Annotated in this window: 49 protein-coding genes and 1 tRNA gene (1 of these 50 only partly in view); 30 read left to right on the plus strand and 20 right to left on the minus strand. The window is 73.2% G+C overall.

Annotated features, from left to right (window positions below):
• The 7 genes from AB0398_RS22590 to AB0398_RS22620 all read right to left on the minus strand — a co-directional run.
• Nucleotides 1–87 carry the 5' end (the start) of a phosphopantetheine-binding protein gene (locus tag AB0398_RS22590; protein ID WP_366377409.1) on the minus strand. Its footprint begins 171 nt before the window's first position, so 87 of the gene's 258 nt are visible here — the first part of the coding sequence; its start codon is at nt 85–87; its stop codon lies beyond the left edge, outside the window.
• Nucleotides 88–143: 56 nt separating this feature from the next.
• Nucleotides 144–1,265 carry a phosphopantetheine-binding protein gene (locus tag AB0398_RS22595; RefSeq protein ID WP_366377410.1) on the minus strand — a complete coding sequence of 374 codons (1,122 nt, stop codon included), beginning with the start codon at nt 1,263–1,265 and terminating at the stop codon, nt 144–146.
• A complete protein-coding gene (locus AB0398_RS22600) occupies nt 1,262–2,644 on the minus strand; it encodes a TrpB-like pyridoxal phosphate-dependent enzyme (protein ID WP_366377411.1) in 1,383 nt (460 codons plus the stop codon). The genes AB0398_RS22595 and AB0398_RS22600 overlap by 4 nt, the downstream gene beginning before the upstream one ends.
• A complete protein-coding gene (locus AB0398_RS22605; protein WP_366377412.1) occupies nt 2,641–2,925 on the minus strand; it encodes an acyl carrier protein in 285 nt (94 codons plus the stop codon). Before AB0398_RS22605 ends, AB0398_RS22600 begins: the two co-directional genes overlap by 4 nt.
• 149 nt (nt 2,926–3,074) lie before the next feature.
• Nucleotides 3,075–4,379 (minus strand): glutamate-5-semialdehyde dehydrogenase, encoded by a 1,305-nt coding sequence (locus tag AB0398_RS22610; protein WP_366377413.1) that lies wholly within the window; start codon nt 4,377–4,379, stop codon nt 3,075–3,077.
• Nucleotides 4,376–5,116 carry an SDR family NAD(P)-dependent oxidoreductase gene (locus AB0398_RS22615; RefSeq protein WP_366377414.1) on the minus strand — a complete coding sequence of 247 codons (741 nt, stop codon included), beginning with the start codon at nt 5,114–5,116 and terminating at the stop codon, nt 4,376–4,378. The genes AB0398_RS22610 and AB0398_RS22615 overlap by 4 nt, the downstream gene beginning before the upstream one ends.
• A 389-nt stretch (nt 5,117–5,505) precedes the next feature.
• The gene (locus AB0398_RS22620; protein WP_366377415.1) at nt 5,506–6,051 is read right to left on the minus strand and encodes a CGNR zinc finger domain-containing protein; all 546 of its coding nucleotides are present in this window, start codon (nt 6,049–6,051) and stop codon (nt 5,506–5,508) included.
• Nucleotides 6,052–6,203: 152 nt separating this feature from the next.
• Between AB0398_RS22620 and AB0398_RS22625 the strand changes: the two genes are divergently transcribed.
• From AB0398_RS22625 to AB0398_RS22640, 4 genes are all read left to right on the plus strand, one after another.
• Nucleotides 6,204–7,508 carry an MFS transporter gene (locus AB0398_RS22625; RefSeq protein ID WP_366377416.1) on the plus strand — a complete coding sequence of 435 codons (1,305 nt, stop codon included), beginning with the start codon at nt 6,204–6,206 and terminating at the stop codon, nt 7,506–7,508.
• A 151-nt stretch (nt 7,509–7,659) separates the two neighbouring features.
• Nucleotides 7,660–9,048, plus strand: a complete 1,389-nt coding sequence (locus tag AB0398_RS22630; RefSeq protein ID WP_366377417.1) for a lysine 2,3-aminomutase — start codon at nt 7,660–7,662, stop codon at nt 9,046–9,048.
• Nucleotides 9,041–10,333, plus strand: coding sequence for a pyridoxal phosphate-dependent aminotransferase (locus AB0398_RS22635; RefSeq protein ID WP_366377418.1), 1,293 nt, complete (start codon nt 9,041–9,043; stop codon nt 10,331–10,333). The genes AB0398_RS22630 and AB0398_RS22635 overlap by 8 nt, the downstream gene beginning before the upstream one ends.
• Before the next feature lie 263 nt (nt 10,334–10,596).
• Nucleotides 10,597–11,721 carry a DUF1015 family protein gene (locus tag AB0398_RS22640; RefSeq protein ID WP_366377419.1) on the plus strand — a complete coding sequence of 375 codons (1,125 nt, stop codon included), beginning with the start codon at nt 10,597–10,599 and terminating at the stop codon, nt 11,719–11,721.
• A gap of 114 nt (nt 11,722–11,835) precedes the next feature.
• Here AB0398_RS22640 and AB0398_RS22645 read toward each other — a convergent pair whose 3' ends face one another.
• The 3 genes from AB0398_RS22645 to AB0398_RS22655 all read right to left on the minus strand — a co-directional run bounded on the left by AB0398_RS22645 (nt 11,836) and on the right by AB0398_RS22655 (nt 13,994).
• Nucleotides 11,836–12,759 (minus strand): RNA polymerase sigma-70 factor, encoded by a 924-nt coding sequence (locus tag AB0398_RS22645; RefSeq protein ID WP_366377420.1) that lies wholly within the window; start codon nt 12,757–12,759, stop codon nt 11,836–11,838.
• A 41-nt stretch (nt 12,760–12,800) separates the two neighbouring features.
• The gene (locus tag AB0398_RS22650; RefSeq protein ID WP_366377421.1) at nt 12,801–13,274 is read right to left on the minus strand and encodes a carboxymuconolactone decarboxylase family protein; all 474 of its coding nucleotides are present in this window, start codon (nt 13,272–13,274) and stop codon (nt 12,801–12,803) included.
• Nucleotides 13,275–13,460: 186 nt separating this feature from the next.
• Nucleotides 13,461–13,994, minus strand: coding sequence for a GNAT family N-acetyltransferase (locus tag AB0398_RS22655; RefSeq protein ID WP_366377422.1), 534 nt, complete (start codon nt 13,992–13,994; stop codon nt 13,461–13,463).
• Nucleotides 13,995–14,065: 71 nt separating this feature from the next.
• On the opposite strand from AB0398_RS22655, the gene AB0398_RS22660 reads away from it, so the two are divergent.
• The 13 genes from AB0398_RS22660 (at nt 14,066) to AB0398_RS22720 (ending at nt 27,184) form a co-directional block, all read left to right on the plus strand.
• Complete coding sequence (locus AB0398_RS22660) at nt 14,066–14,374, plus strand: hypothetical protein (protein WP_366377423.1); 309 nt, start codon at nt 14,066–14,068, stop codon at nt 14,372–14,374.
• 34 nt (nt 14,375–14,408) lie between these two features.
• A complete protein-coding gene (locus tag AB0398_RS22665; RefSeq protein ID WP_366377424.1) occupies nt 14,409–15,122 on the plus strand; it encodes a hypothetical protein in 714 nt (237 codons plus the stop codon).
• Complete coding sequence (locus AB0398_RS22670; protein WP_366377425.1) at nt 15,122–15,847, plus strand: hypothetical protein; 726 nt, start codon at nt 15,122–15,124, stop codon at nt 15,845–15,847. Before AB0398_RS22665 ends, AB0398_RS22670 begins: the two co-directional genes overlap by 1 nt.
• 5 nt (nt 15,848–15,852) lie before the next feature.
• Entirely contained in the window at nt 15,853–17,859 is a 2,007-nt protein-coding gene (locus tag AB0398_RS22675; RefSeq protein ID WP_366377426.1) for a carbamoyltransferase C-terminal domain-containing protein, read from the plus strand.
• Nucleotides 17,856–19,220 (plus strand): MFS transporter, encoded by a 1,365-nt coding sequence (locus AB0398_RS22680; RefSeq protein ID WP_366377427.1) that lies wholly within the window; start codon nt 17,856–17,858, stop codon nt 19,218–19,220. The genes AB0398_RS22675 and AB0398_RS22680 overlap by 4 nt, the downstream gene beginning before the upstream one ends.
• Nucleotides 19,221–19,288: 68 nt before the next feature.
• On the plus strand, nt 19,289–19,498 hold the full coding sequence (locus tag AB0398_RS22685; RefSeq protein WP_366377428.1) for a helix-turn-helix domain-containing protein: 210 nt from the start codon (nt 19,289–19,291) through the stop codon (nt 19,496–19,498).
• Nucleotides 19,498–20,070 carry a Clp protease N-terminal domain-containing protein gene (locus tag AB0398_RS22690; RefSeq protein WP_366377429.1) on the plus strand — a complete coding sequence of 191 codons (573 nt, stop codon included), beginning with the start codon at nt 19,498–19,500 and terminating at the stop codon, nt 20,068–20,070. Before AB0398_RS22685 ends, AB0398_RS22690 begins: the two co-directional genes overlap by 1 nt.
• 119 nt (nt 20,071–20,189) lie before the next feature.
• The gene (locus tag AB0398_RS22695; protein WP_366377430.1) at nt 20,190–20,894 is read left to right on the plus strand and encodes a nitroreductase; all 705 of its coding nucleotides are present in this window, start codon (nt 20,190–20,192) and stop codon (nt 20,892–20,894) included.
• A gap of 108 nt (nt 20,895–21,002) precedes the next feature.
• Entirely contained in the window at nt 21,003–22,763 is a 1,761-nt protein-coding gene (locus tag AB0398_RS22700; protein WP_366377431.1) for an alpha-glucosidase, read from the plus strand.
• 9 nt (nt 22,764–22,772) lie between these two features.
• Complete coding sequence (locus AB0398_RS22705) at nt 22,773–23,771, plus strand: TIGR03885 family FMN-dependent LLM class oxidoreductase (protein WP_366377432.1); 999 nt, start codon at nt 22,773–22,775, stop codon at nt 23,769–23,771.
• The gene (locus AB0398_RS22710; protein ID WP_366377433.1) at nt 23,768–25,516 is read left to right on the plus strand and encodes an alpha-amylase family protein; all 1,749 of its coding nucleotides are present in this window, start codon (nt 23,768–23,770) and stop codon (nt 25,514–25,516) included. Before AB0398_RS22705 ends, AB0398_RS22710 begins: the two co-directional genes overlap by 4 nt.
• Nucleotides 25,517–25,772: 256 nt before the next feature.
• Nucleotides 25,773–26,966 carry a cytochrome P450 gene (locus tag AB0398_RS22715; RefSeq protein ID WP_366377434.1) on the plus strand — a complete coding sequence of 398 codons (1,194 nt, stop codon included), beginning with the start codon at nt 25,773–25,775 and terminating at the stop codon, nt 26,964–26,966.
• The gene (locus tag AB0398_RS22720) at nt 26,963–27,184 is read left to right on the plus strand and encodes a ferredoxin (RefSeq protein ID WP_366377436.1); all 222 of its coding nucleotides are present in this window, start codon (nt 26,963–26,965) and stop codon (nt 27,182–27,184) included. Before AB0398_RS22715 ends, AB0398_RS22720 begins: the two co-directional genes overlap by 4 nt.
• 44 nt (nt 27,185–27,228) lie before the next feature.
• On the opposite strand, the gene AB0398_RS22725 is transcribed toward AB0398_RS22720, so the two are convergent.
• The 3 genes from AB0398_RS22725 to AB0398_RS22735 all read right to left on the minus strand — a co-directional run bounded on the left by AB0398_RS22725 (nt 27,229) and on the right by AB0398_RS22735 (nt 30,973).
• Complete coding sequence (locus tag AB0398_RS22725; RefSeq protein ID WP_366377437.1) at nt 27,229–27,789, minus strand: DUF305 domain-containing protein; 561 nt, start codon at nt 27,787–27,789, stop codon at nt 27,229–27,231.
• The gene (locus AB0398_RS22730) at nt 27,765–29,180 is read right to left on the minus strand and encodes a DUF1996 domain-containing protein (protein WP_366377438.1); all 1,416 of its coding nucleotides are present in this window, start codon (nt 29,178–29,180) and stop codon (nt 27,765–27,767) included. The genes AB0398_RS22725 and AB0398_RS22730 overlap by 25 nt, the downstream gene beginning before the upstream one ends.
• Nucleotides 29,181–29,260: 80 nt before the next feature.
• Entirely contained in the window at nt 29,261–30,973 is a 1,713-nt protein-coding gene (locus AB0398_RS22735; protein WP_366377439.1) for a discoidin domain-containing protein, read from the minus strand.
• Nucleotides 30,974–31,307: 334 nt separating this feature from the next.
• On the opposite strand from AB0398_RS22735, the gene AB0398_RS22740 reads away from it, so the two are divergent.
• From AB0398_RS22740 to AB0398_RS22750, 3 genes are all read left to right on the plus strand, one after another.
• On the plus strand, nt 31,308–32,300 hold the full coding sequence (locus AB0398_RS22740) for a LacI family DNA-binding transcriptional regulator (protein ID WP_366377440.1): 993 nt from the start codon (nt 31,308–31,310) through the stop codon (nt 32,298–32,300).
• A 174-nt stretch (nt 32,301–32,474) separates the two neighbouring features.
• Complete coding sequence (locus AB0398_RS22745) at nt 32,475–33,314, plus strand: PP2C family protein-serine/threonine phosphatase (RefSeq protein ID WP_366377441.1); 840 nt, start codon at nt 32,475–32,477, stop codon at nt 33,312–33,314.
• Between the two features lie 294 nt (nt 33,315–33,608).
• Complete coding sequence (locus AB0398_RS22750; protein WP_366377442.1) at nt 33,609–34,646, plus strand: MASE1 domain-containing protein; 1,038 nt, start codon at nt 33,609–33,611, stop codon at nt 34,644–34,646.
• A 28-nt stretch (nt 34,647–34,674) separates the two neighbouring features.
• On the opposite strand, the gene AB0398_RS22755 is transcribed toward AB0398_RS22750, so the two are convergent.
• Nucleotides 34,675–35,199 (minus strand): AAA family ATPase, encoded by a 525-nt coding sequence (locus AB0398_RS22755; protein ID WP_366377443.1) that lies wholly within the window; start codon nt 35,197–35,199, stop codon nt 34,675–34,677.
• Between the two features lie 172 nt (nt 35,200–35,371).
• Here AB0398_RS22755 and AB0398_RS22760 point away from each other — a divergent pair, with 172 nt between their 5' ends.
• Both AB0398_RS22760 and AB0398_RS22765 read left to right on the plus strand, forming a co-directional pair.
• Nucleotides 35,372–35,980: a hypothetical protein gene (locus AB0398_RS22760; protein ID WP_366377444.1), complete on the plus strand. Its 609-nt coding sequence runs from the start codon at nt 35,372–35,374 to the stop codon at nt 35,978–35,980.
• Between the two features lie 199 nt (nt 35,981–36,179).
• Nucleotides 36,180–36,785, plus strand: coding sequence for a GPP34 family phosphoprotein (locus AB0398_RS22765; RefSeq protein ID WP_366377445.1), 606 nt, complete (start codon nt 36,180–36,182; stop codon nt 36,783–36,785).
• A 96-nt stretch (nt 36,786–36,881) separates the two neighbouring features.
• Here AB0398_RS22765 and AB0398_RS22770 read toward each other — a convergent pair whose 3' ends face one another.
• Both AB0398_RS22770 and AB0398_RS22775 read right to left on the minus strand, forming a co-directional pair.
• Nucleotides 36,882–37,253 carry a hypothetical protein gene (locus AB0398_RS22770; RefSeq protein ID WP_366377446.1) on the minus strand — a complete coding sequence of 124 codons (372 nt, stop codon included), beginning with the start codon at nt 37,251–37,253 and terminating at the stop codon, nt 36,882–36,884.
• 94 nt (nt 37,254–37,347) lie between these two features.
• On the minus strand, nt 37,348–37,929 hold the full coding sequence (locus tag AB0398_RS22775) for a TetR/AcrR family transcriptional regulator (RefSeq protein ID WP_366377447.1): 582 nt from the start codon (nt 37,927–37,929) through the stop codon (nt 37,348–37,350).
• 94 nt (nt 37,930–38,023) lie between these two features.
• On the opposite strand from AB0398_RS22775, the gene AB0398_RS22780 reads away from it, so the two are divergent.
• On the plus strand, nt 38,024–38,476 hold the full coding sequence (locus AB0398_RS22780) for a VOC family protein (RefSeq protein WP_366377448.1): 453 nt from the start codon (nt 38,024–38,026) through the stop codon (nt 38,474–38,476).
• Between the two features lie 38 nt (nt 38,477–38,514).
• On the opposite strand, the gene AB0398_RS22785 is transcribed toward AB0398_RS22780, so the two are convergent.
• Entirely contained in the window at nt 38,515–40,989 is a 2,475-nt protein-coding gene (locus AB0398_RS22785) for a polysaccharide lyase 8 family protein (protein WP_366377449.1), read from the minus strand.
• Between the two features lie 302 nt (nt 40,990–41,291).
• On the opposite strand from AB0398_RS22785, the gene AB0398_RS22790 reads away from it, so the two are divergent.
• From AB0398_RS22790 to AB0398_RS22805, 4 genes are all read left to right on the plus strand, one after another.
• A complete protein-coding gene (locus AB0398_RS22790) occupies nt 41,292–41,870 on the plus strand; it encodes an NUDIX domain-containing protein (RefSeq protein WP_366377450.1) in 579 nt (192 codons plus the stop codon).
• Between the two features lie 539 nt (nt 41,871–42,409).
• Nucleotides 42,410–43,843, plus strand: a complete 1,434-nt coding sequence (locus tag AB0398_RS22795) for a Gfo/Idh/MocA family oxidoreductase (RefSeq protein ID WP_366377451.1) — start codon at nt 42,410–42,412, stop codon at nt 43,841–43,843.
• Between the two features lie 184 nt (nt 43,844–44,027).
• Nucleotides 44,028–44,900: an NEW3 domain-containing protein gene (locus tag AB0398_RS22800; protein WP_366377452.1), complete on the plus strand. Its 873-nt coding sequence runs from the start codon at nt 44,028–44,030 to the stop codon at nt 44,898–44,900.
• Nucleotides 44,901–45,013: 113 nt separating this feature from the next.
• Nucleotides 45,014–46,141 (plus strand): AI-2E family transporter, encoded by a 1,128-nt coding sequence (locus tag AB0398_RS22805; protein ID WP_366377453.1) that lies wholly within the window; start codon nt 45,014–45,016, stop codon nt 46,139–46,141.
• Nucleotides 46,142–46,183: 42 nt separating this feature from the next.
• Here the strand turns inward: AB0398_RS22805 and AB0398_RS22810 are convergent.
• Nucleotides 46,184–46,258 (minus strand) — tRNA-Trp (locus AB0398_RS22810).
• 159 nt (nt 46,259–46,417) lie between these two features.
• Here AB0398_RS22810 and AB0398_RS22815 point away from each other — a divergent pair.
• Together AB0398_RS22815 and AB0398_RS22820 are read left to right on the plus strand one after the other, a co-directional pair.
• On the plus strand, nt 46,418–47,443 hold the full coding sequence (locus AB0398_RS22815) for a DUF5954 family protein (protein ID WP_366377454.1): 1,026 nt from the start codon (nt 46,418–46,420) through the stop codon (nt 47,441–47,443).
• Between the two features lie 439 nt (nt 47,444–47,882).
• On the plus strand, nt 47,883–51,200 hold the full coding sequence (locus AB0398_RS22820; protein ID WP_366377455.1) for a S8 family serine peptidase: 3,318 nt from the start codon (nt 47,883–47,885) through the stop codon (nt 51,198–51,200).
• Between the two features lie 21 nt (nt 51,201–51,221).
• Here the strand turns inward: AB0398_RS22820 and AB0398_RS22825 are convergent, their stop codons facing one another.
• Together AB0398_RS22825 and AB0398_RS22830 are read right to left on the minus strand one after the other, a co-directional pair.
• Nucleotides 51,222–51,668, minus strand: coding sequence for a hypothetical protein (locus tag AB0398_RS22825; RefSeq protein ID WP_366377456.1), 447 nt, complete (start codon nt 51,666–51,668; stop codon nt 51,222–51,224).
• Between the two features lie 38 nt (nt 51,669–51,706).
• A complete protein-coding gene (locus AB0398_RS22830; RefSeq protein ID WP_366377457.1) occupies nt 51,707–52,432 on the minus strand; it encodes a hypothetical protein in 726 nt (241 codons plus the stop codon).
• Between the two features lie 496 nt (nt 52,433–52,928).
• Here AB0398_RS22830 and AB0398_RS22835 point away from each other — a divergent pair, with 496 nt between their 5' ends.
• Nucleotides 52,929–56,024: a glycoside hydrolase family 3 N-terminal domain-containing protein gene (locus AB0398_RS22835; RefSeq protein WP_366377458.1), complete on the plus strand. Its 3,096-nt coding sequence runs from the start codon at nt 52,929–52,931 to the stop codon at nt 56,022–56,024.
• Nucleotides 56,025–56,172 lie beyond the last annotated feature (148 nt).

Consider the following 56,172-nt stretch of genomic DNA (forward strand, 5'->3'; position numbering starts at 1 on the left):
TTTGCGCAGGTCGGAGCTTTCGACGAGCTCCTGGTCGCCGAGGTACTTGAGGAAGGGGGCGAGCAGTTCGGTGAAGCGGGGGTCCATCGTGGTGCTCCTGTCGTGGTGGGAAGGGGTACGGGGAGGGCCGGGCGCTCCGGTCGTCAGCGGGCGCGGGCGCTCGCGACGAGCCGTCGCAGGTCCTCGACCCGGTGGAGGTTCTCCGGCAGCAGGTCCTCGGCGGCGAACTCGATGCCGAGCCGCTCCTCCAGGGCCTCGACGATCTCGACGACCTGGAAGGAGTTGAAGCCGGGTACGGCGGTGAGGGCGGGCGCGGCGAGCAGCGCGGCGGTGTCGACGCCGAGCACCTCGGCGACGGTCCGCGTCACCGTGTCGTGCGACGGGTCCGGGGGCGCGGCGAAGAGCGCGCGGTCGGCGTGCAGGGCGTCGGCCAGGTCGGTCATCAGCCGGGCCGGTTCGGGTCGGCCGCGCTGCACCCGGCGCATGGCGAGGAACGCCTGCTCGGCGAGCCGGTCGAGGCGCCGCAGGTGCTCGGCGGTCCCGGGTCCGGGGGTCCGGCCGGTGTGCTCCAGGAAGGCCGCGTGCAGCCGCCGGGAGCGGGCGAGCAGCCAGGTCTCGGTGGTCAGCCGGTCGAGGGCGGCGAACCGGTCGGGGTGGCCGGCGTACGCGGCGGTGTAGCCGTCGACGTCGCCGTACTCGCTGCCCGGCGTCGTCTCCGGTGCTCCGGCCTCGGCCGGTCCGAACACCACCACCAGGGAGGACGGGGGCAGTTCGGCCCAGTCCAGGGTCCACTCCCCCGGTGCGGCGAGGCCCCACGGGGTGTAGCTGTGGTAGGCGTCGACGACCAGGGCGCGGTCGCCCTCGGCCGCCACCAGGTAGCTGTGCTGCATGTGCCGCTGCCGGTGGTAGGGCAGCCAGGGCATGTCGTGGCTGTCGGCCATGACGTACAGCGGGCCGTGCGCGGCGGCCAGTGCGGCGAGTTCCCCGGCCGGGACGTCGTAGCGGCGCGTGTGCTCGACGAGGCCGACGTCCGCGACGGCGGCCAGTTGGTGCGCCGCCTCCGGCTCCAGGGTAGGCAGTCCGTGCGGGCCGGGCCGGGGAGCGAACCGGAGGGTGGCGCCGAGGGCCAGGTGGGTGTCCGGCCCGTGGAACCGGTCGGCGAGCACGGCCAGGTTGGACTGCACGCAGTCGAGCAGTTCGGCGCGGACGGAGGGGGCCGTCGGCGTCCGTTCGGGCGCCGGTGCCGTGTCGGTGGTGGACGTCATCGCGGGCCTCCGGCGAGCAGCGGGCCCCCGGCGAGGCGGGGGGCGACGCCGTCCGGGGCGGCCGGGGCGAGGCCGGAGACGGCGCGCAGCAGGGCCTGCTCGCTGGGCGCCTCGTCGCCGAGCTCGTCGTTGAGGAGCTGCTCGTACGCGGCGAGGTCGAGGTAGCCGTGGCCGCTGACGCAGACGAGGATGCCGTTCCGGGCGCGCATGCCGTCCGCGCCGGAGGTGGCGAGCTTGGCGGCCGCGGCGAGCGCGTGGCCCGACTCGGGGGCGGGCAGCACGCATTCGTTGCGGGTCAGCAGACGGCCGGCGTCGAGCGCCTCCTGCTGGGTGACGGCGGTGGCGGCGATGTCGCCGGTGTGCCGCATCGCGGAGATGATCTTCGCGGCGCCGTGGAAGCGCAGGCCGGCGGAGTGGGCGTCCGGGATCGGGTAGTCGCTGCCGATGGTGTACATCGCCTCCATCGGGCCGGTGCCGGTGGCGTCGGTCTTGTCGTACGCGTAGACGCCGCGGGTGAGTTTGGGCGCCGTCGAGGACTCGGCCGCGACCAGCGTGGGCGCCTCCGTGCCGGTGGCCCGCGCCTCGGCGTGGAAGGGCAGGGCGATGCCGCCGAAGTTGGAGCCGGCGCCGACGGCGCCGACGACCATGTCCACCGTTCCGTCCAGCTCCGCGAGCTGGTCCTGTGCCTCGATCCCGATGACCGACTGGTGCAGGATGCTGTAGGTCTCGCCGCTGCCGATGCAGAAGGCGACGCCCTCGTGGGTGGAGGCGTACTCGACGGCCTCGCCGATCGCGAGCGCGAGGCTGTTGCCGATGCCCTCGCCGCGCCGGTCGGCGATCCCGGTCAGACCGCTGGGGCTGGAGTGGATCTCGGCGCCGAGCATGCGCATCAGCACCCCGCGGTACGGTTTGCGGCGCAGGCTGGAGTCGACCATGAAGACCCGGCAGCGCAGTCCGAACAGCGCGCAGGCGGCGGCCATCGCGGTGCCCCACTGGCCCGCTCCGGTGCCGGTGACCAGTTCCTTCACGCCGGCCTGTTTGTAGTAGTGGGCCTGGGCGAGGGCGGTGTTCAGCTTGTGGCTGCCGGAGATGTTGCCGCCCTCGTACTTCATGTAGATCGGCACCCGGGAGCCGATGGCCCGCTCGAAGCCGGTGGCCCGCCACAGCGGGGTGGGCCGGAACTGGCGGTAGGCGGCGAGGACCTCGTCCGGTATCTGCCAGTACTCGCGTTCCAGGACGCTCTGGCGGACCAGTTCCATGGGCAGGTTGACGCCGACCCCGGTGCCGGACGCCGCCGTCTCGGGGGTCAGGTCCGGGGGCATCGGCGCGGAGAGGTGGGGCAGGGCGCTGCGCCAGCGGGTCGGGAGCGCGACGGTCATCGGGCGTTCTCCGTGCCGGACAGGACGACGTCGATGAGGTCGCCGACGGTCTGGAAGCTGCGGCCGACGAACAGGTCGTCGGGGAGCGTGGTGCCGAGCTCGTCCTCGATGCGGACCAGCATGCCGACGAAGCCGAGCGAGTTGACGCGCAGCAGCTCGCCGACGAGGGGTTCGGCGTCGGAGATCGTGGTGGGGTCGATGGACAGCCGGGACTCGGCGACGACTACGCGCTTGACGGTGTCGCCGACGGCGGTCCGGTCGATGTGCGGGACGGTGGTCATTGCTGCCTCTCACGAAGACGTAGAAGACTCGGGGAGTTCGGAGGACGTGGGGGTGCGGGGCGGCGGCGTCCGGGGTGGGGGTGACGGGCCGTGCCGCGGCGTAGTGCGGGGCGGGCGGACGCCCTGGAGGAGGGGGCGGGCGCGGGCGGTCAGTCGCGCAGTTCGCCGTTGGCCTCGACGACCCAGGTGGTGGTCACCAGCGCGCCGAGGGTCACCGGGCCGCGGACGTGCAGCCGTCCGGTGGCGATGGAGATCTCCGAGCCCAGGCCGAGCTTGGGGCCGTCGTGGAGGCGCAGCGATCCGTTGACGACGATCATCGCGGCGTCCACGAGCCGGGTGAACCTCCGCGCCGTCCCGGGGTCCTCGGCGAGGACGCCCTCCGTGTGGCGGGAGCCGTAGGCCCGGATGTGCTCGGCCGCCTCGTCGAGGCCGGAGACCGGCCGGAGACCGATGACCGGGTCGAGGAACTCCCGTCCCAGGTCGTGCGGTTCCAGCGGTTCGGTGCGCCAGGGCATGTCGTCCCGGGCGGCGGGTCCGGCCATGGAGGAGTCCAGGCGGATGGTCAGCCGGGCGTCCTGCCGCTCGCACTCGGCGAGGACGGCGGCCAGGTAGTCGGGCGCGATCTCCCGGTCGACGAGCACCATCTCGACCGAGGTGCAGCCGGCCGGTTCCGGGATCTTGCTGTTCAGGGTGACGCGGGCGGCCAGCGCCAGGTCGGCCGACCGGTGCACGTACAGGTGGTTGACCCCGCCGCCGCTGGCGATGAGGGGGATCGAGCTCGCCGTGCGGCAGTACTCGATCAGGGAGGGGCTGCCGCGCGGTATCAGGACGTCCACCTGGTCGGGGCGGGCGAGGACGGCCTTCATCAGCGAGCGGTCGGGGTCCTCCAGGACGGTGACGAGACCGGCGGGGAGGCCCGCGGAGACGAGGGCGGCCTCGACCGTCGCGGCCAGCGCGGCGTCGGTGGCCGCGCTCTCCTTGCCGCCGCGCAGCAGGACGGCGTTGCCCACGGCGACGGGCAGCAGGGCACCGTCGACGGTCACGGTGGGGCGGGCCTCGTAGATCATGAGGGCCACGCCGAGCGGCTTGGGGACGCCGCGCAGGACGCCCCAGTCGCCGGCCGGGACGCCCCGGGTGTCGGCGAGGACCGCGTCCAGCTCCCGTACGACGGCGTCGGTCAGTTCGACCATCCGGTCGAAGTGCTCGTCGGTGAGGCGGAGGCGGTCGACGAGCGTGGGCGGCAGGCCCCGTGCCTCGGCGCGTTGGACGTCGGTCCGGTTGGCGGCCTGGATGTCGGGCCGGCGCTCCTGGAGCAGGGCGGCCAGTTCCCGGCAGTAGCGGGTGTAGGCGGCGTCTCCGAGGGGCGGGGCGGCGTCGAAGGCGGTCCTGGCGCGGCGCAGGAGGGCGTCGGCCGTCTCGCTCGCGGTCGGCTTCGCGGTCGCTGTCGCGGTCACCACATGAACTGCCCTCCGTCGACGATGACCTTCTGGCCGTTGAGGTAGGTGGCGGCGGGGCCGACCATGAACTCCAGGGCGTCGGCGATGTCCTCGGTGGTGCCGATGCGGCGGACCGGGATCTCGTCCAGGGTCTGCGCCATCCGCTCCGGGTCGTCGAGGCGCCAGCGGGTGCGCAGCTCCTCGGTGTCGATCATGCCGGGGATGAGGCAGTTGACCCGGATGGCCGGGGCCAGTTCCAGGGCGAGGCACTTGGTGAGCTGGAGCAGGCCCGCCTTGCTGGCGCAGTAGTTGGCGCCGTCGACGCGGGGCCGGATGCCGGTGGTCGCTCCGACGTTGACGATGGAGCCGCCGCCTGCGGCGATCATCGCGGGGGCCAGGGCCCGGACGAGCCAGAAGGGTCCGGACAGGTTGGTGTCGAGGACCTTGCGCCAGTCCTCGTCGGTGAGTTCGAGGAACGGGCGGTCGCGGTTGAGGCCGGCGTTGTTCACGAGGACGGCGGGGGCGCCGTGCTCGCGGAGGACCGTGGCGGCGGCGTCTGCCACCTGTCGGGCGTCGGAGAGGTCGGCCCGGATCGCGGTGAGGGATCCGGCGTTGTCCTGCTCCGCCTTCGCGGCCGCTTCGCGGTCGGAGCCGTAGAAGGCGACGACGTGGTGTCCCATGCGGATCAGGCGGCGGCTGAGCGCCAGTCCGATTCCCCTGGTCCCGCCGGTGACAATGGCAAGTTTGTCCGTCATTGCGGATTCCTCGTCATGGCTGGGGTGGAATTCATTCGGAATGCCGAATGGAATGCGGCCATGCTAGGGAGGAGGTGCCGGGTGGGGTCAATGATTCGCGGCCCGGAGTCCATAAGGATGCCGGATGAGGCCATCGCCCCGGGCCGGGAAAGGCGCCGCCCGTCGCGGGCATCGGATTGCCGAATGGCCCCATAATAATATCCGTGCGGCGATTTTCCGCACCCCCGGCCCGGGGCGTTCCCTGGGCGTTACAGTGCGCGCGCCGCGTACGGGGCGTCACGGTGCGCACGCCGCGCACGGGGCGTCACGGCTCACGCCGTACACGGGACGTCACGGTGCGCGCCGCGCACGGGTGCCTCCGGCGAGGCGCGCGCCGGCGGGGCCAGGGCTCAGCCCGCGAGGTCGCGGTGCCGGGTCGCGTACCGCCGCGACTTGGTGCGGTTGCCGCACACCCGCATCGAGCACCAGCGGCGGCTGTGGTTCTTGGAGGCGTCCCAGAACACCCAGCCGCAGGTGTGCTCGGCGCACCGCTTGAGCCGGTGGACGTGGCCGCTCAGCACGATCTCCGCCCAGGCGGCCGCGATCCGGGCGAGGGCGGTCCGGGCGGGCGGGCCGCCGGGGGCCGGGACGAGCGGCGCGCCCGGGGCGGCGAAGGTGACCAGGAGCGGTACGTCGGCCAGGACCGCGTCGGCGAGGGCGAGGTGCGCGGGCGCCACGGGGTCGTCGGCGTCGAGGGCCTCGCGGATGCCGGCCCGCAGGGCGAGGAAGGCCCCGTGCTCGGCCTCGGTCAGCCGCGGCGGGGACGGCGCCAGGCCCCGTCCGGCGAGCCAGCTCGCCAGCTCGGCGGGGGTGGCGACGTCGTCGTCGCCGCTCTCCAGGTCGACGGTGTTGGTGAAGGCCTCGATCAGTTCGGCGGCCGGGGACGGGTCGAGCACGGGTGCGCCGCCTTTCCGATGCGGGTGCGCGGCTCTCCCATGTGAGCGCGCTATGGGGCCATGGAACGGCCCGATGGCCGGTGGCCGAGATCAGCTGCACGCCCACGATACCGCTGCCATACTGACCACCAAAGAGCTTTAGGAGGTTAGTCATGGAGAACGCGACGGACCGGCGGACCCCGACGACCGAGGCCGGGCCCCCGGCCCCGACGGAGAAGCGGACGGGCCCGGGCGACCCCAGCACCCGCAACACCGCGGTCCTGGTGAGCTTCACCGCGATCACGAACCTGGCCGACGGGGTCACCAAGGTCGTCCTGCCGCTGATGGCGACGGGGCTGACGGACTCGCCGGCCCAGGTGGCGGGCGTGGGCCTCACCCTCACGCTCCCCTGGCTGCTCGTCGCCCTCCACGTGGGCGTCCTGGTGGACCGCTTCGACCGGCGCGTGCTGCTCTGGATCGCCGACATCGCGCGCATGCTCGTCGTGGCGTCCCTGCTGTTCCTCGCCGTGCGCGACGCGGTGACCCTGCCCTCCCTGTACGTCGGCGGCTTCGTGCTGGGCGTCGCCGAGGTGGTCGCGCTGACCTCCGCCGCCACCCTGGTCCCCTCCGCGGTGGCCCCCGCGGGCCAGGAACGGGCGAACGCCTGGGTGGCCGGCGCCGAGACGGTCTGCAACGAGTTCTGCGGGCCGTTCGTCGGCGGGCTCCTGGTGGCCGCCGGCGCGAGCGTGGCGCTGGGCTGGACCGGCGCGGGATATCTGGTGGGCACCCTGATCCTGGTCCTGCTGGTGGGCCGGTTCCGGCCGAAGGCGGACGACACCCGTCCGACCGGCACCGTCAACCAGCGCATCGCCGAAGGGGTCCGCTTCCTCTGGCAGCAGCGGCTGCTGCGCCTCATGGCCCTCGCGCTGACCGTGCTCTCCGCCTGCTGGGGCGCCTGGCTGGCCCTGATGCCGCTGGTCGCCACCTCGCTGATGGGGCTCGACGCCCGCGAGTACGGCATCCTGCTCAGCGCCCTCGGCGCCGGCGGGCTCGTCGGCGCGCTCACCGTCACCACGGTCAACCGCCTCCTCGGGCGCCGCTGGGCCATGTTCGCCGACCTCGTCGGCACCGCCGCCATGGTCGCCACCCCGGTCCTCTCCACGAACCTCTGGGTCGTGGCGGCCGGCGCGTTCCTCGGCGGCATGGGCGGCATCCTGTGGACGGTCAACTCCCGCACCCTGAGCCAGCGACTGGTCCCCGACGCCATGTTCGGCCGCTACAACGCCGCGGCGCGGCTCTTCAGCTGGGGCGCGATGCCGCTCGGCGCCGGTCTGGTCGGCGTCCTCGCCGAGTGGTTCGGCATCCGCGCCGCCTTCGCCGTGTTCACCGTCGCCACCCTCGTGATCATCGTCCCGTTCCTGCGGACCGTGACGCCGCAGGCGCTCAGCGAGGCCGAAGCGAGCCCCGCCCGCGACTGACCCGGATCCCTCCGCCGGGAACCGAATCCGCTTATCCAGGTATACGAAGGGACTATCGACCGGCCGCCGAACTTTCTGGTTCCGGCAGGGCCGGTCGGCCTACGATCAAGGAAATTGCTCGGGTCAGCTTCCTTGAACCGGAGGAAAACGCATGCCCCCTCTTTCTCCCGCTCCCGCCGCCCTGGAAACGGAAAGGTTCCGGGCCTACGGCGCCCGTCACGTGGACGAGCTGGGTAAAAGGTTCGGAATACCGGACGACCTCACGCGGTCCATAAAATCCCTCGCCGCGGTGCTCCCGTTCCGGGTGAACGAATACGTCCTCGCGAACCTCGTCGACTGGAACGACGTCCCGAACGATCCGGTCTTCCAGATGGTCTTCCCGCAGACGGGGATGCTCCGGGCCGAGGACGAGCGCCGGCTCGCCGCCCTCGTGGACGACCCCGGCGCGAAGAAGGAGCTCCGCCTGGCCGTCCAGCAGATCCGGGGCAGCCTCAACCCCCACCCCTCCGGCCAGAAGCAGCTCAACGTCCCCGTCGTGGAGGGCGAGGAGGTGCCCGGCGTCCAGCACAAGTACCGGGAGACCGTGCTGTACTTCCCGGGCCAGGGCCAGACCTGCCACTCGTACTGCACCTACTGCTTCCGCTGGGCCCAGTTCGTGGGCGACGCCGATCTGCGCTTCGCCGTGCCGGAGCCCAGCCGGCTGGTGGAGTACCTGGGCCACCACCCCGAGGTCGACGACGTGCTCGTCACCGGCGGCGACCCGATGATCATGTCGACCGACCGGCTGCGCGGCCACCTCGAACCGATCATGGGCGTGCCCACGGTCCGCACGATCCGCATCGGCACCAAGTCGGTCGCCTACTGGCCGCAGCGGTTCGTCACCGACCCCGACGCCGACGACGTGCTGCGCCTCTTCGAGGAGGTCGTCGCCTCCGGGCGCAACCTCGCGGTGATGATGCACTTCACGCACCCCCGCGAGCTGGAGTCCGACCTGGCCCGCCGGGCCGTCGCCCGCATCCGCTCCACCGGCGCCCTCGCCTACTGCCAGGCCCCCCTGGTCGCGCACGTCAACGACGACGCGGAGACCTGGAGCGCGCTGTGGCGCGCCGAACTGGCGGCGGGAGCCGTGCCGTACTACATGTTCGTCGAGCGGGACACCGGCCCGTACGAGTACTTCAGGGTGCCGCTCGCCCGCGCCCACGACATCTTCCGGTCCGCCTACCGGACCCTGCCGGGGCTGGCCCGGACCGTGCGGGGGCCGGTCATGTCGGCCACGCCCGGCAAGGTGGTCGTCGACGGCGTCACCGAGGGCCCGGAGGGCCGCTTCTTCCAGCTCCGCATGCTCCAGGCCCGCGATCCGCGGCTGGTCGGACGCCCGTTCCGGGCGCACTACTCGGAGACCGCCGCCTGGCTGGACGACCTGCGGCCCGCCGACGACACCCCCGCCGACATCGCCGCCGCGATCAGCGGCGCGCCGCCGCAGTCCGCCGGACGCGTCGACGCGTCCGCCTGGCTCCGCCAGGAGCTCGCCCATGTCTGAGGTCTCCCACCGGCGGACGCCGCACGAGGTCTCCCGGCGCCGGACGTCGCCCAACCTCGCCCTGAACCAGCTGGTGGAGGAGCGCCGCGCGGCCGGCCAGGAGGTGCTGCACCTGGCCTTCGGCGAATCGCGGCTCCCCGCCTTCGCACCGCTGGCCGAGCGCCTGGCCCGCGGCGCGCACCGCAACGCCTACGGGCCGGTGGCCGGCGGCGAGCCGGTGCGCCGGGCCGTGGCCGGCTACTTCGGCCGCCGCGACCTGCCCACCGGGCCGGACCAGATCGTCGTCGGCCCGGGCAGCAAGCCCCTGCTCATGGCCCTCCAGCACGTGCTCCCCGGCGACGTCCTCGTCCCCCGGCCCGCCTGGAACTCGTACGTCCCGCAGGTGAGACTGGCTGGCAAGACGGCGTACGAGGTGCCCGTCCCCGCCGAGTGCGGCGGCGTCCCGGACCCGGCCGCCCTGCGCGACACGGTCCGGCGGGCGCGCGCCGAGGGCGGTGACCCGCGCGTCGTGGTGCTGACCCTGCCGGACAACCCGACCGGGACGCTCGCCCCGCCCGCGCTGGTCCGCGAGCTCTGCGCGATCGCGGAGGAGCTCGACCTCGTCATCGTCTCCGACGAGATCTACCGCGACATCGTCCACGATCCGGCGACCCCCTTCCTCAGCCCCGCCGAGGTCGCGCCCGACCGCACGATCGTGACCAGCGGCCTTTCAAAGACGCTCGCCCTCGGCGGCTGGCGCATCGGTGTCTGCCGGTTCCCGGACAACGCCTGGGGCCTGGCGGTCCGCGACGGGGTGGTCTCGGTGGCCAGCGAGGTCTGGTCCACCCTGGCCGGCCCCATGCAGGAGGTGGCGGCCTACGCGTTCTCCGAGCCGGAGGAGATCAGGCGGCGGCTCGCCGCCAGCGCCCGGCTGCACGGCGCGGTGGCCCGCTCGGTCCACCGGATCATGGTGGACGCGGGCGCGGACTGCCGTCCGCCCACTGGCGGCTTCTACGTGTACCCGGACTTCGAGCCGATGCGCGACCGTCTGGCCTCGTACGGCGTCACCGACTCGCCCGGCCTCCAGCGCCACCTCTTCGACAGCCACGGCGTCCTGGTCCTGGGCGGCCACCACTTGGGCGACGACGAGGGCGCGCTCCGCTTCAAGGCGGCCACCAGCATGCTCTACGGCGACACCGCCGAGGAGCAGGAGCAGTCCCTGGCGGCGGCCGATCCGCTGGCCCTGCCGCACGTCGCGAGAGTGCTGGCCCGGCTGGAGGAAGCCTTCGTCAAGCTGAGCCGGTAGGGGGTGTCCCGCCCCGCTCGGGCCGCGCCCCTCCTTCCGGTCCACCGGGCGGGCCCCGGGGCGTCCCGGGCCGTTCCCCGGCCGGATCCCGCCCACCGGACCCGTCGGCGGACGCTCCCGGCCCACGACACCGCGCCGGCCCCGACCCATGATCCCGGTCGCCGATCCGAGCCGCCGATCCCGGTCGACGTTCCAGTCCGACATTCCGGGCCGACGATCCCGGTCGACGGTCCGGGCCGACGAGAAAGCAGCGAGCACCTCGGATGCGTACGAGCACAGAGACTCCGCGAACGGACGGGCTCCTCACCCGAGGGGCACCGGCCGGACTGATCCTGCACCCCTTCCTGGGGATCCGCCGCTCGCGGAGCGCCCTCACGCGCGACCGCACGCCCGCTTTCTACGTCCTGGAGCAGCGCCGGGGTCCCGAGCTGCTCCAGCGGGGGGTGATCGGCGCGCTCGACCTGGATGCGGCGGAACGTTCCGTCCACCCGCACGAGCGGGTGCTCCCCCACAAGGTGGCCGTCCAGCGGAACGTCCTCCGGACCGTCGGCGGCAGCCCCGAGCCGGTCCTGCTCGCCTGCCGGGGCGCCACCGGCGTCGGCGCCGTGCTCGACCGGGTCGCGGCCGGGCGGCCGGACACCGCCCTCGTCCAGCCGGACGGCACCCGCCACCTCCTGTGGCGCTGCACCGATCCGGACCGGATCGAGGCCGTCGCCGCCGGTCTCGCCCGGCACCGCGCCCTGCTCGCCGACGGCCACCACCGCTTCGCGGCGGCACGGGAGCACCGCCGGGCCTTCGGCGGCCGGCCGGGCCCCTGGGACCGGCTGCCCGCGCTCGTCGTGGACACCGCCGCCCACCCCCTCGCGCTGCGGGCCATCCACCGCCACCTGCCGGACCTGGCCGCCGAGGAGGCGGCGCGGCGGGCCGCCGCCGTGGCCACCGTCGAGGAGGTCACCCGGCCCGGCCCGCCGCCCGAACCGCGTCCGGGTGAGTTCGTCCTGGTCGGCTCCGGCGGGCGGTGCTGGTCGGTCCGGGACGTCTCCGCGGACCACGCGCGGTCCGCGCTGCGGGGCCGCCCCAAGGCCTGGTCCGTCCTCGACGCCGCCCTGCTCCACCACCTGTTCGTCGACCGCGTCTGGCGCGGCCTCCTGACCGCGTCCCGGATCTCGTACGTCCACGGGCTCCCGCGCGGGGGCCGGGAGGTCCCGGGCACGCTGGTCCTGCTGGCCCCGCCCGGGGAGGAGGAGGTCCACCGGCTGGCGGGCGACGGCGTCCTGATGCCGCAGAAGTCCACGGCCTTCGGACCCAAACCCCTTCCCTGGCTCGTCACCTACCACCACACCCACCAGACCCGGGGCCCGGTCGCGGTGCCGGCGGCCCTGGTCTGACCGCCCGTCCCGACGAGGGCCCGGTCCGCAGCTACGGCCACGCGGTCGCCGAAGGGGCGTGGGAGCACCGATGCCCCGCCGGTCACCGGGCCGTCGTCGACGCCGGTCCCGTGGTCACCTCGTCCGCCTGCGGGCCCGCTTCACCTCGCGGTCGACGGCCCACGCGTCGGCGACCGGCCCAAGGTGGCCGAGCTTGTCGGGATTGATCACCGATCGGATGGTGTGGATCCGCCCGTCGAACACGTCGAGGGCCAGGGTGTGGAGCACTCCGCCCTCCCGGTCGCGGAAGATCGCGCCGGGCTGCCCGTTGATCTCGTGCGGCTCGAACGTCACGTCGACCCGGGCCATCAGGGGAAAGACGGAGGCGAGCAGCCGGGCCACGTCGTCGGTGCCGCTGACGGTCCTGGCGAGTTGCGGGGCCTTGCCACCGCCGTCCCCGACCAGCCGGACGTCGGCGGCGAGCAGGTTCCGCAGCCCGCCCACGTCGCCGTCCCGCAGCGCGTCGAAGAACCGCGTCGCCAGCTCCTGCCGCTCCCGGCGGTCCGCTTCGAACCGCGGCCGGCCGGCCCGCATGTGCCGCCGTGCCCGTACCAGCAGTTGCCGGCAGGCCGCCTCCGACCGCCCCACCGCCGCGGCGACGTCGTCGAACCCGAAGCCGAACACCTCGCGCAGGACGAACACCGACCGCTCCAGCGGGCTGAGCCGCTCCAGGAGCAGCAGCGCCGCCATCGACACCGAGTCGGCCAGCTCCGCCGAACGCTCCGGATCCTGGTACGGGTCGCCGAGCAGCGGCTCGGGGAGCCACGGGCCCACGTACTCCTCCCGCCGCACCCGCGCGGAGCGCAGGACGTCGATCGAGATCCGGGTCACCGTGGCCGACAGGAACGCCTTGGCCGACGCGACCCGGGTCGCCGAGCCGTCGAAGCGCAGCCACGTCTCCTGCACCGCGTCCTCGGCCTCGCCCACGCTGCCCAGGATCCGGTAGGCGATCGAGAACAGCAGCGGCCGCAGCTCCTCGAACTCCTCGACCTTGCTCACGGTGAAACCCCTTCCCGCCCGGCCGCGCTCGCCGGTGCCGTTCAGTGGAACTGCCCGGCCTCGTAGGTGCCGGCCGGCTGCCGGGTGATGACGTTCAGCCGGTTCACCGCGTTCATGAAGGAGACCAGGATCACCAGGGCGGCGAGCTGTTCCTCGTCATGGTGCTCGGCGGCGCGTGCCCACGCCTCGTCGCCGACACCCCTGGACGCGTCCGCGACCCGGGTCCCCTCCTCCGCCAGCTCCAGCGCGGCGCGCTCGGCCGCGGTGAAGACCGTGGCCTCCCGCCAGACCGCGACCAGGTTGAGCCGCACCGAGGTCTCGCCGGCGGCGGCGGCCTCCTTGGTGTGCATGTCGACGCAGGCGGCGCAGCCGTTGATCTGGCTCACGCGCAGCGCCACCAGCTCCTGCGTCGCGGCGGGCAGCGGCGAGTCCTTGAGCGCCTTGCCCATCGCCATGAAGTGCCTCAGGGCCTTGCCGGCGGTCGGGGAGGCGAAGTAGTTCAGTCGCGCGTCCATGGGGTGCTCCTCCGTGGTCGTCAGTGGCTACACCCCTGGGACGAGATGGCTCGGCGTCCTGTGACACGGACGGAGGTGACCCGCGTCTCCCCGGCCCCGGCCTCGACCCCGGCCCCAGCCCCAGCCCCAGCCCCAGCCCCGATACGGCGATCGGCGCGCGTGCGGGCCGATCGCCGTGGGCGCCGGTCAGCGTCCCGAGTCGCTCCAGCGGACCTCTCCGTCGGCGATCTCGTCGGTCGGGGTCAGGCCGAGGGAGCGGGCGACCCCCGCCGACGCCTCGTGGTCGGGGTGGATGAAGGCCACCAGGGAGGTCGCCCCGCGGGTGCGGAGCCAGTCGGCCATGGCCCGTGCGGCCTCGCCCGCGTAGCCCCTGCCCTGGTGCCCGACCCCTACCACCCAGGCGAGCGAGGCCTCCACCTCACCGCTCTCGGTTCGGTACAAGGTCGCTTGAACCGTCCCCGCGAGCCGTGCGTCGTCGGCCCGGCGGAGCATCCAGTTCAGCCAGCCCTGGCTGCCGTCCGGAGAGGTGCCGCCGGCCTGGAACGCGTATCTGGCCTGCAGTTCTTCCAGGGTGTAGGGCTTCCCGCCGGTCCAGGTGTGCAGCCGGGTGTCGTCGAACACGGGGAAGGCCTCGGGCGCGTGTTCGGCCCTGAGGGGTTCGAGGGACAGTCGAGAGGTCGTCAAGCGTTCCGCGAGCGGCCACTGAGTCAATGGAGTCATCCGCGAACGATAGTTCGCGACCACCGCAAGGAACCCGGCCGGGCCACCGGCCGCGAACGAGGAGATCCGACATGACCGTTCAGACCGCAGACCTGTTCCTCGCCGACCCCGCCCTGGACGCGGAGCTCGACGCGGCGGCCCTGGAGGCCGCGCTCCCGACGCTCACGGAGAAGCTGGCCGCGCTGAAGGCGACCCTGAGCCAGGACGAGCAGGCCGTGCTCAGCAGCATCGTCACCTCCTCCAGCCTGCACCTGAAGGAGCTTCAGGACATCAACGCCGAGGCGGACTACATCTTCGCCAAGCCGATCTCCGCGGCCGCGACCCCGTCGATCCGCACGGAGCTCCTGAACCTGCCGAACACCCTCGGCTTCAACGAGTAATTCGGCCCGACACACGGAACGGGAGGATCCCGCAATGTCTGCACCGACGCTGGTGGACCGGCTGTCGCACCTGTCAACGGAACTCACCGCCGCGGAGCGGGAGAACCTCAAGTTCCTCCTGAGCATGGCCGCCGGAGGGCTCCTCAGCGGCCACGCCCGGGCCGTGCCGGAAGAGCTGCGGGCGGTGGCCCTGGCCACCGCCCAGCGCTCACTGCCCCGGCTGCACGGCGGCGCACGGCCCGCCTTCGAGACCGGCGTGGTCTTCCTGGGCCGGGGGCCGTTCTTCTCCGAGGAGGACATCGCCGCGCTGGACGCGGAGTCCCGCCGGTACCGCGAGCGGGCCGAGCGCTTCCACGACCACTACGTGGCCTCCGGCGCCCCGCTCGCCCGCGAACTCGCCCTGTCGACGAAGGTCCACGACTTCCTGGTCTCCCAGGTGGGCCCGGTCCTTCCGACGCACAAGGCCAACTACCTGTACTACGACGAGCCGGGACTCGGCATCGACCCGCACGTGGACAAGGACGAGTTCTCCCTGAACGTCCTGACCATGCTGCAGCACAGCCCCGAGGACAGGCACTCGGAGCTGATCCTCTACCCGCCGGAGCAGGACGCCCTCCACGTCCACCTCGCCCCGGGCGAATCCCTTGTCTTCTTCGCCGACAGCGTCACCCACCAGCGCACCCGCACCGTCGCGGGCGAGGCCGTCCGCCTGGTGTCCTTCGGCTACCGCACGATCGGAAGTGTGTGATGACGAACACCCTCACCATGGGGCGGCGGCTCGCCGAACTGCACGGCACGCTGACCCCGGCGGAGCAGGCGAACCTCAAGCTGATCCTCGGCCTGTCGGCCGGACAGCTCGTCCCCTCCAAGGAGGCCGGCGCCGAGAACGGCCGGCGCGCGGTCTCCGAGGCCCTGCGGCTCCTCTGCCCGTACGAGGTCGAGGACCCGCGCGGCATCCAGTACCGCGGCCGTCCGGAGTTCCTGACGGACGAGCTGCTGGCCGCCTTCCAGGCGGAGAAGGAGGAGGTCGGCAGGACCGCCGTGCCCTTCGACGAGCACTACCTCGGCTGCGGCGGCACGCTCGCCGACCGCATCGCCGTCAGCCCCGAACTCGCCGCGCTCGTGGCCTCGGTGGTGCCGAGGGCCGAGGCCACCGGCATCGCGAGCTACCTGTTCTACCGCGACGCGGGGCAGGGCATCATCCCGCACATCGACACGGACATCTTCTCGCTGAACGTGCTGATGATGCTGGAGCACGAGATCCCCGAAGGCGTCGAGGAGCCCTCGGCCCTCTGCATGCACTACCCGGACGGCAGCGAGGAGCAGCTGCGGCTGTCCCCCGGCGAGGTCGTCGTCTTCCTGGCGGGCACGCAGGCGCACAGCCGGACGCCGATCGCCGAGGGCGAGCGCGTCACCATCCTGACCTTCGGCTTCATGCCCGAGGGTGCCCCGCTGGAGAACTACAAGAGGTGACCGAGGTGACCACTGTCCTGGGAATCCACTGCGGGCACGAGTCCTCGTGCTCGGTCGTTCGGGACGGCCGGCTCCTCTCCGCCGTCCAGCAGGAACGCGTGACCCGGCGCAAGTACGACGGGCAGGAGTTCCTCTCCGACCGGTTGCCGATCCAGGAGGCCCTGCGGCTGGCCGGGACGACGATGGACGAGGTCGACGTCATCGTCAGCTCCTTCCAGGCGGCGGGGCCCTCCGGGGTGGGTCTCCAACGGCCTCTGGTCTCCCCCTCCTTCGCCGCCTTCGACCCCTTCGACCCCCGGCACCACGTCGTGTCCCACCACCTCGCCCACGCCGCCTCGGCCGTCTACCCCTCGGGGTTCCCGGCCGCCGCGGTCCTGGTCTCGGACAGCGCGGGCACGACGTCCTGGGACGGCCGTGACTTCTACGAGCCGTTCGCCGCGTTCCACGGCCGCTACTACGCGGACGCGGGCGGGGGCGGAGAAGCGGGCGGGGACACCGTCCCGGTCGGTGCCGAAGGGCCCGCCGACCGGACCGTGTTCACCGAGATGCGCTCGTTCTACGCCTTCAGGGACGGCGGGTTCACCCTGCTGGACCGGGCCTACAGCGTGCCGCACAACCAGCCGGACGTCTTCGTCCAGAGCGAGGCGAGCCTCTTCGACAACGTCTCCCGGTACGTGTTCCGGGCCGAGCACGCCCACGGCCAGCTGATGGCCCTGGCCGGGCTGCCCCCGACCCGGGTGCCCCGGCTTTCGGTCCCGGACGTCGTCACCGAGGAGGAGCCGCCCCGGCTCAGGAACGGGTGGCAGCTGCTCGACGGCGGCGGGGGCGATCCCGTGGAGCAGGCGGACGTCGCGGCCGTCGTGCAGGAGGCGTTCACGCGCCTGCTCACGCACCACGCGCAGCGCGCGGTCGAGCTCGCGGGCATCGCGGACCTGGCCTGCGCCGGCGGGGTGTTCCTCAATCTGACCGCGAACAGCGAGATCGCCGCGCTGCCCGAGGTGAACGACCTGTACGTGCCGTCGTGCCCGCACGACGCCGGGATCTCCGTGGGTGCCGCCTTCCTCGGGTGGGCCCGCGCTCAGGAACCGGGCGCCGGTCTTCCTCCCCGGCGGATCCGAGGCGACTTCCTCGGACGCCCGGCGGAGCGCGTCGGCCCGGCGCTGGCCAGGGAGTACGGCTACGTGCCCGTGCCGATCGCTCCCGGGGACACGGACGAGGACGGCACGCGCGACCCCGGAGCCCCGGCGGTCTCTCCGCACCTCACCCGCGCCGCCGCCGAGGTCATCGCGCGCGGTGCCGTGGTGGCCCGGTTCGCCGGCCGTGCCGAGTTCGGCCCGCGCGCCCTCGGCAACCGCTCCCTGCTCTGCCATCCGGTCGCCTGCGCCGACGCCCGGGCGAAGCTCAACCTGCTCAAGCGGCGGCAGGACTGGCGGCCGGTCGCGCCCATCGTGCGCGCCGAGGACCTGGACACGTACTTCCACGGCCCGGCCGAGTCCCCCTTCATGAACTTCAACTTCCGGGTACGGCCGGAGTACGCGGACCTGCTGGCCGAGGCGCTCCACGCGGACGGCACCGCCCGCGTGCAGACCGTCGCCCCGGAGTACAACCAGGCGATCCACGCGCTCCTCACCGCGCTCGCCGAACTCGGTCTGCCGCCGGTCCTCATCAACACCTCCCTCAACGGGCCCGGCCAGCCGATCATCGACTCGGCCGAGGAGGTGCTGGAGTTCGTCCGCCACCCCGTCGTGGACCACCTCCTCGGCGAGGACTACCTGATCGCCACCCCGGACTCCGGTCCCCTGCGGGTACGGCGTCCGGAGTCGGTCGTGATGGCCGCCTTCGGGTCCGGTTCCTCGGCCCGGTACGTGCTGAGCAGCCGGGACGCCTCCAGCGACGTGGACCGGCAGCTCTTCCTCGACCTGTGCGCGCAGGACCGGGCGCTCGCCGACGGCGGCTCGCGGCTGGTCCTGGACTGTCTGAGCGCCGGCCTGCTCGTGGAGGCCGACCGATGACGGCCGTCGTCGAGGAGACCGTGCCGGAGGCGGCGGGCGAGGGCGGCGGAAGGGCCCCGGAACGCCCGGGGCCCGACCCCGCCGCCGCCCTGCGGACCTCCCTCCCGGTCGCGAACTTCCTCTCCTTCTTCGCCATCGCCGCGGTGGAGTTCGCGGTGCCGTTCGTGGCGGTGTCCACGCTCGGCGCCAGCTCCCTCGTCGTCGGAGCGCTCGGCATCTGCCGGTTCGCCCCGCAGGTGCTGCTGGCCAGGACCGCGGCCCTGCTCGTGGAGCGGTACGACCAGCGGTCCGTCATGCTCGGCTCGGAGCTCCTCCGCGTCCTCGCCTTCCTGCTGTCCGCGCTCGCGCTGGCGGCCGGACCGGCCTGGGGCACGGCCGTCTTCTGCCTGGCCAACGTCGCCCTGGCCTGCGGATCCGTGCTGACCTCCGTCTCCACGCAGGTGCTGGTGCCGGCCGTCTTCCCGGACAGGGAGCTGCCCCGGATCTACGCCCGCCTGAGCATGGCCGAGTCCGGCGCCGACGGGCTCGCGCCCTTCGTCACCGGGGTGGGCCTCGGCCTCCTCGGGGTTCCGTGGACCTTCGCGACGGCGGCGGCCCTCGCCCTGTGCGCCTGCGCCCTGCTGGTCCGCATCCCGCGGATCCGGGTGCCGGCGGGCCCGGAGGCCTCCGGGAAGGGCGAGGAGACGACCGAGACAACCGAGGCGACCGAGAGCACCGAGAGCACCGAGAGCACCGAGAAGCGCTCCCCCGGCCGGACCACCCTCCGTCACGGTCTCCGGCTCAACCTGGCGACCCCGGCGCTGCGGATCCTCACCTTCTGGGCCCTCGCGTACAACTTCGGCCAGTGCGTCATCGAGGCCCTGCTGCTCATCGTGCTGCTGGACCAGACCCCGCTCACCGCGGTGGGCTTCGGCGTCATCCGGAGCTGTGTGGTCCTGTTCGCGGTGGCGGGTTCGGGCCTGGCCGAGCGGCTCCCCGCCCGGCTCCGCACCGGCCTCGGCACATCCGTCTTCGGCTGTGGCGCGGTGGCCTCGTACTCCCTGGTCGGCTTCGGCGCGTACCTTGGCGGCACGGCCGGTCTCGTGCTGGTCCTGGCCGGCTTCGTCCTGGACGAGTTCTGCTCCGGGGTCGTGGCCGTCCGCGTCCAGACCTTCCGCGCCCGGGCCATCGCCCAGGAGGACCGCGCCATCGCCACGGCGTCCTACCGCGCGGCCAACCTGACGGCCGTGCCGGTCGGCTTCGCCCTCGGCGGTCTGGCCGGGCTCTTCCTGAGTCCCGTCCACACCCTGGTCACCGTGGGCGCCCTGATGCTCCTCCCGGCGGTCCTGGTCCTCTCCCGTTCCGTGCGCGAAACCGGCTGACGCGCTCCCGCACCCTCCTCGCGTCAACCTTGGTTGACGCGAGGAGGGTGTCAATGTACGTTGACGCCATGACCGACGCAATCGATCTCGCCGAGCAGGCCGGTGACCGCGATCCACGGGTCGGGCTGCGCGCCGTCTCCGCGCTGCGGCGCCTCCTCGAACAGCTGGAAGCCGTCCAGGTGCGCAGTGCGCGCGCCCAGGGCTGGTCGTGGCAGGAGATCGCGGCCGAGCTGGGCGTGAGCCGTCAGGCCGTCCACAAGAAGCACGGGAGGCACTGATGTTCGAGAAGTTCACCAAGGGGGCCCGGGCGGTGGTGACCGGAGCGGTGGCGGTGGCCGAGCGCGAGGGCGCGCCCTCGGTCACGGAGGAGCACCTCCTGCTGGCCCTGCTCGACGCGGAGGACAGCAGGGCGGCCGACGTACTGCGGGTCCTGGGCGCGACGGAGCGGCGCGCGTCGCTGGAGGCCGCGCTCGCGGCGGCCCGGCGTAGGGGCGGACTCTCGGCGGTCGACGTGGACGCGCTGGCGGACCTCGGCATCGACGTGACGCGGATCGTCGCGCGGGTCGAGGAGACCCACGGCCCGGGCGCGCTCGCCGGCCCCGACGCCCGGAACCGGGGCGCGAGGCGGCGGCCCCTCACCCGGGAGAGCAAGAAGGTGCTGGAGCAGTCGCTGCGCGTCTGCCTCGGCCGGCGCGAGAAGGCGATCGGCGACGAGCACCTGCTCCTGGCCCTGACAGCTCGCCCCGGGGTCGTCTCCGAGGCCCTGGCGGACCACGGAGTCACCTACACGACGGTGGAGCGCGCACTCGGCGGAACCGGAAGCGGAGGCGGGACCGGAACCCGGAGCTGAGCACCGCCCCGCCGCTCCCCCCCCGGGCGGCCACGCGCTCCCGACCGGGACGGTTTCGCGACGGGACCGTCCCGGATAGGGTGCGGCCCCCGAACGAGGCCACTGCGCGGAGGTGTCCCTTGAACCCGACCGGTACCGGCGACGGCAGCACCGACCCGTACGAGGCACTGAGCCGGATCCTCGCCGAACGGTTCACCTGCCGCCAGTTCCTGCCCGACCCCGTCCCCCGGGCGACCGTCGAGCGGATCCTGCGCCTGGCCCAGCGCACCCCCTCCTGGTGCAACACCCAGCCCTGGCAGGTGCACCTCACCGAGGGCGCCGCGACCGAACGGCTGCGCACCGAGCTGTCGGCACACGTCCGGAGCAGCCCGGACGCACCCGACTTCCCGTTTCCCACCGGGTACACCGGCGCTTACCGGGAGCGGCGGCGCGCGTGCGGCCTCCAGCTCTACGGCAGCCTCGGCATCGCCAAGGACGACCGGGAGGGGACCCTGCGGCAGATGCTCCGGAACTTCGAGCTGTTCGACGCGCCGCACGTCGCGGTCGTCACCACCGAGGCCGACCTCGGCGTCTACGGCGCCGTCGACTGCGGCCTCTACATCGACACCTTCCTGCTCGCCGCCCACAGCCTCGGCGTGGCCGCGGCGCCCCAGGCCGCCCTCGCCGCCTGCTCGGGCTTCCTCCGCGCCCACTTCGGCATCCCGGACAACCGGCGCGTGGTGGCGGGCGTCTCCTTCGGGTACGCCGACCCCGACCACCCGGTCAACGCGTTCCGTACCGACCGCGAGGAGCCGGAGAACGCCGTCACGTGGCACACCGCCTGACCCCGTCCGCGCCCCGGGCCGGTCCCGCACGCGCCCGCACGGTTCAGCCGCCGTCCACGGGAAAGGGAATCCATGGCCCGTGCCCCCGACGCCCGGAGGAGACCGCCGATGACGCCCGGCACCGTGACAGGGAAGGACGACGCGTGGTGGAAGTCCGCAGTCGTCTACCAGATCTACCCCCGCAGCTTCGCCGACTCCGACGGCGACGGCATCGGTGACCTGGACGGCATCACCGGCCGCCTGGACCACCTGGCGGAGCTCGGCGTGGACGTGCTGTGGCTCTCGCCCGTCTATCCGTCGCCGCAGGACGACAACGGCTACGACATCAGCGACTACCAGGACGTCGATCCCGTCTTCGGCGACCTGGCGGCCTTCGACCGGCTGCTCGCGGCGGTGCACGGGCGCGGCATGAAGCTGATCATGGACCTGGTCGTCAACCACACCTCCGACGAGCACCCCTGGTTCCGGGAGTCGCGCGACCCAGCGAGCCCCAAGCGCGACTGGTACTGGTGGCGGCCGCCGCGCGACGGCCGGGAGCCCAACAACTGGGGCTCGTTCTTCTCCGGCTCCGCCTGGACGCACGACCCCGCGAGCGACGCGTACTTCCTCCATCTGTTCTCGCCGAAGCAGCCCGACCTCAACTGGGAGAACCCCGAGGTGCGCGAGGCCGTGTACGCGATGATGCGGTGGTGGCTGGAGCGGGGCGTGGACGGCTTCCGGATGGACGTGGTCAACCTCGTCTCCAAGGACCCGGCGCTGCCCGACGGGGAGCTGCGCGGCGACGGCCCGTACGGCGACGGGTCGCCCTCCTACGTCTGCGGGCCGCGCATCCACGAGTACCTCCGGGAGATGCACCGGGAGGTGATGGCCCGCTACCCCGGCCGGCTGCTGACCGTCGGGGAGATGCCCGGCGTGACCGTCGAACAGGCCCGGCTGTTCACCGACCCGGACCGCGCCGAGCTGGACATGGTGTTCCAGTTCGAGCACGTCGGACTCGACCACGGCGCCCACAAGTTCGATCCGAGGCCGCTGCGGCTGACCGATCTGAAGGCGTCCCTGGGCCGCTGGCAGACCGGTCTCGCGGACGTCGGCTGGAACAGCCTGTACTGGAACAACCACGACCAGCCCCGCGTCGTCTCCCGGTTCGGCGACGACGGCCCCCGCCACCGCACCCGGTCCGCGACCATGCTGGCCACGGTCCTGCACCTGCACCGCGGCACCCCCTACGTCTACCAGGGGGAGGAACTGGGCATGGCCAACGCGCCCCTGCGCACCATCGAGGACTTCCGGGACATCGAGTCCCTGAACCACTACGCGCAGGCGCTGCGCGCGGGGGCCGCGCCCGAGGACGTCCTGCCCGGGCTGCGCGCGATGGGCCGCGACAACGCCCGTACGCCCATGCAGTGGGACGGCTCCCCGCAGGCCGGCTTCACCACGGGCACCCCCTGGCTCCCGGTCAACCCGGACCACACCGAGGTCAACGCCGCCGCCGCGTACGCGGATCCGGATTCCGTCTACCACCACTACCGGCGGCTCATCGCCCTGCGGCACGCCGAACCGGCGGTCGTGCACGGCGACTTCACCATGCTGCTGCCCGACGACGAGCGCGTGTACGCCTTCACCCGCCACCACGAGGGGACCACCCTCCTGGTCGTCGGCAACTTCACGGGCGACACCGTGTCCGTGGACCTTCCCGACGGCTGGGACGGCGCCGAACTCGTCCTGGGCAACGGGCCGTCCGCCCCGGCGGAGGACGGACGCGCGGCCCTCGCGCCCTGGGAGGCGAGGGTGCACCGACGGGTCGGGGGAGGCGCCGGGGAGGCGACCGGCGCGGGCCGCACCGCCGATGATCCGCGCCTCCCCGGGTAGGCGCGGCCCATGACCGTCTACGGATTCCACGCCTCGCACGAACAAGTCCCCCCGGCCGACCTGTTGGCCGCCGCCGTCCGCGCGGAGGAGGCCGGCTTCGGCGCCGCCATGTGCTCGGACCACTTCTCGCCCTGGAGCGTCCGGCAGGGCGAGTCCGGCTTCGCGTGGTCCTGGCTCGGCGCCGCCCTCCAGGCCACCGACCGCATCCCCTTCGGCGTCGTCAACGCGCCCGGACAGCGCTACCACCCCGCGATCGTCGCGCAGGCCGTCGGCACCCTCGCGTCCATGTACCCGGGCCGCTTCTGGGCGGCCCTGGGCAGCGGCGAGGCGTCCAACGAGCACATCACCGGCGACCGCTGGCCGCGCAAGGACGTGCGCAACGCGCGGCTGCGCGAGTGCGTCGACGTCATCCGGGCGCTGCTGCGCGGCGAGGAGGTGAGCCACGACGGTCTGGTGACCGTGGACCGGGCGCGCCTCTGGACCCTCCCGGACACGGTGCCGCCGCTGATCGGCGCGGCGTGCAGCGAGGCCACCGCGGCCTGGTGCGCCGACTGGGCCGACGGGCTCATCACCGTCAACGCCCCGCACGAGCGGCTGCGCCGGATCGTGGACGCCTACCGCTCCGCCGGGGGCTCCGGCCCGCTGCGCCTCCAGGTCCACCTGAGCTGGGACCCGGACCCGGACACCGCCCTCGCCGTCGCGCACGACCAGTGGCGCACCAACGTGCATGGTCCGCCCGCCAGTTGGGACCTCGACACGGCGGAGCTCTTCGACGGCGTCAGCGAGCACGTCACGCCAGAGCGGGTCGCCGAGGCGGTCAACGTGTCGGCGGACCTCGGGCAGCACGCGGCCTGGCTCCAGGAGTACGCCGACCTCGGCTTCGACACGGTCATGCTGCACCACGTCGGCCGCGAACAGAGCGCGTTCATCGACGCGTTCGGTGCCAAGGTGCTGCCCCGGCTCGACGCGACCCCGGCCGGTCCCGCGCGCGTGGAGGAGGCCCGATGAGGCTGACCCGGACCTCCGACCTGTGGTGGAAGAACGCCGTCGTGTACTGCCTGGACGTCGAGACGTACCAGGACGGCGATGGGGACGGGATCGGCGACTTCGCGGGTCTGACCCAGCGGATCGACCACCTCGCCCGCCTCGGCGTCACCTGTGTGTGGCTGATGCCGTTCCATCCGACGCGGGAGCGGGACGACGGCTACGACATCACCGACTTCTACGCCGTCGACCCGCGCCTCGGCACCCTCGGCGACTTCACCGAGTTCGTGCGGACCGCCCGGGACCGGGGCATCCGGGTCATCGCCGACCTGGTGGTCAACCACACCTCCGACGAGCACCCCTGGTTCCGGGAGTCCCGCTCCAGCCGCACGTCCCCGCGCCGCGACTGGTACGTGTGGTGCGACGAGCCGCCCGAGGACGGGCCGAAGGGCGTCGTCTTCCCCGACGCCGAGAAGAGCCCGTGGGAGTACGACGAGAAGACCGGGCAGTACTACCTGCACCGCTTCTACCGGCAGCAGCCCGACCTCAACGTGGCCAACCCCGCCGTGCGCGACGAGATAGCCCGCATCATGGGGTTCTGGACGCAGCTGGGACTCTCCGGCTTCCGCGTCGACGCGGTCCCCTTCCTCCTGGAGACCGACGGCCAGGTGGACGCGGACCGGTTGCCCGACCCGCACGACTACCTGGCCGACCTGAGGGCCTTCCTGGGGCGCCGCAACGGCGAGGCGGTCCTGCTCGGCGAGGTCAACCTGCCCTACCCGGAGACCATGGAGTTCTTCGGCGGCCCGGAGTCCGAGCGGGGCGACGAACTGACCATGTGCTTCGACTTCATCGGCATGCAGAACATGTACCTCTCCTTCGCCCGGGAGGAGGCCGGACCGCTGGCGGGGGCCCTGCGGGAGCGCCCGGAGGCCCCGCGCGACGGGCACTGGGCGACCTTCGTCCGCAACCACGACGAGCTGACGCTCGACAAGCTGGACGAGGACGAGCGCGCCGAGGTGTTCGCGGCCTTCGGCCCGGACGAGGACATGCAGCTGTACGGCCGGGGCCTGCGCCGCAGGCTGCCGCCGATGGTCGGCGGCGACCGCCGCCGCGTGGAGCTGGCCTACAGCCTGCTGTTCACCCTGCCCGGCACGCCCGTGCTCTTCTACGGCGAGGAGATCGGGATGGGCGAGAACCTGGCCGCCGAGGGCCGGCAGGCCGTCCGCACCCCCATGCAGTGGACGCCGGAGAGCGGCGCCGGATTCTCCACCGCGCCGGGCGGCGACTTCCCCAACCCGATGACCGAGGGCGCGTACGGGCCGGAGCGGGTGAACGTGCACGACCAGGCGCACGACCCGGGCTCGCTCCTCAGCCGTGTGCGGACGCTGATCGAGGGGTACCGCGAAGCCCCCGAACTCGCCTGGGGCCGCACCGAGGTGCTCGACGCGGACGACCCGGGCGTACTGGCCCACCTCGCCTCGCTCCCGGAAGGGGCGGTGCTGGCGCTGCACAACTTCTCGTCCCGGCGGGTCGACGCGACCACGACCGTGCCGGACCTGAAGGACGGTCACCGGCTCACCGACGTGTTCACCGGCGACACCGTCGAGGCGGGCGCCGGCGGGCGCGTCGCCGTCGGGCTGGAGCCGTACGGCTACCGCTGGCTGCGGGTGGACACCGCGCTGGACGATCCGGAACGCGCGACCGCCGTCCGGCCGGGCCGCACCGGGAACCCCTCCGCGCCGGACGTGCCCGCGCGCCATCCGTAGGCGTCCCGCGCCGTCCGTAGGCGCACCGGCCCGGGAAGCGGCCTTCCCGGGCCGGGCCCGCCGTCCGCCCGGCATGCTGGGGACATTGCCTTCACCTCAGCCCATTGCAACGTATCGTTGCATTCGAGCTCAGTGCCATTGCACCAATTATCCGTCTTCTACCTGGGAAAACGCCGTAAGTTATTTGACGAGGGAGTGAATGCAACGTAGCTTTCGAAGAGTTCAAACACGTCATATCGCGAGACGAGGACGGACCATGAGCGAATCCCTCCACACCGTCACGACGCTGCCGACGGAGCGTCCGGCCGCCTGCCCCTTCGACCCGCCGGCCGAACTGACCGACGCCCGCCGGCACGGTCCCGTCAGCCACTTCACCCACCCCGGCGGAAAGCCGGGCCGGCTGATCACCGGATACGACGCGGTGCGCTCCGTCCTGGCCGACGCCCGGTTCAGCTCGCGAAAAGAGCTCATGAACGTCGTCGACTTCGCGCTTCCGCCGGCCCCGCCGGGCGAGTTCCTCCTCATGGACGAGCCGGAGCACAGCCGCTACCGGAAGCCCCTGGTCGGCAGGTTCACCGTGCGGCGCATGCGGATGCTCACCGAGCGGATCGAGCGGATCACCGCCGACTGTCTGGACGCCATGCAGGAGACCGGACCGCCGGCGGACCTCGTGACCTCGTTCGCCAAGCCCATCCCCACCATCGTGATCTGCGAGATCCTGGGCGTGCCCTACGAGGACCGGGCGTCCTTCCAGGAGCAGATCGACACGTTCATGGGCGGGGAGGCCGGAGACGAGGAGCTGGTCGCGGCCTACACCGCGACCCAGGAGTACCTCGCGCGGCTGGTCGCCGCCAAGCGCGCGAACCCCACCGACGACGTGCTCAGCGAACTCACCGAGGGCGACCTGACGGACGAGGAGCTGAGGGGAATCAGCCTGATCCTGCTGGCGGCCGGGTTCGACACCACCGCGAACATGCTCTCCCTGGGCACCTTCGCGCTGCTGCGGCACCCGGAGCAGCTCGCGGCGCTGCGCGCCGATCCCGCCCTCACCGACGGGGCCGTGGAGGAGCTGCTGCGGTACCTGAGCGTCGCCAAGACGTTCCACAGGACGGCGCTGGAGGACGTCGAGCTGGACGGCCGGACCGTCGAGGCCGGCACGACGGTCGTCCTCTCGTACCACACCGCCAACCGCGACCCCGAGCGCTTCCCCGACCCCCACGCGCTCGACCTCCGCAGGCGGGCCACCGGGCACCTGGCCTTCGGCCACGGCATCCACCAGTGCCTCGGGCAGCAGCTGGCCCGCGTCGAGATGCGGGTCGCGTTCCGCGCGCTGCTCGACCGCTTCCCGAACCTGCGGCTGGCCGTACCGGCCGAGGAGGTCGTCCTGCGGCCGGAGACCGCGGACATCTTCGGGGTGAAGAGCCTCCCGGTCACCTGGGACGAGAAGTGAGCGCCTCGCGTCTCGACGTCGACCGCGAGCGCTGCATCGGCGCCGGGATGTGCGCCATGACCGCCCCGGACGTGTTCGACCAGGACCCCGACGACGGCCTCGTGCTCCTGCTGCACGCCGAGCCGCCCGCCGCTCACCGCGCGGCCGTCCGCATGGCCGTCGGCGTCTGCCCCTCCGGTGCGATCAGACTCCACGAGGCCGCCCCCGACGGCTTCTAGGGCCTCTCCGCGGGGGCCGGCGGGGAGGTCCCGATGGCCGCCGGTCAGGACCGGGCCGTCGTGCCCAGCCGGTCGAGTTCCCGCGCGGCGCTCCTCTCGATGGCGGCGGCCAGGTCCTTCGCCTCCTTCGCCCCGCCGGAGGTCCGCTCGCTCGCGCAGAGCGTCCCGGACTGCGCGAGGTGGGCGCGGAGGCCGTCGGCGAGGATCCTCTCGAACTCCCTCCCCGTCGCCTTCTCCGCCCTTCCGAGGGTACCGAGCGCGACCATGCCCGGCATGTCGTGCCCCTCGTGGGGACGGGTGTCGGGGACGCCCGAGAGGTCCAGGAGCCCGCGCAGTCGCGTCAGTTCCTCCTCCAGTCGCGTCCCGGTCCGGGCCGCGAGGTCCGCGAGGGCGGGATCCTTCGTGCGCAAGGGCGCCAGACCGGTCAGGAGGCGGGCCCGCTCGTTCATGGGGATCATCAGCTGGATCCACGCGGTGTCGGTGGCGTTGAAGGCCGCCGCCCGCGGCGGGCCGGTCACCGGCTGCGGGGTGCAGCCGGTGACCACGAGCGCCGCGAGCAGGGCCCGCACCGTCCACCGGATCAGAAGGTGCCGGCGGAGTTGCACTTGGCGCCCTGCGTGATGCAGTCCTTCACCCGCTGTCCCAGGGCCGCGTCGTCCCAGGCGTTGAAGAAGTCCCCGTGGATGGAGGACGCCATGCCGGAGGACAGGGAGAGGCCGGCCGGGCTCCCGGAGGTGGGGTAGCTGATGACGAAGGAGACGGACGGGATGGTGACGGGGTGGTCGCCGCCGCACACGCCGTTCCGGGCGAAGGCGACGTGCGACTTGTGGTCCGGGCTGTCGAGGTGCTTGCCGTCCCAGCAGTCGGGGAAGAGCAACTGGTGCACCAGCTTGGCCGTGGGGGCGCAGATAGGCCAGTTGCCGTCGGCGCTGCGTCCGATCTCCCCGCCCTCGCCCGCGCAGAAGAACTGGTTGGCCGAGCCCGCCGGGGTGGGGACCTGGGACTTGGCGTTGCCCGCGATCATGCGGAACCCCTGGGGGAAGGGGACCGTCACCGAGGGGTCGGGCAGCCGGGAGCCGTAGTAGACGATCATTCCGTCGGATTCGACGGTCCTGCCGCCTTCGTAGAGGGTGGGGATCCAGTACGCGGACAGGTCCTCGGCGGGGGTGCAGCTGGTGCGCCTGTCGGCCCGCAGGCTCTGCGCCGTGGTGAACGCGTCGGTGCTCCTGTTGCCGAAGAAGCTGTGCATGTGGGAGGCGCCGGGCAGGCCCGGGACGACGATCGGGTCGTCGGGCTTGGAGTGGCTGTAGGCGCAGGTGGCGTTGAACTCGGGCACGCGGACCGTGCCGGCGGGCACGGCGGCCGGGGTCATGGCCCGGAACCGTGCCAGCTGGGCGTTCCACGCGGCCTGGTCGACGCCGACCCAGCCGGGCGCGGTGCCGCCGCTGCCGGTGCCGTCGTCGAAGGAGAACCAGTTGATGTTGACGAAGTCGCCGGGCGCGGCGGCGCGCATGACAGCGAACAGCGTCTGGGGGCCGGCGGGGTGGGTGGCGACGTCGGCGGTCCGGGTCGTCCAGCTCTGCCAGCCGCCGGTCGGGGAGATCGGGAAGGTCGCGAGCAGCGGGCCGGTCGACGACCCGGTGCGCAGTTCCACGGTGCCGGTGCCGCTCGCGCCGGAGGCCACGCGGGCCGAGGCCTTCAGCGGGCTGGCGGCCCCGAGGTCGACGCCGTCGAACCGCATCCAGTCGCCGTCGGCGAGGAAGGCGGCGTTCCGGCCGCCGTCGGTGTCCGCCGTCGCTTCGAGGACCACGCCGGACTGCGCCGCGTACGACTCGGCCTGGACGACGACGGTGGCGGCCCACGCGGGCCGGGTGGTGAGGGTGACGCCGAGGGCGGCGGCCAGGGCGACCGCCAGCGCACCCGCCGTCAGGGTGTAGAGGCGCAGGGGTTTCCCTCTGTGCCTTCCGCCGCGGTTTCCGCTGTGTTCTCCGCGCATGTCCGTTCCTCTCGGTTCGTGGGTGGGGGGAGGAGGAGGCCCGGCGACCCCGCCGGGCCTCCTCGGCCGACGCGGTCCGGCTACTGGTAGACGCGCACGTAGTCGACGAGCATCCTGGCGGGGAAGGGGGTGGTGGCGTCGGTCGGGCCGGGCCAGTCGCCGCCGACCGCGAGGTTGAGGATCATGTAGTGCGGGTGGTCGAAGATCCAGGGCCCGCGGGTCCGCTCGACCTGCTCCTTGTCGAGGGTGAGGACCGTCCGCCCGTCGAGGCTGTAGACGATGCCCTTGCTGGTCCAGTCGGCGGCCCAGGTGTGGAAGTCGTCGGAGAAGTCGGCGTCCTGGGGCAGCCGGTACGGCGCGCCGATGCCCCCGCCGCCGTTGTACGCGGGCGCGTGGACCGTGGAGTACGAGGTCTTCACGTCCTTGCCGAGGACCTCCATGATGTCGATCTCGCCGTTGTACGGCCACGGCCGGCCGCTCAGGAAGTCGGCGCCCATCATCCAGAAGGCGGGCCAGAGGCCGTTGCCCTTGGGGACCTTGACGCGTGCCTCGACGCGTCCGTAGGTGAACTGGAAGGTGGCGCCGGTGTTCATGCGCGCCGAGGTGTACTGGCAGGTGGTGCTGCCGGTCAGCGGGTCGGGCGGGCATCCCCTGCCGGGGGTGGCCTGCTTGCGCGCCTCCATGACCAGGTGTCCGGATCCGTCGAGCGCGGCGTTGTCGTGGTCGGTGTAGTACTGCAGCTCGGCGTTCTGGCCGGTGCCCGGGTCGGCCCTCCACTTGGCGGGGTCGGGCCTGGCGCCTGCGGCGCCGTCGAACTCGTCGCTCCAGACCAGCCGCGGCGGGTTCGCCGGGTCGGGCGGGAGCGGCGGGGCCGGGATCGGCGCGCCGCCGGTGCCGTACACCTGGAACTCCCACAGGGAGTAGCCGTAGGCGGTGGCGCGCTCCGTGCCGTACATCCGCACGTGCCGGCCGGTGCCGGACACCGTGAGGGTCTGCTTGAGGCCCGTTCCGGTCGTGGTCGAGTAGATCGGCGTCCAGTCGGTGCCGTTCGGTGAGACCTGGATCTGGAAGGACTTGGCGTGGGCGGGGTCCCACTGGAGGACGATCCTGTTGATCCGCGCGGTGGCGCCGAGGTCGACGGCGATCCAGGCGGGGTCCGTCCAGCCGGTGGTGGAGCTGGTGGCCCACCGGGAGGCCGGGTCGCGGTCGAAGGCCCGGGCGGGGGTGCACTCCCAGCAGTTCTGGTCGCTCTGGGAGGAGGAGGCCGTGCCCGGCCGTCCGTAGGAGAGCAGGATGTCCCCGCCGTTTCCGCCGCCGGTGCCGTACACCTGGAACTCCCAGAGGGAGTAGCCGTAGGCGGTGGCGCGTTCGGTCGCGGTCATGCGGACGTAGCGGCCGGTGCCGGAGACGGTGAGGTTCTGCACGCCGCCGGTGCCCGACGTCGTCTCGTGGAGGGTCCGCCACGTGGCGGCGTCGTCGGAGACCTGGACGCGGAAGGACTTGGCGTAGGCGGCCTCCCAGTTGAGGGTGATCCGGCCGATGGCGGCGCTCGTGCCGAGGTCGACCTGGATCCACTGGGTGTCCGTGAACGCGCTGGACCAGCGGGTGCCGGCGTCGCCGTCGACGGCGGCGGCCGGGGCGAAGGGACCTTCGGTGCCGGAGGCGGTGACGTTCTTGCCCTGGGACAGCGGGGCCTCCGCGGCGCGGGCGGGTGGTGCGGGTGCGACGGTGAAGGTGAGCAGGGTGGTCACGACGGCGACGAGTAGACCGACGCGGCGAAGCAGCGGACGCACGGCGTCTCCTCAGAGGGGGGAAGGGGTCGGGGAGCGCTCCCTGAGGGGTGAGAATGGGCCGGTCCGCATCGGCTGTCAAGGCTTTGGTTCACTCGCTGGAAACACCACGTACTCACCAACTGCCTTTCCGGGAACGGTTTCTCACGGCTCGTCGGGAGAACGGAAAGCACGCCGTGCCAGGGCGGAGGCGCCGTGCGGCCGGGGGCGCGGGACGGCCTGCGGACGGAGCGGCGGCCGTCTTCACAGCGCCGTTGACATGGGCGTCGACGGAGCGTCATCCTCGCCGGAGAACGCTCCCCGCGGAGCGCGGACGCCGTCGATCGAATGGACCGGGATGAAACGACCCACGCTGGAAGTGGTCGCCGCTCGCGCGGGCGTGTCCAAGTCGAGCGTCTCCCGGGTCGTCAACGGCGAGACGACCGTCGCCCCGCAGATCCGCGAGGTCGTGATGCGGGCCGTCCGCGAGCTGGGGTACGTGCCCAACGCGGCCGCCCGCAACCTCGTCACCCGCCGGACGGACGCGGTGGCCGTCGTCGTCTCCGATCCGCCCCAGGGCGTGGTCTCCGACGACCCCCTGTTCTCCACCGTCGTGCGGGCCGTGAGCAGGGAGCTGGAAGCCGCCGGCAAGCAGGTCGTGCTGATGCTGGCGGAGTCCGACGGGAGCCGGGCCCGGGTGGAGGCGTACGTGGCCGGCGGGCACGTGGACGGCGTCATGCTCGTCGCGCTGCACGGCACCGACCCGCTGCCGGCGGCGCTGGCCAGGACGGGTCTGCCGATGGCCTCGTTCAACCGCACGTCCGCGCCCCAGGTGCCGTACGCCGGACTCGACAACGTCGGCGGCGCCTCGCTCGCCGTGCGGCACCTGCTGGAGCGCGGGCGCCGCAGGATCGCCGCCATCACCGGCCCGCTCGACCTGTTCGAGGCCCGCGAGCGGCTCGACGGCTACCGCGAGGCGCTGCGCGGGACCGGCCGCCGGTCGATCGTCGCGCTGGGCGACTTCACCCGGGCGTCGGGCGCCGAGGCCATGCGGCAGCTCCTGGAGGACGATCCGGCGCTGGACGCCGTCTTCGCGTCCAACGACCTGATGGCGATCGGGGCCCTGCGGACCCTGCGCAGGGCGGGCCGCCGCGTGCCCGAGGACGTGGCCGTCGTCGGCTTCGACGACATCGAGGCCGCCGCGTACACCGCGCCGGCGCTCACCTCCGTCCGCAGCCCCATGGCCGACCAGGCCATCGCCACGGTCCACCTCCTCCTCGGGCTCATCGAGGGCGGCCCCAGGGAACCGGTCGTCATCCCGAACGAACTCGTGGTCCGCGAGTCGACCTGATCACGCGCTCCGGCGCGGCGGCGCGGAAGGGCGGGGCGTCGGTAGAGGTGCGGGCGGCGTCTCCTCCGGGCAGAGTAGGGAAGGCCCTGTTCATGCCGAGGTGGCCGCCATGGTCTCAGGAACCGAGGAGAGAACGAACTGATGCGAGGGACTCTCGCCACGCCGGAGTGATCGATGTTCCGCAGACGGCCGGCCGACAGCAGTGACGAGCTGCTGACCAGACTCGGGTCGCTGACCGCCCGGGCGCGGGAGCTGGCCGAGACGCAGCGCTCCCGCGTCGAGCTCGCCGTGGCCCTGCAGCGCGGCATGCTGCCCCCGGACCTTCCCAGCCCTCCGGGCGTCCGGCTGGCCGTCGGCTACATGCCCGCGAACCACGGGCTCAACGTGGGCGGCGACTGGTACGACGCCTTCACGCTGCCCGACGGGCACATCGGCATGTCCATCGGCGACGTGCAGGGGCACAACATCGAGGCCGCCGCCTTCATGGGACAGGTCCGCGTGGGGCTGCGCGCGCTGGCCTCCGTCACCGGGGACCCGGGAGAGCTGCTCGCCCGCACCAACGACCTGCTGGTCACGCTGGGCGCCGACCTCTTCGCCACCTGCACCTTCCTGCGGCTCGACCCCGCCGCCGGCACCCTGGAGTGCGCCCGTGCCGGTCACATCCCCCACATCTGGGCCACCGCCGACGGCCGCTCCGGCATCGACGACGGCGAGGGCGGGCCACCGCTCGGTGTGTTCAGCGGGGTCGACTACCCCGTCACCCGCCACCGGCTCACCACCGGCGGCGTCTTCGTCCTGCTGACCGACGGGGTGGTGGAGGGGCCCTCGCTCCACCTCGACGACGGCCTGGAGCAGGTGATGCGGCTCGCCGGCATCACCGCCGTCGCCGGGCTGGACGTCGACGCGCTCGCCACCGCCGTCATGAAGCTGGCGAGCACGGTGGGACACGAGGACGACGCCGCCGTCCTGGTCGTCGGCCACGACGGCGGTACCGCCTGGCCGGTGAGGGGCTGAGGAGGAGCGACCGCCGCCCCGGTCGGCCCGCCCCTGAACGGCCCGCCCCCGAACGGGTGACGCCCGGCGCTCGGTGCCGGGAGCGGTACGGGCCGGGGCGCGATCCGGTCCGTACCGGGGTCCGATCCGTACGGGCAGCGGTCCGATCCGGGCCGTACCGGGGCCCGATCCATGCCGGGCCGGGGGTCGATGCGGTACGTGCCGGGGCGCGGTCCCGGCCCGGCCCGTTCCGTACGGTTCGCGCCCGACACGCAGGGGGTTCTTGCCCGGTCGGGGCGGCCCGGCCGGTGTCTGATGGCTGATGTGTTGGTCACTCGGCAGTTCCGGCCCTCGACGGAAGCGGTCCTGGCCTCGCTGGCCGTGGCCGCCTGCTACTACGCGGCCGGACGGCTCGGCCTGCTGGGCCGCCTCGTCGTCGAGGGCGTGGTCGTCACCCCCATCTGGCCGCCCACGGGCGTCGCCGTCGCCGCCCTGCTGCTGCTCGGCGCGCGGGTCTGGCCCGGGATCGCCCTGGGCTGCTTCCTCGTCATCGCCTCCCTCACCACTCCGGGGCTCACCACGGTGATCACCGTGGTGAGCAACACCGCCGCACCGCTGTGCGCCTTCCTGCTGCTGAGACGGGTGGGCTTCCGGCTCGACATGGCCCGGCTGCGGGACGGGCTCTCCCTGGTGTTCCTCGGCGGGTTCGGCGCCATGCTGATCAGCTCGACCGCCGGGGTCGGACTGCACGTGGCGACCGGCTCCCTGGAGAAGAGCGAGTTCTGGCCCGTCTGGCTGGCCTGGTGGGCGGGCGACACGATGGGCGTGCTGCTCGTCGCTCCGCTCCTGCTCGCGTTCGCGGGCGCGGGCGGGCGGTTCCGGACGCGGCGCTGGAAGGAGGCGGTCTGTCTGGGGCTCGCGGCCCTGGTCCTCGTGCCGTCGGCCGTGCACAGCCCGATGAGCCTGCTCTTCCTGGTCTTCCCCCTGCTGATCTGGGCGGCGCTCCGCTTCCAGCTCGCCGGAAGCATGCTGTGCGCGCTCTTCGCGTCCGTGCTCACCACCTTCGAGGCGACCGCCGGGGAGGGCGCGTTCCTCCGCCTGTCGGACGTCGAGATCATGGTGAAGCTCCAGGCGTTCAACGGCTCCGCCGCCCTGACGGCCCTGCTCCTCTCCTCCGTCATCACCGAGCAGCGGGCGACCCGCAGGTCGGTGCGCCGCGCCTGCCAGGAACTGGCGGAGGTCCTGGAGCACCTCGCGGCGGGCGAGCCCTCGCCGAAGCCCCCCGCCGCCGGACACCCGCCCGACCCCACCGGGAGCCGGGCGGCCTCACCCGGCGGGCGCCGGGACCCGTGACCCGCCCCGCCCCGCCCGGAGGGACCGTTCAGCCCTTGAGCGCCTCCGCGATCCGCAGGGCGACGGCGTCGGGTGCGAGGTGGGTGGTGTCGACGACCTCGGCCTCGGCGTGCAGCCAGGTGCGGGCCGCCTCGGCGTAGGGATCGAGGTACTGGAGGCGGAACGGCGAGTCGGGGCCGGTGACAGTGTCGTTCGCGATGCGCGCGCGGAGGGTGTCCCGGTCGGCGTGGAGGACGAAGTGCCGTACCGGGACGGCGTGCCGGGTGAGGCCCTCGCTGATCTCGCGCCAGTACTCCTCGACCAGGACGGTCATGGGGATCACCAGGGTGCCGCCGGTGTAGTCGAGCACGCGGCGGGCGGTCTCGACCACGAGCGGCCGCCACGGCGGCCAGTGCTGGAAGTTGTCCGTCTCGGGCAGCCCCGGCGTGATGTCCATGAGGGTCTCGCCGACCTTCTCGGCGTCGAACACCCGTGAGTCCGGGATCAGCCGCCGCACGAGCGCGGCGGTCGTCGTCTTGCCCGCGCCGTGGGTGCCGTTGAGCCATACGATCATGGGCCCGACGCTAACGGTACGCGGGGCGGTGACGGTATCCCCTCGCGCCGTGCTCCACACACGTTTGCCCGCGAGGAGCGGTGGAAGAGTTGATCCCGACGACCGGTCGGCCGAGTCGCGGCCGGGGCGGCCGGACCTCCTCGACTCCACGATCCGAAGGGGAGCACCTCCGTTGCGCTTCTACGCCCAGACACCCGCACGCCGGAACCGCCAGGTGCTCGTGGACCTGATCGCCGTGGTCCTGATCGCCGCCGCGGTGTGGGCGGCCCTCGCCGTCCGCGGGACGATCATGCTGCTGGCCGAGCCCGGACAGAAGGTGGAGAGTTCCGGTGACAGCCTCGCCAAGGAGCTCGGGGAGGCGGGGGAAGCGGCGTCGGACGTGCCGTTCATCGGCGACGTCCTGCAGAAGCCGCTCCGGTCCGCGGCCGACGCCAGCTCCGGCTTCGCCGACGCGGGCGTGTCGTTCCAGGAGACCGTCGGCCAGGTCGCCGACGTCGTCACGGCGGCCCTCATCGTCATTCCGGTGCTCTTCGTCCTGCTGCTGTGGCTCCCGCCCCGCCTGCTCTGGATCCGGCGCAGCAGCACCCTGCGCCGCCTCGCCGAGGCTCCCGGAGGCGCCGATCTGCTCGCCCTGCGCGCCCTCACCGGCCCTCCCGGCGCACTCACCGCACTGCCGGCCCCGCCGCCCGGCGGATGGGCCGACGCCTGGCGCCGGGGAGACCGGGAGGCCATCGCCGACCTCGGCGCGGTCGCGCTCAAGCACGTCGGGCTCCGTCCCTGAGGGTCCCCCTCGGGGGCTCCTCGGATGGATCGCCGTCGCGGAATCCGTCCGGCGGCAGGGCTTCGACCGCCGGGGTGGGGGCGATACTGATCGTGGTGGGCGCTCCGCCGCCGAACCGGCCCCGGAAACGGGCCGGGTGCCGGCCGGGATCGGCCGGTGGGGAGGCGCGCCTTGTCGACGTCTTCGAGGGGAGCCGTTCATGAGCACGGCGAAGGACCTGTTCATCATCGCCATGGACCCGGGGCCGGAGCGTTCCGTGGGGCAGGGCGACCTGTCGCTCGCGCTCGCGGGGGCCGAGCTGATCGATCTCGTCGGTACGGGGGCCGTCACCGTGGACGGCGACCGCATCGTGCCGGGCGGGCCGCCGGCGCCGGACGACCGGCTGCTGGACGAGGCCGCGGGACGGCTCACCCGGCAGCCACCCTACGAACGGATCGAGGACTGGCTGTGGCGCCGGGGCGAGGACCTCTCGTCCGCGTACCGGGCCGCGCTGGAGGAGGACGGCGAGCTGACGCGGAAGCGGAGCGGTCTGTCGCCCTTCGGCAGGGAACGCGTGGAAGCGGTCGACACGCCGGCCCGCCGCCGGGCGGTCGACCGCCGGGAGGCGGGGGAACCCGTCCTGGCCGCACTCGCCTCGGCCGTGGGAATCGACGACGGGCGGCCCGACGGGGATCCCGGTCTCGACGACGAGGCGGTGACGACCGTGGTGGCGGCCGTCCACGACGCGGTGATGGAGCTGGAGGCCGTGCGCCAGCGGCGGACCATCGAGAACGCGGCCTTCGCCAACGTCTGGCGCGGCCCGTGAGTCGCGGTCGACGGCGGCGGGCTCCCCTCGGTGGACGCCGAACAGCGGCCTCGGCCGGAGGTCCGGACGGCTGACGCGGCCCGGGCCGGCCCGCGGTCAGTCCGCGGTCACCAGAAGCAGGCACAGGACCACGAACGGCACGACGGCCCCGCCGAGCAGTGCCAGGGCCGCCGGGGCCGCCGCCGTCAGCCGTCCGCCTCCCTTGCGCCGGCCCGAGCGGAACACCGCGCGGGCCAGGGCGGGCGGCAGCGCCAGGAGGGCGAGGAGGAGCACCGGCACCAGGAACCGGCTGAACGTGGTGGTCCCGGTGTCGGTGGCCAGGCGCCAGGCCGTGGTGCCGAAGACCACCACCGGGCCGGTCAGCAGGCCGAGCGAGAGGACCGACGCCACGGCGACCGTCAGCCCTTCGGTCAGCCTCTCGCCCCGTGTGCGCTCTCCGCGCGCTTCCACCGTCCGGCCGTGTTCCATGTCCGTTCCCCCTGTGTCGCGGCTCGGCGTCGTCGGCGCCCCGAGACGGCGAAGGCGATGGTCTCACGGCCCGTCGACCCGCCGGAGGGGAGCGTCAGGCCGGGACGCGCAGCCCCGCCAGGAGCCGGTCGAGCGCCTGCTCCGCGGCCCGCGGGTCCCCGCCCCGCGCGATCCAGAGCGCGGCCTCGTTCATCGCGCCCGAGAATAGCCGGGCCAGGGGCTCCACCGGCCGGTCGGCGATCAGCCCGGCCTCGGCGAGCGTCTCCAGGGCCTCCGCGAGGTGCCGGGCGGAGGACTCCTCGTCCATGGTGCGCCACTCGTCCCAGCCCAGCACGGTCGGCGCGTCGACCAGCAGGATCCGCCGCACCGCCGGGTCGGTCCCCGAGGCCAGGAAGGCCCGGCAGCCGGCCCGGAGCTGCTCCCAGAGGTCCTCGTGCCGCTCGGCCTCGGCCGCGACCCGCTCCCCCAGTTCGTCCTGGACCTCGGAGACGACGGCCCGGAAGAGCCCCGCCTTGCTGTCGAAGTGGTGGTAGGCGGCCCCCTTGGTGACGCCGGCGGCCCGCGCCACCTCGGCCAGCACCACGTGGTGGTACCCGTCCGCGGCGAACCGCCGCCTCCCCTCGGCCAGCAGAGCCCGCCGCGTGGCCGCCCGCTGTTCCGCCCGGTTGACCGCCATCGTCCTCACCCTTCCCCTTTCACGTACCCGGGGTATGCTAACGCCACGATTCACATACCCGAGGTATGCGAAAAGGAAACGGAGGGCTTCGGCCATGACGAACGAACTCACCACCCCCGCCCCCACGGGCGGACTCGGCGGCTTCTACCCGGTGCTCGCCACCCGGGACGTGGCGGCCTCCCGCGACTTCTACACCCGTCACTTCGGGTTCGAGGTGACCTTCGAGGCGGACTGGTACGTCAGCCTGCGCCGTCCCGACGCCCCGCAGTACGAGCTGGCCCTCCTCGACCACGCCCACCCGACCGTTCCCGAGGGCCACCGGGCGGCGCTGCGGGGCGGTCTGCTGCTGAACTTCGAGGTGGACGACGTGGACGCCGAGCACCGGCGGCTCGTGGCGGAGGCCGGTCTGCCCGAGGTGCTGCCCCTGCGCACCGAGGAGTTCGGGCAGCGGCACTTCATCGTCGCGGCCCCCGACGGCGTGCTGGTCGACGTCATCACCGTCGTCCCGCCCGGCGAGGAGTACGCCGCCCTGTACACCGGCGCCTGACGATCCGGGACGGGACGCGACGGCACCGCCCGTCCCCCTCAGCCCAGCCGTACGACCGCCTTGTGGGTGGCCGCGAGGGTGCCGGGGGCGACGCGGAGCCGGAGCGCGGCGCCGGTGCCGAGGACCTGGACCGCCGGGTCGTGGGAGAGGACGGCGGAGACGGGCCGGTTCCACGTCAGGTCGATCGCCGCGCCGTCCCGGAGCGGGCCGGAGACGCAGACCGTGGCCGTGGTGCCGGACTCGCGGATCAGGACCGACGCGGGGGCGCCGGTCGTGACCTCGCCGACCGTGCCGGCGAACCAGAGGTTGACGCCGGTGAGACCGAGGGAGGGGACGCGTACGCCCTGGTGGTCGTCGGTGTTGGCGAGGACGGTGAGCCAGCCCCGGTCGGCCGCGCGGGCCTCCGTACGCTCCCGGCTCGCGCCCGGCATGAGGACGTACGCGTACGCCGCCAGGGTCGGATCGGTGCCGTGGTCGAACCAGAGCGTCAGGTACCGGCGCGTGACCGGGTCGGTGACGGCGCCCAGGTTGATCTCCGACCACCTGCCCGTGCGCGCCTGGCGCAGGGCCTTCAGGGAGGAGGGCGCACCGCCCGGGAAGACGTAGCCGGCGTGCCCCGCGAGGTGCGCCCAGCGGGCTCCGGTCAGCGTGGCGCTCCAGCCGGGCGCCGTGGGCTGGGCGGCCCCGTCGACGGTGAGGACGTGGACGCCGTTCTCACCGAGGTTGCGGTTCTCCACGGTCGACTCGACGCCGGTGCCGTCCCGTCCGTGGATCCCGGCGCCCAGGCAGACGATCGCGTCGTCGAGGAAGAACCAGGACTTCTTGGCGAGGAGCGTCGAGGAGAGCCCCTTCAGGTACTGTCCGACGGCCGCGTACGTGCCGTCCGTCGTTCCGCCGACCCATCGGACGTCGGGCCGCGCGGCGCCCCAGGCGCCGCCCGCGCCGTCGGCGAGCGGCTTGCGCGAGGCGGTGGTGCCGGGCAGCCGGTAGGGGTCGACGGTGGGCCAGAAGTCGTCGCTGTACTGCCCGTTGGCGAAGGTGTCGCCCCACCAGTAGAGCATGCCCGAACCGCTGTGCCAGGCGCGCAGGTTCTCGCCGTTGCCGTTCTCGTAGTACGTGATGCGCTTCGAGGCCATGGAGAGCGAGGCCGCCCAGCCCGGCCTCCGGTGCACGGCCCGGTCCATGCCGGGGAAGAGCCGGTGCCCGGCCGGTTCGGGACTCGGCGCGGCCGGGCCGTCGTCGATCCCCTTGAGGCGGGCGAGCGCGGCGACGCCGAGGGCGGGGCTCGTCAGGAGCGGGCTGTAGTAGTCCCGGGCGATCCAGCCCTTGACCATGCCCTCCCAGCGGGTCTTCTCGGCCGCCGACGCGCTCTGCGCGAGCAGCGCGACGCAGGCGATGATCCCGTGGCCGCGCAGGTGGTCGTCCTGCCGGACGGCCCGGGTGTCGGTCTTCTGCACTCCCCGGCTGACCGCCCGGCCCGAGACCGCGTCCATGGCGAGGCCGTTGAAGAGGAAGGGCGCGTACGCCTTCTCCACCGAGTCGAGCACCACCTGCCGGCCGCCGTCGGTGACCTCCCAGGCGGAGCCCTTGAGCAGGGCGAAGAGGTGGGAGAGCCCGCCGAGCATGACGGCTCCGTACGAACCGGCGTAGGGGACGTAGGTGTGCTGGACGAAGCTGCCGTCGGCGTACAGGCCGTCGCCGGAGGTGACGTACGGGAAGACGGGCGAGAGCGCGTCACGGGCCAGGGCGAGCTTCGCCGGGGACTTCCCGAGGACGCCGCGCAGCGCGAGCACCCGGCAGAGGTCGACGCGGTTGGCGCCGGTGGAGGTACCGGTGTAGCTCGCGACCGCGCCGTCGGGGACGAAGTGGTCGACGGCGGCGCAGTGTTCGGCGACGCGGGCGGCGCCGAGGTGGTCGTACAGCAGGACGTCGATGTCGAGCAGCGCCTGCGGGAAGCCGATCTGCCAGCTGTACCAGTTGCCGTACCGGACCCGGCCCGCGTGGTACGCCTGGTCGTGGAGGTGGTCGAGCCCGGCCAGGATCGCGTCGCGCAGCCCCGCGTCGCCGGTGAGGCCGGTACCGGGCTGCGCGTACGCCTCGGCGAGGGTGCGCAGCCTCGTGCAACTGGTCTGGAGGTTCCCGGAGTACGTGTACGACTCGGGGTCCGTGTCCGGGTCGGGGTCGGCGTAGGGGAGGTCCGGCCAGAGGGAGCCGTCCGCCGGCGCCATGGCGGCCCGCAGGTCGCGCGCGGTGGCGCCGAGCGCGGCCAGCTTGGCGGCGAAGGGCTGGGCACCCGGGTCGAATCCGCTGCCGAGGAGCAGGCCGCGCCAGGTCAGCCGGAGGGCGTCGTAGGCGTCGGCGGCGTGCGCGGGGGACGGCACGGCGAGCGGGAGGGCGAGGGCGGCGGCACCGAGCGCGGTGGTGCCGAGGGCCGCGCGCAGCAGGCCGCGCCGGGAGAGCGGGGAGGCGGGGTCGGGGTCGGACGCGGAGAAGGGTTCGGGCGATGAGGACATGGCGGGGCAGACCTCTCGGGAGCACGGGGGAAGGAAGCCCGGGCGGGCACCCGGCGGTGGCCCGGTGGCCGACAGCATGCCCGGGATAGAAAGCGATTTCTACCCCTGGGTGAGGGAGGAGTTCCGCCCTGCCGGAACCCACTCCTCCCCGGCGGCCGGGTGTGCGACAGTGCCGTCATGCTGATCGTGAGGACCGGTCCGCCCGCGGCGGGGAAGAACTCGGCCGCCGGAGGGCTCGGGCGGGCGCCGGTCGGCCGCCGCCGCTCGGGCGGTGTCCGTTGAACGGCGGAGGACGGCACACGGTGCCGGTGGACGTGCATCTGGTCGCCGTCCGCGACGGGGAGGAAGGTCCCGAGGTGCTGCTGTCGAGGCGGGCCGGGGCCGTCTACGCGGCGGGGTACTGGCATTTCCCCTCCGGTCACGTCGACGGGGCCGGTGAGGACGTCGTCACCGCGCTCGTCCGCGAGACGCGGGAGGAGACGGGCCTCGTCGTGGATCCGGCCGACGTGCGCGCCGCGGTCACCGTGCACCACCGTTCGCCGTCCGGCGGCGCGCGGGTCGGGTTCTTCTTCGAGGTCCGCCGCTGGCGCGGGACGCCGGAGGTCATAGAGCCCGAAGTGTGCGACGGCATGGGGTGGTTCCCGCTCGGCGCGCCGCCGGAGCCGATGGTCGCCTACTGCCGCGCCGGGCTGGACGCGTACCGGTCCGGTGGCGGAGTCGCGCTGCACTTCCAGGAGCCGGGCGACCCGATCGCCCACACCCCCGACACCGACCGGCTCCACCTTGTGCCCGCTACGGAGTCCTTCGGGTCCCGGACCGGGTGGGAGGTGCGTCAGCGGGCGGCCGGATCGCCGGCCGGACGGACTCGTCGAGGCCCGTAGCCCGCGGCGAGGCGGCTCGGGGCCGTACAGGATCGGACGTCGCCCCGGACGAGCGCGTGCAGGTGCTCGATCCTCCGGCGCGCGTCCTCGGGCGTCTCCACCGGCAGCCGGTTCCAGTGGCGGATTGCGGGGTCCCGGTCGGCGGCCACCAGGGCGTCGGCGTCGGAGACGCGCCAGGGGCGCGGTTCCGGGCCGCCGGGAAGAGCGAGCACCGGTTGTCCGACGCGGCCGCCCGGCCTGCGGGAACGACCGCCGGTACGGGTGAGCCCGAGATCATCACGGCATCCCGCCACAGCCTTCGGGCCGCCGGGAGTGATGCGTTCCAGGCGGGTCGGGGAGCGGGCCGCGGCGCCCCCGGCGTCGCGTGGTTCTGGAGGCCGTCCCAGTGCTCGCGATGTGGCCTCGTGCGTGAAACTCGGCGATTGTTGCGCGATCCTGCTTACAACGGGCCCTCATTGAACACCTATTGACACGCACCTGATCGCCCCGTCAGAGTCGTCACGCGTCCGCTGCCGTATGTCTTGAGGAGCGTCGAACCCATGTCAGAACTCCCCGCAGTCTCACGCCGCCTGCTCCTGGGAGGCGCCCTGGCCACCACCGGAGCGCTCGCGGCCGGGGTGGGATCCGCCCCCGACGCGACCGCGGCGGCGGTGGCGGCGCCCTCGCCGCGCCGCAGGCCGGGCCAGAAGTCCATGGTCGACGTGGCCTACGACGTCCACCGGACGGTGCGCGTCGGCGTGATCGGACTGGGCAACCGCGGCGCCGGCATGACCACGGGCTGGTCCGTCGTCCCCGGCTGCACGGTCACCGCCGTCTGCGACGTGCGCGCCGACCGCGCCAAGCGGGTCGCCGACGGCCTCGCCGCCGCCGGGAAGCCGCGCCCCGCCGAGTACGGCGGCTCGGCCGACTCGTACACGCAGATGCTGCGGCGCGACGAGATCGACCTCGTCTACATCGCCACGCCCTGGGAGTTCCACTACGCCCAGGGCAAGGCCGCGCTCCTCGCCGGCAAGCACGTCGTCGTCGAGCTGCCCATCGCCACGGAGCTCGACGAGCTGTGGGACCTTGTCGACACCTCCGAGCGCACCCGCAGGCACCTCATGCTCTCGGAGAACTGCAGCTACGGCCGCAACGAGCTGGCCATGCTGAAGATGGCGCACGAAGGCCTGTTCGGCGACATCACCAACGGGCACGGCGGCTACCTGCACGACCTGCGCGAGCTGCTCTTCTCCGACACGTACTACACCGACGCGTGGCGGCGGCGGTGGCACACCCGCAGCACCGCCTCCTTCTACGCCATGCACGGCCTCGCGCCGATCGCCGCCGCCATGGACATCAACCGGGGCGACCGCCTGACCACGCTGCGCGCCACGGCGACCGAGCCGAAGGGCCTGGCCGACTACCGGGAGCGGTTCGTGCCCAGGAACCACCCCTCGTGGAAGGAGACGTACGTCAACGGCGACCTGGTCACCTGTCTGATCGAGACGGCCAAGGGCCGGATCATCCGCGCCGAGCACGACGTGAGCTCCCCGCGGCCCTACAGCCGGATCAACTCCCTCGCGGGCAGCCGGGGGATCTTCGAGGACTACGCGGGCGTGCTGTCGGCCGGGGGCGGCCGCGTCTACGTGGAGCCGGACCACAGCGGGCACTCCTGGCGGGACTTCGGCTCCTACCGCAAGGAGTTCGACCACTGGCTGTGGAAGAAGATCGGCGACGACGCGGCGAACAACGGCGGTCACGGCGGCATGGACTACGTCCTGCAGTGGCGGACGGTGCAGCTCATGCGGGCGGGCCTCGTGCCCGACATCGACGTCTACGACTCGGCGGCCTGGTGCGCCCCCGTCCCCCTGAGTGTCATGTCCCTGGCGGCCAAGGGACGTCCCGTGCAGATACCGGACTTCACCCGGGGCGCCTGGGTCAACCTCCGCACGGGCCTCGACTCGCGCGCCACCGAGATGCCCCCCGTCGTCTGAGACCGCCTCCGTCCCCACCTCCGTCCCTGCCGTGAAGGAGCAGCACGTGAGACCAGCAGGACTGATCCGATCGCTCGGGGCCGTCGTCGCGGCGGGCGCGCTCGCGCTCCTCCCGGCCACGGCTTCGGCCGCGCCCCCGTCCGCGACCTCAACCTCAACCTCAACCTCAGCCACAGCCACAGCGGTGGCGATCTCCCCCGTCGACCTGGACGGTCCCGCCATCTCGACGGTGAAGGTGACCGTCACCAATCCGGGACCGGAGCGGATGCGCTCGCTGAAGGTCTCCTTCGGAGGGCCGGTCGGCTGGGCCGTGCAGCCCTCGGTCCTCCAGGTGGACGGCTCCCTGGCCAAGGGCGCCTCCACCGAGGCCACCTTCCGGATCCAGGTGCCGGAGCGGCGCCCCGGCTTCACCGTCCGCACGTTCACCGCGACCGCGACCTACCGGGGCGGCGACGGGGCCGGGTCCGCCACCAGTACCAGGACGCAGCACAGCGGCACTCCCCTGGCGAACCTGGCCGCCGCGTACAACAACGTGGGGGTGACCGACGAGGGCAATACGAAGCCCGGGAACTACGACGGCGAGGGCAACAGCTTCTCCGCGCAGAAGCTCGCCGACGCCGGGCTGCGTCCCGGCGGGACCGTCAGCGCCCTGGGCGCCGCACTGCGCTGGCCGGACGTGCCGAGGGGGACCCCGGACAACGTCTCCGCCGCGGGTCAGGCCATCGCTCTGAGCGGTACGGGCAGCAGGCTCGTCCTCCTCGGGTCGGGCGTCACGAGCGGGGCCTCGGGCACCGCGACCGTGTACTACGCGGACGGAACGAGCAGCAGCGGCTCGTTCGGCTTCCCGAACTGGTCGTTCGATCCGGCGAACGCCCACGGGGCGACCCTGGTGGCGTCGAGCGACGGGCGCAATCGGCCCACCGGATACGGCAACGCGGGCATCGCGTACCGCGTGTTCGCCCACTCGATCCCGCTCGACCCCGCCAAGCGGGTGGAGTTCGTGGTGCTGCCGGGCAACGGCAACATCCACCTCTTCGACCTGGCCGTCGCGCCCTGATCCCAGCCGCCGCTCCCGCCCCGGACGTGCCCGGCGCCCGGGGCGGGAGCGGCGGCGGTGACGGAAGAGAGGAGAGGTGAGGAGGGGGACGGCGGTTCATTAGGGTGAGCCCCATGCCTGCCACGTTGAGTTCAACGAAGACCGCCGCCGCACTGCGCACGGCAGCACGCGTCTCCGCCGAGTCGCTGCTGGTCCTGCTGATGGCCGCGGTGTCCCTGTGGATCCTGGGCCGCATGTGGTCGGTCGTCTGGCCGCTCATAGTGGCCCTGTTCCTCACCACCATGACCTGGCCCTTCGCCCGCTTCCTGCGGAGGCGCGGATGGCCCCCCGCCCTGGCCGCGGCCGTGGTCACCGTCCTCTTCCTCGTGGCCGTCGCGGGCATCGTCGCCCTGATCGCGGTGCCGGTCGCCTCGCAGTCCGGGGAGCTGGCGGACGGGGTGGTCGAGGGCATCCAGAAACTGCGCGAGTGGGCCGCCGGGCCGCCGCTCAACATCGGGGACGACCAGATCTCCAGCGCCTTCGACGCGGCGGTCGCGCGGGTCCAGGACAGCGTCGGCAGCATGGTCACCACCGTCGTCACGGGCGTGAGCACGGTGTTCAACGGCCTGGTCACCGCCGTCCTGGCGCTCTTCCTGATGTTCTTCTTCCTCAAGGACGGCCCGCGCTTCCTGCCCTGGCTGACCCGTCAGCTTCCCGGCCGTCTGGCCACCGACGTCCCCGTCGTGGCGGAGCGCGGCTGGGAGACCCTGGGCGCGTTCGTGCGCTCGCAGGCGTTCGTCGGCCTGCTCGACGCCGTGTTCATCGGCCTGGGCCTGTGGTTCCTCGACGTGCCCCTGGTGCTCCCCCTGGCCGTGCTGACCTTCGTCTCCGCGTTCGTGCCGATCGTGGGAGCCCTGTTCGCGGGTCTGGTCGCGGTCCTCATCGCGCTGGTGTCGAACGGTCTGACGGACGCGCTGCTCGTGCTCGCGATCATCGTCGTGGTGCAGCAGCTGGAGGGCAACGTGTTCCAGCCCATGATCCAGAGCCGCGGCCTCGGCCTGCACGCGGCGGTCGTCCTCCTCGCGGTGACGCTGGGCGGCAGCCTGGCCGGCATCGTGGGCAGCCTCCTCGCGGTGCCCGCGGCCGCGCTGGTCTCGGTGGCCTGGAACTACCTCCGCGAGCAGCTCGCCGTTCCCTCGGCGGAGCCGGAGTCCGACGGACCGGACGCCGGCGAACCGCACACCGCCGCCGTACCGTCGTAGGACCCGCCCCCGCCGGCCCTCCGGGCCGTGCGGGGGTGCGGGCGGGACCGGCCGGAGTCGAACCGGCGTCCTCGCGGTGTTGGAGACCGCGCGCGTCGACCTCTGCGCTACGGCCCCGCCCGGCGGCGATCCTACGGCTCCGGCGGCTCGCGGCCGGCACCGCTCCCGGCCGAAAGGCGCCTACGGTGGCTCGAAACGCCTCCCGTTGTCACCCGTAAGTTGAACCGATGGGCCGATCACCGGACCGCCCGCCGGATCCGGTACCACAATGCGCACATGGACGAACACGCGAAGCGACGTCTGGACGAAATGCGTGCGGGGTTGGTGCGGGAGGGCGATCCCGTCGCCTGGGTGACCGAGACCGACGCCGCCGAGGCAGCCGTGCGGTATCCGGGGCTCGCCGTGCGCGGCTCGCTGTTCGGGGTGGCGGCACGGGAGGCCGGCGCGGACTCCCCGTGGCGGGTGGTGATGCCACTGCTGGACGGGATGCCGCAACAGACCCGGGACGGCCTGCAGTCGAAGTTCTTCTTCCGGGCCAAGGACGACACCGACGACCCGGAGGTGCGGCGCGAACTCCTCGCCGCCGTACGCGTCCTCGAACGGAAGCCGGTCGACGAACTGGTCGTGCTGGGGACGACGTACCGGATCGTGCGCGGCGACGAGGTGGCGCGCACCGGCCCCGACGGCCTGGAGCCGCCGCGCCCCACCGATCCGGAGCCGGTGTTCCGGATCTGGGAGCGGCAGACCGGCGCCGGCCGCTGCCTCGACACCGGCACCGTGCTCGACCCGGAGAAGACGAACGGGCTCATGGCCGAGGCCCTGCGGCTCGGGCTGCGGGAGTTCCACTACGTCGGCAAGCGCTACCCCGCCGCCGTCCGGGCCGACTCCCGGAAGGCGGTCACCACCCATCCGGACATCGCCATGCTGCCCGTCGGCTTCGGCGTCGTGGAACGGGCCGGCGACGTCTGGGAGCCGCAGGGCTCCCTGGCGCCGACCCCGCACGAGGCCCGGCGGGGCCTGTACGACTGCCTCACCGATCTGTGGGCCCGCCTGTACGCGTGGGACGACGAGCAGCGGGAGCGGTACCGGCGGGCCGGCGAGCTGTTCCGGGCCGCCGAACGCTCCGACGAAGTACGGGTGGACGGGAGGGAGTTCCGGATCTGCCGCGTCGAACGGATGGTCCGGTTCGGTCCCGACGGCCCCGAGGGGCCGCGCCCCTCGGACGTCGACGAGTACGGGCCGACGAAGATGCACCCGCGCATGGACGAGGACGGCACCCTGCACTACGACGAGGACGAGTAGGCGCGGGAGAGCGGGCTCATCCGCACGCGGACGGAGGGCCGTTCCGTCCGCGTGCGGATACGGCCAATCGGAGGGGCGTCCTCCGTCCACGGGTGCGCCCCTCCCCCGAAAACACCCCGGACCTGCGCCGGAGAGCGATCCGGAGGGACCGGCGGGCGCCGCCGTCGCACAAGCATCGTCCGGCCGTCACGGAGCGGTCACATCGCCGTCGTCGTCCCATCGAACCCGGCGACTCCTGAACGGCCGGAAACCACACGCCTTTCCGCGCACCGCTTTTGATCACGTCTCCCCCGGCTCACATACTGCGCTGGCCAGCGGCGGGCGGCCTCCCGCCCCCCGGCTGGACACGACCTGAGACACCCCGTTCCGAGCTCCTGGGGGAGACTTGCGCGCACATGTGAAGAGAGCAGGCGCCTTCACCGTCGCAGCGGCCACAACGATGGCCCTGACCACGGGCACGACCGGCCCCGCGACGGCGGTCGCCGCGCACACGGCGGCCGCACCCGACATCACCCGCGTCGGCGGCGACCGGCGGATACCGCTCGTCACGGGCGACCGCGTGGTGGTGGCCGCCGACGGCCGGATGGTGGGCTTCGAGTCCGCCGAGGGCCGCGAGCACATACCCGTGCAGATACGGCGCACCGGGGACCACACCCTGGTGGTGCCCGCCGACGCACAGGGCCTGATCGCCACGGGCAGGCTGGACCAGCGGCTCTTCGACCTCGACGTGCTCACCGACCCGCGGTTGCGTGAGAGCCACGGCGACGGGCTCAAACTGATCGTGCGGTACGAGGGGGGCGCGGGCGCCGCGCGGACCGAGGTGCGCGCGGCCGGCGGCACCGAGTTGCGGCGCACGTTCCCGACCCTCGGCGCCGACGCCGTACGGGCCTCGCGGGAGGACCTGGCCGAGGTGTGGGAGGCGCTGACCGACCGGCGGGGGAACGGCGTGCGCGCCACCGCCTCCGGCATCGACAAGGTGTGGCTGGACGGGGTGCGCGGCGCGCGCCTGGACCGCAGCGTCCGGCAGATCGGCGCCGACAGGGCGTGGGAGTCCGGGTACGACGGAACGGGCGTCAGGATCGCCGTCCTGGACACCGGCGTCGACAGGACGCACGACGACCTGCGGACCCGGGTCGTGGGCGAGAAGAACTTCTCCTCCTCCCCCGACGCCGTGGACCGCGTCGGGCACGGCACGCACGTCGCGTCGATCGCCGCCGGCACCGGCACCAAGTCGGGCGGCCGGTACAAGGGCGTGGCCCCCGGCGCCGAGCTGATCAGCGGGAAGGTCCTCGACGACGACGGCTACGGGGACGACTCCGCCGTCATCGCGGGCATGGAGTGGGCCGCCGCCGAGGGCGCGGACGTGGTCAACCTCAGCCTGGGCAGCACCGACAGCCCCGGCGTCGACCCGCTGGAGGAGACGATCGACAGGCTGTCCGCCGAGAAGGGCGTCCTGTTCGCCGTCGCGGCGGGCAACGAGGGCGAGAGCGGCGGGTCGACGGTCGGCTCGCCGGGCAGCGCGGACGCCGCCCTGACCGTCGGCGCGGTCGACGGGGACGACCGTCTCGCACCCTTCTCCAGCACCGGCCCGCGCGTCGGCGACGGCGCCGTCAAGCCGGATCTGACCGCGCCCGGCGTGGCGATCACCGCGGCCGCCGCCCCCGGCAGCGCCCTCGACACCCGGCCCGGCACTCCGCACCCCGCGCCGGGGTACCTGCAGATCGACGGCACCTCCATGGCGACCCCGCATGTCGCGGGCGCGGCCGCGATCCTGAAGCAGCGGCACCCCGACTGGAAGGCCGCCGAACTCAAGGGCGCGCTGACCGCGTCCGCGAAGGGCGGCGACCTCACCGTCTTCCAGCAGGGCGCGGGCCGCGTCCAGGTCGACAGGGCGCTGGCGCAGAGCGTCGTCGCCGGACCGGTCTCGCTGAACTTCGGCACGGCCCGGTGGCCGCACACCGACGACCTGCCCCTCACCAGGAAGGTCGTCTACCGCAACCTCGGGACCGAGGACGTCACCCTCGACCTGGCGGTGTCGGCCCTGGACCCGGCGGGCAGGCAGGCCCCGGCCGGGTTCTTCTCGCTCGGCTCCCCGAAGGTGACCGTGCCCGCCGGCGGCACGGCCGGGGTCGACCTCGTCGCCGACACCCGGATCGGTGACGCCGACGGCGCCTACTCCGGTTACGTCACGGCCACCGCCGAGGGTCAGTCCGTCCGTACGGCCGCGGTGGCCGTACGGGAGGCGGAGTCCTACGACCTCACGTTCCGGGCCGTCGGCCGCGACGGCGCCGACGCCCGGAACTTCGCCACCACCCTGTTCGGCGTCGCCGGGCCCGCCGCGGGTTTCCAGGCCTTCGTCAACGACGAGCCGGGCAGCCACACGATCCGCGTGCCCAAGGGCTCGTACACGTTCAACACGGCCGTATACCAGGACCCTTCGGACTTCACCAAGGGCACCGACTGGATCGTGCGGCCGAAGCTGGACGTCACCGGTGACACCGCGCTCGTCGCCGACGCGCGCACCACGAAGCCGGTGTCCCTCACCGTGCCGGGCATCGACGAGGCGGACTACGCGGGGACGTACTACGAGCGCGCCACCGAGATCGGCCGCGTCGGCAACGGCTGGGTCCTCAGGGGCTTCACCGGCTTCCGCACGGCCCACACGGGCCCGGCCGTCACCGACGGCTCCCTCCTGCAGACCTGGGACGCGCACTTCGTCAAGGACGCGGCCACCCAGTACGCAGTGGCCTTCGGCGGCGGGACGGACAGGGTCGCGACCGGCTACGCCAAGCACGTGAGGGCGAACGAGCTGGCCACGCTGAAGGTCGGCCTCGGCGCCTCCGCCCCCGGGAAGTCCGCCTTCGCCTCCCCGTACGCCCGCATTCCCGGGGCGCCGGAGGGCAACGGGTTCTCCGTGCCGCAGGCGGCGCCGGGCACGCGCACCTTCCACGTCTCCACCGGCGACGGGGTCACGTGGCTCACCAGGTTCAACCAGCTCGGCGCGCCCGACGAGTGGGGCTATCCGGCCCTCGACGGCGCCTACGAGATGGTCCGGCCGAAGCGCTACGAGGCCGGTGGGACGTACCGGGAAACGTTCAACACGGGCGTCCTCGGCCCGCTCCTGGGCGAGGACACGGGTGTCTTCCGCACCTCTCCCGACCCGGTCACGGGCGAGCAGCGGATCGTCGGCGCCCTGCCGCTGCTCGCCGACGGCGCGGGGCACGCGGGGAGCACGGAGTACACCTCGGCCACGTCGGCGCTGTACCGCGACGGCGTCGAAATCGGCAGGAACGAGGATCCGCTGAGCGGCTCGGAGCCGTTCACGGTCGACGCCGCCGACGCCGAGTACCGGCTGACGGCCTCCGTGGAGCGCCCGGCGGAGATCGCCGCGGCCTCCACCCGGGTCGAGGTCGGCTTCACGTTCCGCTCGCGGCAGGTCGCGGCCACCACCGCCCTGCCGGTGTCCACGGTCCGCTTCGCGCCCCCGGTCGACCTCGCCTCGCGGCTTCCCGCGGGCGCCCCGGTCTCGGTCCCAGTGACCGTGCAGGGCGCGGCGGCCGGCGGGAACCTCAAGTCGCTCGCCGTGTCGGTGAGTTACGACGGCGGGAAGACCTGGAGGGCCGTGGAGGTCCGGAACGGCCGGATCTCCGTGAAGAGCCCGGCGAAGGGCAGGGGCGTCTCCCTCTCCGCCGAGGTCGTGGACAGGCGGGGCAATACGTCGACCCTGACGATCCGCGACGCGTGGCACGGCGGGTGACGCCGGCCGCGTGACCGTTCCCTACCCCGGCCCGGTGCCGCCGTCCGAAGCGGCGGCACCGGGCCGGGGCGCGTCCGGCGCCTCCTCCGCCGCCACCACGACCTGGTGCTCGTCCTCGTAGAGGATCCTGCCGGGGTTCCAGGACTCCAGGCGGCGGCACTCGACGCCGTGGGCGGCGAGGAGTTCCAGGTAGCCGTCCACGCGCTCGATCAGGTGCCGGGCGGACGTCTTGAACCAGGCGACGGCGCCCGGATGCACCCGGGGGTCGTACACGGAGGGGTCCACACGGGTCGGATTGGTGTAGTGGGCGTCGTACCAGTCGTTGCCGGCCCTCCAGAACCGGTGCTGCTCCTCGGTCAGCCGGCCCTGCGCCGCCAGTTCGTTGGCGAGCACGAAGACACCGGGGAAGTGTCCTCGCGGATGCCTCACCACTCCCTGGAACCGGACGAACGGGGCTTGCCGCTCCACGGCGTTCCTCCTTCGCGTCGCCTGCGCGCGCCGGTCCGTCAGCGGGGCGTGACGCAGGAGCCCGGCCTTCCGGGCGAGCCGGTCACGTACTCGGGGTACAGCAGGTAGTCGCCGGGGCCGCAGGACGCCTCGTCCAACACCAGGTACTCGGCCAGCGGGGACCCGCAGTCCACCTTCTGCAACCGCTGTTCGGGCCAGTCGGCCTCGTTGCGTACGCAATCGCCCACCGACAGCGCGACGGGGCCGCCGCCGCTCGTGAGCAGCCCCACGAGCAGCAGGGCGGGGACCGCCAGGGCGAGCAGGGCGATCGGGGTGAGGATCAGCATCGCGGGGGCCCTGCGCAGGACGCGTCGGCCGGGGTGGAGCGGGGGCCGCACGGCGCCGTACGGCTCGGGCAGCCGGCGCAGGGCGGCCCGGGCGCCGAAGGCGTTCCCCAGGACCACGAAGGGCGTGACGAAGAAGGAGAAGAGGCCCCACCAGCCGGTCAGCAGGGTGTCGGAGGTCATCTGCCGGTAGACGGCGAGTCCGCACGTGCGGCAGAGGACGCCGCGCCGCGTGACCGTGCGCATGATGACGATCATGCCCTGGTGGGCGCGGACGGTCACGGGGATCGCGGGGTGCGCTCCGCAGACCTCGCAGCCGGCCGCCACCGGGTGTCCGGGCCCGTACTGCTGCTGGTGCGGGTACGGGTACGGCTGTGGAGGCGGGTACTGCTGCGGATGGTGCGGCGGGTGCGGTTGCGCCTGCGGATGCGGAAACGTCATGGAGCCGGCTCCCCCTTCGTCGTCGACCAGCACCCTAACCGCAACCTCGCCATGCCCATGTCGGCGCTCCCCTCCGCCGGGGACGATCCGTCAGGAGCCCTTGAATGTTCAGGCTTTGAACACAAAGAGGATGCCGCGAGGGAGGCACGGCCGGAGCACTCCGTGTTTCGGTCGTTGTCGGTGTTAACTCTTGACGACGTGACGGGCTGACGGTTGACTCGCCCGCACCGCGCTGAGAGCGCTTCCAGAGCGGTTCTGACAGCGATGTCGTCCCTCGACGCGGAGGCCCCGATGCGTGCCACGATCGCCGACTTCCCACGTGAGGAGGGACGGCGGCACCGCCGTCCCCCGGGCCCCGGGCGCCGGGGCCGAGACGGGCTCCACGGTCCCGTACCGCGTTCGTGAAGTGACCGAAGGACCTTGCCCGGCCCACCTCCTCCGTGCCGCCGCACCCGTACCGCTCCGCACCACCGCACCCCGTACTGAAGGAGCCGCAATGCCACGCACCAGACACCAGAGCCGCTTCGGGAACCGCGTCCGGGGCAGAACCGCGACCGCGGTGGTCGCCGCCGGCGCCGTGCTCGGCGGGCTGCTCGCCGGTGCGCTGCCGAGCGCCGCCGCCGACGAGCCCGTGCCGGTGGCCGTCGACCGGTTCGAGGGCGAGGTCCCCTTCGGCAATCCTCCGGCGGAGGGCATCTTCACCTGGGGCAGCGACGCCGACGACCACCCGGCGCTGCGGCTCGCCGAGCGCGCCGACGCGCCCGAGGGCTCCAAGGTCCTGGAGGGCACGTTCGACATCAGCGGCTGGGGCGGGTTCACCCATGACTTCGCCTTCGACCGGCCGGCCCACGACTGGACCGCCTTCAAGGGCATCCGCTTCTGGTGGTACGGCCAGAACACCGCGCCGCTGCCGCCCGGTTCGGGCAAGCGGATCAACTTCGAGCTCAAGGACGGTGGCGCCAACGGCGAGGCGTCCGAGCTGTGGACCACGTCCTTCACCGACGACTGGGAGGGCTGGCACCTCGTCGAGATCCCGTTCTCCGAGTTCCAGTACCGGGCCGACTACCAGCCCGTCGGCGGCATCGACCAGGTCCTCGGGCTCAACGAGATGTGGGGCTACGCCCTGACCCTGCCGCCCGGCTCGCCCGGCGAGTTCGCCCTGGACGGGGTGGAGCTGTACGGCAGGGCGGAGCCCGCGCTGAACACCAAGGTGATCACCGACGCCGCCGTGTACCCGGTGACCGAGGGCGGCAGCGCGCGGGTGAAGGTGACGGTGGCCACCACCGGTTCGGGCCCCATCGGCGAGCCCGTCACCGTCGCGTACACGACCGGGAAGGGGACCGCCGAGGCGGGCAAGGACTACGCGCCGGTCAGCGGCACCCTGACCTTCCCGGCCGGGACTCCGTCCGGCACCTCGCACGTCGTCACCGTGGCGACCGAGAAGGACGGTTCGGCCGAGGAGGCCGAGACGATCCCGCTCACGCTCGACGTGACCGGCGCCAAGGCGCCCGCCGAGACGCCGCAGGTCGTCGTGGACGCGCACGGCCTCCCCTACCTCGACAAGCGGCTGCCGGTGAAGAAGCGGGTCGCGGACCTCCTCGGGCGGATGACGCTGGAGGAGAAGGTCGGGCAGATGACGCAGGCCGAGCGCAACGCGCTGCGGTCGCAGGGCGACATCGCCTCCTACCGGCTCGGCTCGCTGCTCTCCGGCGGCGGCTCGGTGCCGACGCCCAACACGCCCGAGGCGTGGGCGAAGATGATCGACGCCTATCAGCTCCGGGCGCGGGCCACCCGCTTCCAGGTGCCGCTGATCTACGGCGTGGACGCGGTGCACGGGCACAACAACGTCATCGGCGCGACGATCATGCCGCACAACATCGGCATCGGCGCCGGACGCGACCCGAAGGTCGCCGAGCGGACCGGGGCGGTCACCGCCAAGGAGGTCCGGGCCACCGGCATCCCGTGGGACTTCGCGCCCTGCGTGTGCGTCACCCGGGACGAGCGCTGGGGCCGTTCGTACGAGGCGTTCGGCGAGGACCCGGCCCTGGTGAAGGCCATGGAGACGGTCATCGACGGCATGCAGGGCGCGAGCAGCGGCGCGGACCTGCACCGCAACGACAAGGTGCTGACCAGCGCCAAGCACTTCGTCGGCGACGGCGGCACGGAGTTCGGGTCGTCGACGACGGGTTCGTACACGATCGACCAGGGCGTCACCAGGGTGACCCGGCAGGAGCTGGAGGCGGTGCACCTGGCGCCGTTCGCCGAGGCGGTGAAGCGCGGGGCGGGCACGGTGATGCCCTCGTACTCCTCGCTCGACATCGTCGGGGACGACAAGGGCCCGGTGAAGATGCACGCCAACGCCGAGATGATCAACGGCGTCCTCAAGGACCGCATGGGCTTCGAGGGCTTCGTCATCAGCGACTGGCAGGCGATCGACCAGATCCCCGGCGACTACGCGAGCGACGTGCGGACCTCGGTCAACGCCGGCCTCGACATGATCATGGTGCCGACCAACTACCAGGACTTCACCCGGATCCTGGCGGAGGAGGTCACCGCCGGACGGGTCTCCCGGGCGCGCGTGGACGACGCGGTCGCGCGGATCCTGACCCAGAAGTTCCGGCTCGGCCTGTTCGAGAAGCCGTACGCCGACACCACCCACCTCGGCTCGGTCGGCTCGGCCGCGCACCGCGCCGTGGCGCGGGAGGCGGTCGCCAAGTCGCAGGTGCTGCTGAAGAACGACGGCGGCGTGCTGCCGCTGAAGAAGTCGCAGAAGGTGTACGTGGCCGGCTCCAACGCCGACGACCTGGGCAACCAGGCCGGTGGCTGGACCATCAGCTGGCAGGGCTCGTCCGGCCGGAACACGACCGGCACGACGATCCTCGAAGGCATGCGCAAGGCGGCCCCGGACACCGAGATCGCCTACTCGAAGGACGCCTCGGCCGCGACCGGGGGGTACGACGTCGGGGTCGTGGTGGTCGGCGAGACGCCGTACGCCGAGGGCATCGGCGACGTGGGCAACGGCCACGACCTGGAGCTGACGGCGCCGGACAAGGCCGCGGTGGACAAGGTGTGCGCGGCGATGCCGTGCGCGGTCCTGGTCGTCTCCGGGCGGCCGCAGCTGATCAGCGACCGGCTCGGGGCGATCGACGCCCTGGTGGCGTCCTGGCTGCCCGGCACCGAGGGCGACGGCGTGGCGGACGTCCTGTACGGGACCCGGCCGTTCACTGGCCAGCTCCCGGTCACCTGGCCGAAGTCGGAGGCGCAGCTGCCGATCAACGTCGGTGACGCCTCGTACGACCCTCAGTTCCCGTTCGGCTGGGGTCTGACGACCCGGCCGGTCCCGCAGGTCGGGGGCGAGCTGACGCTCAAGGCGATCGGGGTCGCGGCCAAGGTGCTCCAGGCGGCCGGTCGCGGGACGTCGCCGGAGGGCCGCGAGCTGCTGTCCCGGGCGCGGGACGTCGTCCAGAAGAAGATCGGCCAGAATGTCACCCCGGCGACGGCCAAGCCGTTCGCGGAGGCGGACCGGCTGCTGATCTCGGGCGACCTGACGGGCGCGGTCGCACGGCTGACCACGGCGTACCGGGCGGCCTGATCCGGCGGGCACGGCGTGTGCGAGGGGCCCTTCCCGGGTACGGGGAGGGCCCCTTCCCGTGGCGGGCGTGCCGGCCGGCTCCCGGTGTCCGCCCGGCGGACCGTACGATCGGTACGGTCCGGAGGCATGCGGGAGAGGCACGGGGTAG

Origin of the sequence: Streptomyces sp. NPDC086147 (genome assembly GCF_040702165.1) — a bacterium.
Classification (GTDB): Bacteria; Actinomycetota; Actinomycetes; order Streptomycetales; family Streptomycetaceae; genus Streptomyces.

What these genes read in the sequence shown, in the direction of transcription:
- AB0398_RS22605 (WP_366377412.1), bottom strand. Translation starts at nt 2,925, where the DNA reads ATGACCACCGTCCCGCACATCGACCGGACCGCCGTCGGCGACACCGTC.
- AB0398_RS22780 (WP_366377448.1), top strand. Translation starts at nt 38,024, where the DNA reads ATGACGAACGAACTCACCACCCCCGCCCCCACGGGCGGACTCGGCGGC.
- AB0398_RS22690 (WP_366377429.1), top strand. Translation starts at nt 19,498, where the DNA reads ATGTTCGAGAAGTTCACCAAGGGGGCCCGGGCGGTGGTGACCGGAGCG.
- AB0398_RS22835 (WP_366377458.1), top strand. Translation starts at nt 52,929, where the DNA reads ATGCCACGCACCAGACACCAGAGCCGCTTCGGGAACCGCGTCCGGGGC.
- AB0398_RS22635 (WP_366377418.1), top strand. Translation starts at nt 9,041, where the DNA reads ATGTCTGAGGTCTCCCACCGGCGGACGCCGCACGAGGTCTCCCGGCGC.
- AB0398_RS22680 (WP_366377427.1), top strand. Translation starts at nt 17,856, where the DNA reads ATGACGGCCGTCGTCGAGGAGACCGTGCCGGAGGCGGCGGGCGAGGGC.
- AB0398_RS22730 (WP_366377438.1), bottom strand. Translation starts at nt 29,180, where the DNA reads ATGCGCGGAGAACACAGCGGAAACCGCGGCGGAAGGCACAGAGGGAAA.
- AB0398_RS22715 (WP_366377434.1), top strand. Translation starts at nt 25,773, where the DNA reads ATGAGCGAATCCCTCCACACCGTCACGACGCTGCCGACGGAGCGTCCG.
- AB0398_RS22615 (WP_366377414.1), bottom strand. Translation starts at nt 5,116, where the DNA reads ATGACGGACAAACTTGCCATTGTCACCGGCGGGACCAGGGGAATCGGA.
- AB0398_RS22660 (WP_366377423.1), top strand. Translation starts at nt 14,066, where the DNA reads ATGACCGTTCAGACCGCAGACCTGTTCCTCGCCGACCCCGCCCTGGAC.
- AB0398_RS22685 (WP_366377428.1), top strand. Translation starts at nt 19,289, where the DNA reads ATGACCGACGCAATCGATCTCGCCGAGCAGGCCGGTGACCGCGATCCA.
- AB0398_RS22830 (WP_366377457.1), bottom strand. Translation starts at nt 52,432, where the DNA reads ATGACGTTTCCGCATCCGCAGGCGCAACCGCACCCGCCGCACCATCCG.
- AB0398_RS22640 (WP_366377419.1), top strand. Translation starts at nt 10,597, where the DNA reads ATGCGTACGAGCACAGAGACTCCGCGAACGGACGGGCTCCTCACCCGA.
- AB0398_RS22745 (WP_366377441.1), top strand. Translation starts at nt 32,475, where the DNA reads ATGTTCCGCAGACGGCCGGCCGACAGCAGTGACGAGCTGCTGACCAGA.
- AB0398_RS22595 (WP_366377410.1), bottom strand. Translation starts at nt 1,265, where the DNA reads ATGACGTCCACCACCGACACGGCACCGGCGCCCGAACGGACGCCGACG.
- AB0398_RS22600 (WP_366377411.1), bottom strand. Translation starts at nt 2,644, where the DNA reads ATGACCGTCGCGCTCCCGACCCGCTGGCGCAGCGCCCTGCCCCACCTC.
- AB0398_RS22775 (WP_366377447.1), bottom strand. Translation starts at nt 37,929, where the DNA reads ATGGCGGTCAACCGGGCGGAACAGCGGGCGGCCACGCGGCGGGCTCTG.
- AB0398_RS22805 (WP_366377453.1), top strand. Translation starts at nt 45,014, where the DNA reads ATGCCTGCCACGTTGAGTTCAACGAAGACCGCCGCCGCACTGCGCACG.
- AB0398_RS22770 (WP_366377446.1), bottom strand. Translation starts at nt 37,253, where the DNA reads ATGGAACACGGCCGGACGGTGGAAGCGCGCGGAGAGCGCACACGGGGC.
- AB0398_RS22795 (WP_366377451.1), top strand. Translation starts at nt 42,410, where the DNA reads ATGTCAGAACTCCCCGCAGTCTCACGCCGCCTGCTCCTGGGAGGCGCC.
- AB0398_RS22750 (WP_366377442.1), top strand. Translation starts at nt 33,609, where the DNA reads ATGGCTGATGTGTTGGTCACTCGGCAGTTCCGGCCCTCGACGGAAGCG.
- AB0398_RS22820 (WP_366377455.1), top strand. Translation starts at nt 47,883, where the DNA reads ATGGCCCTGACCACGGGCACGACCGGCCCCGCGACGGCGGTCGCCGCG.
- AB0398_RS22670 (WP_366377425.1), top strand. Translation starts at nt 15,122, where the DNA reads ATGACGAACACCCTCACCATGGGGCGGCGGCTCGCCGAACTGCACGGC.
- AB0398_RS22755 (WP_366377443.1), bottom strand. Translation starts at nt 35,199, where the DNA reads ATGATCGTATGGCTCAACGGCACCCACGGCGCGGGCAAGACGACGACC.
- AB0398_RS22705 (WP_366377432.1), top strand. Translation starts at nt 22,773, where the DNA reads ATGACCGTCTACGGATTCCACGCCTCGCACGAACAAGTCCCCCCGGCC.
- AB0398_RS22710 (WP_366377433.1), top strand. Translation starts at nt 23,768, where the DNA reads ATGAGGCTGACCCGGACCTCCGACCTGTGGTGGAAGAACGCCGTCGTG.
- AB0398_RS22655 (WP_366377422.1), bottom strand. Translation starts at nt 13,994, where the DNA reads ATGACTCCATTGACTCAGTGGCCGCTCGCGGAACGCTTGACGACCTCT.
- AB0398_RS22650 (WP_366377421.1), bottom strand. Translation starts at nt 13,274, where the DNA reads ATGGACGCGCGACTGAACTACTTCGCCTCCCCGACCGCCGGCAAGGCC.
- AB0398_RS22740 (WP_366377440.1), top strand. Translation starts at nt 31,308, where the DNA reads ATGAAACGACCCACGCTGGAAGTGGTCGCCGCTCGCGCGGGCGTGTCC.
- AB0398_RS22665 (WP_366377424.1), top strand. Translation starts at nt 14,409, where the DNA reads ATGTCTGCACCGACGCTGGTGGACCGGCTGTCGCACCTGTCAACGGAA.
- AB0398_RS22630 (WP_366377417.1), top strand. Translation starts at nt 7,660, where the DNA reads ATGCCCCCTCTTTCTCCCGCTCCCGCCGCCCTGGAAACGGAAAGGTTC.
- AB0398_RS22785 (WP_366377449.1), bottom strand. Translation starts at nt 40,989, where the DNA reads ATGTCCTCATCGCCCGAACCCTTCTCCGCGTCCGACCCCGACCCCGCC.
- AB0398_RS22765 (WP_366377445.1), top strand. Translation starts at nt 36,180, where the DNA reads ATGAGCACGGCGAAGGACCTGTTCATCATCGCCATGGACCCGGGGCCG.
- AB0398_RS22815 (WP_366377454.1), top strand. Translation starts at nt 46,418, where the DNA reads ATGGACGAACACGCGAAGCGACGTCTGGACGAAATGCGTGCGGGGTTG.
- AB0398_RS22625 (WP_366377416.1), top strand. Translation starts at nt 6,204, where the DNA reads ATGGAGAACGCGACGGACCGGCGGACCCCGACGACCGAGGCCGGGCCC.
- AB0398_RS22700 (WP_366377431.1), top strand. Translation starts at nt 21,003, where the DNA reads ATGACGCCCGGCACCGTGACAGGGAAGGACGACGCGTGGTGGAAGTCC.